We start from the raw sequence: 55,757 nt of genomic DNA on the forward strand, positions 1-55,757 counted from the left end.
TGTTCATCCTCGCGCTGCGTGGGCTATCCAGCCCTGCGACCAGCCGCCGGGGCAACCGCATGGGCATGGTCGGCATGGCGATCGCTGTCGCGACCACGCTGTTCACCCATGATGTGGTGTCACTGCCCGAAATCCTCGGGGCGGTTGCCGTCGGTGGTGTGATCGGCTTCATTACCGCACGCCGGATCGCGATGACCGACATGCCACAGCTTGTGGCGGCGTTTCACTCGCTCGTCGGCCTCGCTGCCGTTCTGGTGGGCGCGGCCGCCTATCTCAACCCGGCGGCGTTCGGCATTCTCGACACGCTGACCAACGAGATCCACAACGCCAGCCGTATCGAATTGGGCCTGGGCGTTGCCATCGGTGCGATCACCTTCTCGGGCTCGGTCATCGCGTTCCTGAAGTTGAACGGCAACATGTCGGGCAAGCCGATCCTGCTGCCCGCGCGCCATGTCATCAACCTCGGCACGCTGGTGGCGATCCTGGGCCTTATCGCCTGGTACTTTCTGCTGCCCGCGCCTTCGGTTGCGGCACCGTGGCTGATCTGGGTCGTCATCGGGCTGAGCTTCGCCATCGGCTTCCTGCTGATCATCCCGATTGGCGGCGCAGACATGCCGGTGGTCGTCTCGATGCTCAACAGCTATTCGGGCTGGGCGGCCGCCGCGATGGGCTTTACGCTGCACAACACGGCGATGATCATCACCGGCGCTCTCGTCGGCAGCTCGGGCGCGATCCTGAGCTACATCATGTGCAAGGCGATGAACCGTGGGTTCCTTTCGGTGATCGCGGGCGGCTTCGGCGCGGACGCTGGCCCCGCCGGCGGTGGCGAGGCGAAGGAACAGCGCCCCTGGAAGCGCGGCAGCGCGGAGGACGCGGCGTTCCTGATGAAGCAGGCCGACAGCGTGATCATCGTTCCCGGTTACGGCATGGCCGTCAGCCAGGCACAGCATGCGCTGCGTGAGATGGGTGACCTTCTCAAGAAGGAAGGCGTCAGCGTCAAATACGCGATCCACCCCGTGGCGGGGCGCATGCCCGGCCACATGAACGTGCTGCTCGCCGAAGCCAACGTCTCCTATGACGAGGTGTTCGAGCTCGAAGACATCAACAGCGAGTTCGGCCAGGCCGACGTCGCCTTTGTCATCGGCGCGAACGACGTGACCAACCCGGCAGCCAAGACCGACAAGTCCTCGCCGATCTACGGCATGCCGATCCTCGATGTCGCCAACGCGAAGTCGGTGCTGTTCGTCAAGCGCTCGATGGGCGGGGTCGGCTATGCCGGTGTCGACAACGACGTGTTCTACATGGACAACACCATGATGCTCCTCGCCGACGCCAAAAAGATGGTCGAGGATATCGTCAAGTCCCTGGCGCACTAAGGCACAAAAAAAGGGCGCGTCCCATAAGGGCGCGCCCAAGGTGTCGAGGAGACGCCAGGAGGCTGGCGTAGCAAGGACGAGAAGGTCGGGGTCGCTAAACCGGTCAAAACCATCCTTGCTGAGACCGGAATAGGAGAGTCGCCCCGCACGTGCCTTGATTCAGGTCAAATCGTGCGGGGCAACGCGAAAATTGTCGTTGCTCCAGCGTCTTCATTCCCGCAGGAAGTTCGCCAACGCGTTCGCAAATGCCGCCGGCTGGTCGAGCATGATCATATGTCCGCTCGGGCCTATCGGGCGGATTCTCGCCCGGCGCGCGGGGGCATAAGCGCGGCGATAACGGTCGCCCTGCGCCGCACGCAGCTGCGTATCGGTGGGCAAGGCGTAAATCACCTCCATCGGGCAGGCGATCTTCGTCAGCTGTGGTCCCAGATCCGTCTGTGCCAGTTCGGAGAGCGCCTGCGCGATCACCTGCGGGTCGCTGTCCCGTCCGCCGCGGCTTTGCCGCACCATGTCGGCGAGCATCTGCCGCCCGGCCTTGGTCTTGGTGAAATAGCCGTTGAGCTGTCCCGCAAGGAACCCGAAACCGGCGCTGGTCCCGCCGACCATCGCCGCACCATCGGGCAGCATGTCGACCACCAACAGGCGGCCGATGGAGTTCGCTGGACGCAGCGCCAGCATCATCGCCAGCGTTCCGCCCATGCTGTGCCCTACGATAGCCGGAGCAGCCAGACGCATTTCCCGAATGTACCGGGCAATGTCATCCGCCAGCGGCGCGAGGAGCGGTCCTGCCTTGTTGCCGTCTGGCGCGAGACCGGCAAAGCCGCGCACCTGCACCAGATGATAGCGGTGCCCCGGCACCCGTGCGATCGTCCCGTTCCACACCCCCGCGCCGCTCGCGAGGCCGGGGATCATCAGCACATCGCGTCCGCCCCGCGCAAGCGCGCCGCGTGTCGTGACCGTGATCCTCCGCGAGGAGAAAAGGGCGGGAGGCGCTGCGCGCGCGATCCCTGCGCCTGGCAGCATCGCTGCCGCGCAGGCTGCGCCGATCAGAACATTTCGCCGTGTTTGCATATATGCCATCCCGGCCCTTTAGCGCCAAAGTTCCTTCCCTCCCAAAGCGGTTTGCTTCAAATTAACCCGATAATGGAATCATTGGTCGCATGGACGCTTGCTTGAACCCGAAAAAGCCAGTGATTATAATTCATTGGGGACGACCGGCGGGAATCGCGCAGCAGTTTGGGCACGACGCTTCTGATGAGAGCATGAATGGGTTTGCATGAAGGGGCCGCCAGTCGCGGCCTGATTATCAAGCGGTACGGCCCGGGCGTGCGTGGCTTCCGCCCTCCCGTGCGCTGGTTGCAGGCCGTACTGGTGGGCGCCCTTTTGTCCGCGTGCGTTGCCGACCGGATGATGGGCAGCCCGGCGGCCAGCGCCGCGCCTGCTCCCGCACCCGTGCGTCAGGTCTATAATTTCCTGCCGCCCCGGCCGGATCGCGACAAGGCGCCGCAGGGGCTGGTGGATGCCATCACGGCGCTGGGGCGCAATTTCAACGGCACGGTCGGGATCGCGGTGCGCCGGGTCGACACCGACTGGGAGGCATCCTGGAACGGCAATCAACTGATGCCGCAACAGAGCGTGTCAAAGCTGTGGGTCGCGATGGCGGCGCTCGATGCCGTCGACCGCGGCAAGTTTACGTTGAACGACATGGCGACGATCCGGAAAGAGGATCTGACGCTGTTCCACCAGCCGCTCGCCAGCATGGTGCGCGGCGATGGCTACACCACCACGCTGGCAGACCTGTTCCACCGCGCGATGACGGAAAGCGACAACACCGCGAACGACACGTTGCTTCGGAAGGTCGGCGGGCCGGAGGCGGTACGCGGCTTCCTCGCCCGGCGGTTCATCGGCAATGTCCGCTTCGGTCCCGGCGAGCGCCTGTTGCAGAGCAAGACGGCGGGTCTGGTGTGGAACCAGAATATGGCGCTCGGCCGCAATTTCTATGCGGCGCGCAGCAGCCTGCCGATGTCGGTGCGACAAAAGGCGCTGGACGATTATCTGACCAATCCACCCGATGGTGCTGCCGCCAGCGGCATCGCTTTCGGGCTGGCGCGGTTGAAGCGCGGAGAGATGCTGTCACCCGCGTCGACCGACTATCTGCTCGAGACCATGCATGAAGCCAAGACCGGGCCGCAACGCATTAAGGGCGGTGTCCCGCAAGGCTGGACCTATGCGCACAAGACCGGCACCGGGCAGGAACTGGGCGCGCGCGCGACCGGCTTCAACGATGTGGGCGTGATGACCGCCCCGGACGGGACGAGCTATGCCGTCGCGGTAATGATTGGCAGTACCACGGTGAGCATTCCGGAGCGCTGGGCCTTGATGCAGGGTGTGGCGCGTGCTGTGGTGGCAAACCACCGGCGATAATCAGGCGGACGCCACGCGGCCTGTCCGTTCCAGCTTGCCCCAACCTACGCGCGGCCCGCGCAGGGCGTTGGCGACGGCCCGGATCACCACCGAATACATGAGCTGGCGATACACAAAGCGCTGCGCCACGAGCAGCAGGGCGGGGTAACGCGTCTCCCGCGCTTCCAGCCTGTAAGCCACCCAGCCGCACAGTACATCGAACAGTGTGAATAAAACCCAGTAGATGCCCATGCGCAGCACGTCGCTCTGCGTCTGCTCCCAGCCGTGCTGCTGCACCGAAACGAGCGTGCCGATCAGGCTGACGAGCAGGGCGAGATCGATCAGCGGGGAGATAAGCGCAAAGCCGATCTGGAAGATCCACGCCTGCGGCACGCCGATCGCGGCCAGTCCGGCAGGCTTGCCCTCTCGTACTATTGCGCGATGCTTCCACAGGCACTGCAACGTGCCGAACGCCCAACGGAATCGCTGTTTCGACAGGGCGCGGAATGTCTCGGGCGCCTCGGTCCAGGCCACAGCATCGACGTCATAGCCCACGCGCCAGCCCTTGCGCTGAATGGCGATGGTCAGGTCCTGATCTTCTGCCAGCGTATCGACTGGATAGCCGCCCACCTCGTCCAGCGCCGCGCGCCGCCATGCGCCGACCGCGCCGGGCACGACCATGATGGCATCGAACTGCGCCAGCGCGCGGCGTTCCAGATTCTGTGCGGTGACATATTCGACCGCCTGCCACCGCGTGACCAGGTTGACGCGGTTGCCGACCTTGGCGTTGCCCGCGACCGCGCCAATTTCCGGGTCGTCGAACCAACGGGCAAGGCGGGCGATCGTCTCGGCCTCGAAATGCGTATCGGCGTCGAGCGCAATGACGATATCGCCCTTGGCCCATTCCAGCCCGCGGTTGAGCGCTCGCGCCTTGCCGCCGTTTTCCAGCGTCAGCAGCCGCACGCGCGGCTCGTCGGCAAAGGTGCGGGCAACGATGGCGCTCGTATCGTCCTTCGACCCGTCGTCGATCACGATGATTTCCAGCCCCACATCCCTGCTGCCCAGCACCCGGCGCACCGACGCCGCGATCACGCGCGCCTCGTTATAGGCAGGGATGAGCACGGACACGAACAGGTTGGGGTTGATCGGCGGGGCGACGATGCGGTTGACGGGGCGGTTGCTGTTCCATGCTAGCGCGGCCATCAGGATGGCACGGCCGATCCCCAGTGCGATAGCCGCGAAGAAAATGGCTTTCAGCACATATTCCAGACCGGCAAACACCAAGAACATGCCGATGTCGGCCCGCACCGCGAGCAGATCATTGCCAAGGACCGGCGGCATAACCTGAGCCGGGGTCAGCCCCGCGAGCGCCGACACGGGCACAAAGCGGTAACCCTGCGCACGCAGCTGGTCGATAATCCGGGGCAGGGCCGCCACTGTCTGCGTGCGGTCCCCGCCGCCATCGTGCAGCAGGATCACCTGCTCGGACCGGTCCGGGCTCTCGCTGGCGACCTGGTGCAGCGTGCGCTGGACGATGGCGTCGGCGCCCGGCCGCTTCCAGTCGCCTGGATCGACGTGCAGGCCGACATTGGTATAGCCGTCCTGTTGTGCTCGCAGCGCGGGTTCCAGTTCCTCAGTCGTGGTCGGCTCCGCGTCGCCGAAATAGGGCGCGCGGAACAGGCGCGGGGATCGGCCCGTGTATGCCTCAACGAGCCGCCTCGTGCTGTTCAGCTCCAGCATGGTACCCTCGCCCGACTCCTTTGCCAGATTGGGGTGGGTGAAGCTGTGGTTACCGATCTCGCTGCCCTGGTTGATAATGCGCTGGAGGAGAAACGGATGCTCCATCGCGTTCTCGCCGACGACGAAGAAAGTCGCGGGGACATGCTTGGCCTTGAGAATGGCAAGTATCTTGGGTGTCCAGTCCGGGTCCGGCCCGTCGTCGAACGTCAATGCCACCCAGCCGGGGTGGTAGCCGGTGCGCTCCACCACGAACGGCGTGGGCAGATCGCGATAATACTCGTCGACGATCAGGCGGTTGGGCGAGGAGCGGATATGGCGATGACCAACCGATGGGGTGGAGTCGATACGCAGGATTTCGCCGCTGCCTTCGACATCGACATCGCCGATGGTTCGCAAGGCACGCAAATCAGGCACCTTGCCCGTTTCAAAGCTAGCCAGCGCCTTCCACACGCCTGGATCCTCGGTACCAAGCCGCCAGAGCGCTACCCCGGCGACCCCCTCGGCATCCGCCGCGCGCAACTGGTTCCAGGCGCTCGCTGCGTCGAGCATCCACACATTATGCGTCGCGCCTCCCTCCGCGTAGGAAAAATGGGCGTTGCCGCTGGCCTTGTCGAACTGGATTTTCACTTCGCTGTCGTGCGCCGCCAGCCACGCCTCCTCGGTCGACAACGGGGTACCCTTGCCCGGTCCAGTCCAGTCGTAGGCGTAGCTGCCGATCGCGATGATCGCCTTAGACCGTGGGACGGCCGACAGGGCCTGCCGCATCTGGCGCACGAACCACGCCTGGCTGGCGACAGGTCCCGCGTCACTTTCCGGCGTATTCTCATCATAGTCCATGATGAACAGTCGGTCGGCGACGCGTGCATAGGCGGCGAGATTCCAGGACGGATCGCCCACCGGCACAGAGAGCGTCACGAGCCAGCCATGGTGGGCGAAGCGCGCCCGCACCTCACGCAGGAACTGGAGGTAATCGCGCTGCGAGGAGGCGGGAAGCTCTTCGAAATCGAAGACGGCACCGGCCGCCTTGTGCGCGGTCAGTTCCCGCTCAATGCGGTCGATCAGCAGCGTGCGGGCGGCATGGTTGGCGAGCAGGGTGACAATCCCCTGCCTGTCCCATACGCCGTTAAGAGCGTTCTGGAACATCGGCAGGACCTCCGCCTTTTTGGGCGCGGTCGCGAGCAGCGTATCGAGCTTCGGGTCACTGAAGATGGTGAGTGCGTGGGCGGGTCCCGTAATCGAATAGAGGCCCGGAACCACCCAGTCGAGCTGGCGGATGTGGGACGCGAGCGACGCGCGGCTGGCATCGTCCCACGGTACGTAAAACCCGACCTTGATCTGACTCACCGGCGGGATGCGGCGGCCGTCCGGCAACCATGACGCGACGCTGGCTCGGAGCGCCTTCAGCTTATGGCCGAAATGGGTGATCTGCAGAGCCAGCGGCCGGGGTCGGGGCAGTTCCATCACCAGCGCCAGAGGCTTGGGAACAGGCACATCGACCAAGGTGGCCGCAAAGCCGCCCGCCGACACGATCAGAACCAGCAAGAAAGCGATGAACGCACGCACGGTCCAGCGATTGCGCCGCCCGCTGGCATCGTAGAAAACGGGACGTTCCATCGGTGGCCCCATGCTGTTCGACACTCACCCGACGCTGACAGCCTGATGCTGGCGTGTCGGCGCGCGATAGGATCGGGCAGATGAACGGCGGATGAAGACCCAGTGTCCGCGCGGGCGCAGCGCCTTGCCCATGGCTCTACGCGCCGCTCAGGAAGAAATGTCGACCGCCCTAGAACGCCAGAGTGGTTCTCAATCCAGCTACCCAGGCGGAGCTCCGGTCGCGCTCGCCGCCGGGCCGGATGATCCACTGCACGTCGGGCTGCACGGTCAGCCACGTGGCCAAGGTATCGCTATAGCTCAACTCGAACGCACGCTCGGCACGGGCGGGGCGCAGGCCGTCCGCTGCCATCTGCGCGCGATATCCGCGCGAAAGCCAGACCTCATTCGCGCCGAAGGTCAGCGCGCTGTCCGGGCGGGTCGGTAGGACGTGTGTGGCGAGCAGCCCAGCCTGCCATCCGCCGCGAAACGGCGTGGTCTTGCCGTCGGAAATCCCTGCGCGCAGGAAGAGGCGCAGGGAAAGTCCGTCCTCTCTCTCCACTACCGGTGTTTCGGCGAGCACGTAGGCGCCCTGCGCCTTGCGCGGCGCGGCGTTACCCAGCAGGACGTCGTCCTGCCGCTTGGTGTAGCGCCACAGGCCTAGCGCGAGCTTGTGCCGCCCCTCGATCCCGCCCTCGGCGATGGCCAGCGCGCCATCCCGGAACGCGGTATCGATCCCCCTGCGGTCGCCCAGCGTGCGCGCATTGGCGTTGAACAGCGCCGCGCGGGCGTAGCCGGTCTTTCCAATCGTCTGGTTGACGCGGATCGCCAACGCGGTCGAGGGGAAAATCGACGGCCCGTTGGGGCCGGTCGCCGACAGCTCGGTTCCGATCCCGAAGGCGGGGGCGATCAGCAATCCTGCGGCGTCATTGGCATAAAATTCGCTGTTGAGGTCGTAAAGGCCCGCGAGCACGCTCGTCCTCGGCCCGATGTCCTGTTCCAGCCAGGCCTCGAACAGGCGCGCCGCCTGTCGGCTTACCTCGATATTGTTGATGCCCTGCAGGGTTCCCGCCCGGTCGTTGGGGCGCCCTCCGAGATTGACGAGGCCGTAGAGGTGCGCCCGCGCGCCCCGCCAACCGGCAATCCGTTCCAGATCCGCGTCGGCGATCAGGTCGAGATTATCGAGATAATCGGTGCTGGACTTACCCGCGCCCGGATCGACGAAGAAAACGTCCATTGTATAGGCTACCTGAACATCAAGCCCAGGGCCATCGCGCTCTTCTGCATCGGCCACCGATGGCGCAATTCCGATCGTCGCGGCGCATGCCAGCGTTCTCGCCATCTTCATGCCGCTCATTGTCGCCATAGGCCGTCGCACCCTGTCCACGCTTTCCTGCCATTATAGGACGGGCAAGGGGAGATAGTCCGACGTCCGTGCCCCACGCTGGCGTCCTGCGAAATCGTACAACAAAAAGTCCGGCAGCCTTGCGGCAACCGGACTTTCTGTCCCCCTCCTGTTATCTTATCTGCGGCGGGGAGCCGCAATCACGGGCGCGACGACGACGGGATCAGCCGTCGTAGTCACCGCCGATATTCTGGTTGCGCGGCGGGGCAGCGGCCGTCAGGCGCAGCGCCTCTGCCGACTGCGCGAGCGAGCCAATCTCGTCCGGCGTGTCATCATCATCGATCCGGACCTTCTGAAGATCGCCGATCAGCGCTTCATGGAGATAAGCGGGCTGCACCGTCTCTTCCGCGATCTCGCGCAGCGCGACAACCGGGTTTTTGTCCCGGTCGCGATCGATGGTCAGCTCCGCGCCGCCGGAAATCTCCCGCGCGCGCTGAGCCGCGAGTAGCACCAGATCGAAACGGTTGGGAACCTTGTCGACGCAATCTTCGACGGTAACACGGGCCATTGTGGCTCCTGAAAGCAGGAATAAGGAAAGCGCGCGGTTACCAACTCCATTGCGGTGAGTCAAGGAAATGTCGTGCGCGCCGCCGTCTGTGCTACTGTTTGGAACGAACTGGGACGCGTAGGGGTATCAGCTGTGCAAAACAGCGGTTGAACGGTGCGGGAGGTGAACGAGGTCGATGGCAAGCCGAATTTCCGAAATGGATGCTCCATGTCACGGACAGGCCGAACCCCGGCTGTGCCACAGTGTCGATGGCAATAGCCTGGAAATTATCGCTAATGGTCCGGCGCTGCGCGAGGCACTGATAGCGCTCATCAACGGCGCTGAACGGTCGCTCCAGGTCCATTATTATATTTTTGCGGATGACAAGAGCGGCCGAAAGGTGATGGCGGCGCTGATCCGCGCGGCCCGACGTGGCGTTGCCGTCAGGCTGATCGTCGATGCATTCGGATCGAGCGATGTGCCGCCCGGCTTCTTCACGTTGCTCCAGCAGGCGGGCGGAGAAATGCGCTGGTTCGGGGCGGGCTGGTCCACCCGCTATCTCATTCGCAATCACCAGAAGATGACGATCGTCGATGGTACGCGCGCCATCATCGGCGGTTTTAACGTTTCCGATCATTATTTCGGTATTCCGGAAGACAATTGCTGGCACGATCTCGGGCTGGTGCTGGATGGGCCGGAAGCGACGGAGCTGGGCCGCTGGTACGACGCCCTGTGGCAGTGGCTTGGCGATGAAGACAGGGATTATGGTTCACTGCGCCATATGGTGCGGCACTGGCATGATGACCGGGCCCCCATGCGCTGGCTGATTGGCGGGCCGACACACCGCCTCAGTCCCTGGGCGCGTTCGGTTCGTGCCGATCTGGAAACGGCAACCCGCATCGACATGGTATCGGCCTATTTCGCGCCAGGTGAAGGCCTGCTGCGCCGGTTGCGGCGGGTGGGAAGGAGGGGCACGGCACGCCTCATCCTAGCGTCAAAGTCCGATAACACAGCGACCGTAGCCGCGTCACGCTTGCTCTATGGACCGCTGTTGCGGGCCGGGGTCCAGATCTACGAATATCAGCCGTGCCGACTCCACATGAAGCTGATTGTCATCGACGATGCGGTCTATATCGGATCGGCCAATTTCGACATGCGCAGCCTGTTCATCAATCTGGAGCTGATGCTGCGGATCGAAGACAGCGCCTTTGCCGATGCGATCCGCACCTTTATCGATGCACGGGTGGCCGACAGCCGCCCGATCACCCGGCAGGTGCACGAAGGGCGCAGTACGCCGCTCCGCCTGTTAAAAGGCTGGATCAGCTATCTTCTCGTCGCGGTGCTCGACTACACCGTGACCCGGCGCCTCAACTTCCGCACCGCCGGGCGGGACTGACACGGCGCCTTTCCACGCCCAGAAGGTCCGGCAGGGTGGGATGTTGAGCCAGTTCGTCTCTTCGTCGATGCGCGTGAAATGCGGCTGAAGCAGGCGGCGGACGAAGCCCGAATACTGATAGACCAGAAACGCTCCACCGGGGCGCAGCGCCGCGTGGGTTGCCTGCGCGATCGAAGGCCCAACGCCATCGGGCAGGGTGGAAAAGGGCAGTCCGGAGAGGATATAGTCGGCGTGCTCCTCTCCCTGCGCCCGTATGATCGTCTCGACGTCGATGGCGGAGCCATGGACGACGCGCAGCCGATGATCGAGGATGTTCGCCTTGAGATGCGCGACGAAATGCGGGCTGGTGTCGATCGCGATCAGCATCGCGTCGCCGGGCAAGTGCTTCAATATCTCACGCGTGAAGGTACCGACACCCGGACCATATTCGACAAACAGCCGGGTGCGCGACCAGTCGACGGGGCGCAGCATCGCATCGACAACGCCGCCGGCCGTCGGGATGATCGACCCGACCATGGCCGGAGCGCGCAGAAATTCCCGGAAGAACGCCGCTGCCTCGCGGAGGGGGCGGGGAACGAAGGATTGGCCTGTCACCGCGAGAGTGGGCTGCACCCGATAAGTATCGCGGGCTGTCATATTGTCACGGCTTTTCATGCATCGCTCTTGTTTGGTCCGGGCCGAAAGAGCGAAACACGCTCCCGCATCCGGTAACGAACGTAGCGGGAAGTTTATCCCCGCGAAAGAGGATGCGGGATAAAGTGTCGACCGCGCGCGGCGAAACGGCCAAGGCACGGGCAAAAAAAAGGGCCGATCCGAAGATCGACCCATAAAAGTTAGGAGAGGATGCCTGAAAGGCACCTCCTATGTGCAGTGCAGCAAAATATTTCGCAAGTGCGTAATAATTCTTTTGGGTGCATATTTTGCAACGATGGAAATCGAGGACTTTGGCGGGCTTTTGGTAAAGGCTCTTTGCGCTGTTGAAGCACAATGGAGAATCATGCATGATGCAGCGCACATAAAGGGACTGAAGAATGCGCCGTTTGCCTCCTCTCACCGCTCTGGAAGCCTTTGTGCAGGTTGCACGCTTGGGCTCTGTGAAAGCTGCGGCGGAGGAACTCGCGCTCTCGACGCCAGCGTTGTCGCGACGGCTTCAGGCGCTGGAACGCTATATCGGCCGCACGCTGTTCGAACGCAAACACCAGGCGATGGAGATTAACTCGGACGGTGTTGCGTTGCTCAATGACATCGCTCCCGCGCTCGATGCCATGTCAGTCGCAGTGGAAAAGATCATCAGCGGCGGCAATCAGCTGCGCTTGCGCCTTGCCGTGTTGCCGCTTTTCGCATCCCAGCGGCTGTTTCCGCATCTGGGTGAACTGCGCGAGGCCTATCCTTCGCTGCACATCGACATTGAGACCACGCCCCATGCCGTGGCACGGCTGGGCGAGGGGCTGGATGCGGCCATCCTGCTCGCACGCGATATCGACCCCAGCCTCTATTCCCAACCGTTGAGCGGCGTGGAGAATATTCACCTGATCGCCAGCGCCGCGCTGATCGAAAAATCGCCCCTTACCCGTCCCAGCGATTTGGCAGAGCACACCGTCCTTCTTCATCGCGACATGTCTACCATTTTTGATGACTGGAAAGACGCGATCGGCCAGCAGGACATCCAGCCCGTGGCGATCGATTCCTATGACTCGGGTCCCCTTATGCTGGAGGCCGCGGCGCAGGGGTTGGGTATTGCCGTGATGCTCGAAAGCCATTTCCGGGAAGCGCGCGATTCGCGTCTGGTCCGCCTGCTCGACAGCGAAATCGAAAGTTCCTACCGCTATTACTTCGTATGCCGTCCGCGCGCCCTGCAAATACGGGCCGTTAAAATTTTCCATGACTGGTTGATTTCAAGCGATATTTGACGGTTTTGAGAGCCTTTGCTGTGGGCGCCGGACGCTCGCCTAAACCCAAATTTAACCTAACATCGGTAGTTTTGAGCCATTCGATCAAGAGCATCGCTCTCTGGACATAGACTGGCAGATCATGAACGCGCAAACTGGATTGACCACCCGCATCGCTCGCTGGGCGAACCGGAGATCACTATCCGAGTCAGACACTTCGACTGCGGCTGTGTCCGAGCGGGAAGCCACGCGCAACAGGTCCAGTCGTGAAATCGATCGTCGGCGTGCTCTTTACGACGATATTGGCGAATTTCTGTTCAACAACGATCTCGATCTGACCGTCGTCAACTTTGGCCTGGCTTACGATTATCTGACCGGCAACGATCATCAGATCGAAAAGGCCGTGCGTGCGATTCTGGCCGATCAGGGACGTATCACCAACAGCGTTGCGGAACAGATCATCGCGGAGCGCCACAGCAAGGATGTGTCGGTCGAAAGTCTGTCGACCATGCTCAACACGGTCGAAGAAAATCTGAACCACTTCTCGAAGCTGGCGACCGAGTCCTCGAGCTCCGCGTCGGATTACGGCGCGGCTCTGCAGGAGCAGGTGCAGGGTATGGACAGCAAGGCCGAGTCCGAACCGCTGGTCTCGACACTCGTCAACCTCACGCGTTCGATGGTCGAGAAATCCCGCCAGATCGAAAACGAGATGCGCGCCAGTCAGAAGAAGACGCGTGAACTGCAGCACAGTCTGGAGCGCGCTCGCAAGGCGGCGGAGCATGATCACCTCACCGGCCTGCCCAACCGCCGCGCGTTCGAAGCGCGTCTGAACGAAGAGGTCGCCGCTGCCATGGAAAATGGCGAGGCGTTGAGCGTGGCGTTCTGCGACATCGACCATTTCAAGCATGTCAACGACGAGCACGGACATGACACCGGCGATCGCGTGCTCAAGTTCGTCGGTTCGCTGCTTACCAAGATTTCAGGCGAAAAATGCCATGTTGCCCGTCATGGTGGGGAGGAGTTCGTGCTGTTGTTCCGCGGCAAGACCGTGGGCGAGGCGTGCGACATCGTCGATCATACCCGTCAGGACCTCGCTTCGCGTAATCTTGTCGATCGCAACACGGGGGAACGGATGAAGCAGGTCAGCTTCTCGGGCGGCGTCGCGGACGTGTTCGCTTATGCCGATCCGCGGGAAGCGCTCAAGGCGGCCGACCGTGCGCTCTATCTCGCCAAGGAACATGGCCGCAACCGGGTCTATATGGCCGCCGAAGTGGCGTAACCCCTTAGAAATCCGGTTTTTCGTAATAGGCGGGCGGTGACACCACTTCCATCCGCTCCGACAGGAGCGGACGGAAGGACGGGCGCGATTTGAACGCCGCATACCAGCGTTTGACCGGCTCGTGCCCGGCCCAGTCGATCCCGCCCAGATAATCCGCCACGGACAGATGCGCCGCCACCGCGATGTCGGCGAGGCTCATCATCCCGCCCGCCATCCAGCTGCGGTGGTCGAGCAGATAGTCCATATAATCCATATGCGTGTTCGCCCGGCGCATCGCTTCGCGCAGCGTTCCAGCATCGGGCGGCGCACGATGGACGATCCGCTTCTTCATCCGCTCGTTGAGGAGGGGCGCAACGACATCGCCGTAAAACACCTGGTCGGCCCAAACGGTCAGGCGGCGGACTTCCGCACGTCCCGCCGCGCTGCCGTTGATCAGCGGCAGTTTTTCGACGGTTTCCTCGAAATATTCGCAGATCGCCTGGCTGTCGATCAGCACCACGCCCTTTTCATCGTCGACCAGAACAGGCGTCGTTCCTGCGGGGTTCAGGTCCAGGAACGCGTCATTCCCCTCCCAAGGGGACTCCCGTATCAGGTCGTAGGCCACGCCCTTTTCGGCGAGCAGGAGCCGGACTTTGCGGGAAAACGGACAGAGGGGGAACTGATAGAGATGCCACATGGCTCCTCTCTAACGCCTGCCGCGCGCGGCGCCAGTGGGAACGCACTTTGTCCCAAAATGAAACGGTCGGCCGGTTGGGAAGCGGCCCATGCCAACTGTCCGTTTTCCCGTTTGCCGTGAGCCTGTGGAAGGGTCCCCATTTGAAAGGAGGCAGGGCTTCGACAGGCTCAGCGGAAACGGTTAACGAGATTAGCCCCCGATCACTGCTGCACGGTTACCGTCACCGCGCGGCGGTTCTGCGCCCAGGCCTGCTCGTCGGAACCCATGGCGGCGGGGCGTTCCTTGCCGTAGCTGATCGTCGTGATCCGCGATGTATCGACGCCGAGCGCGGCGAGAGCATTCTTCGCCGCATTGGCGCGGCGCTCGCCCAGCGCGAGGTTATAGTCGCGGGTGCCGCGCTCGTCGGCATGGCCCTCGACGGTCACGCGCACCGTGGGGTTGGCGGCAAGCCACTGCGCCTGGCTCTGCAAGGTCGCCTGATCGTTGGCATCAACGTTATACTGGTCGGTGTCGAAGAAAATGCGGTCCGCAGCCACGCTTGCCACAAAGTCTTCCTGGCTGCCCTTGACCGGTCCGGTCGGCGCCGGCGGGGTGGGGGCGGTGGCCGTGGAGTCCGCCGGTGCGGGCGGCAGCTCCTGCGGCGCTTTCTTGGCGCAGGCGGACAGGGCGATCACAGCGGTGGCGATCAGCAGGGGGCGTGCAAAGCGGTTCATCATTTTCTCCTCATAATGGTCCTGGGTAAGACTACACGGTCAATTGGCAGAGGTTCCCTCTTATGGAGGCGATGGTCAAGGCAGCAACGGCCCCCATGCCGGGTCCGATCCGTTAAGTGGTGTGGGGATGCGGCGCTCGTTCACACCCGTCAGATCGACCTGCCACACTTGGCTCATACCGTCGCGTCCGGGCGTGGTCCGGAAAAACTGGAGCACGCGGCCGTTCGGCGACCAGGTCGGCGCTTCGTCCTGCCAGCCATTTGTCAAGATGCGCTCATTATCGCCCGCAGGTGTCATAACCGCGATCTTGAAATCGCCGCTGATCTTGGTGAAGGCGATCAGGTCGCCGCGCGGGCTCCATTCCGGCGTCGCGTAACGCCCCCCGCCGCGGCTGATTCGCTGCTGGTTCGATCCGTCGGCGTTCATCACATAGACCTGCTGCGTGCCGGATCGGTCGCTCTCGAACACGATTTTTGTGCCGTCGGGTGAATAGCTACCACCCACGTCGATGCCAGGGCTGGTGGTGAGCCGTACCGGCGTGCCGCCCGTAGCGGTGACGCGGTAGATGTCCGTGTTGCCCGCGATCGCCATGGAAAAGAGGATGTTGCGTCCATCGGGTGACCAGCGCGGCGCGAAGGTCGGGTTGCTGCTTTCGGTCACCAGCCGCTGTTTGCCGGTGCCGATGTCGTAGACGAAGATGCGTACCCGTCGACCGATATAGCTCACATAGAGGATCGACCCGTAATCGGGCGAGAAGCGTGGCGACAAAGCGAGTGATTGGCCGTTGGTGATGAAGCGATGGTTCGCGCCGTCGCTGTCCATGATGGCGAGCCGTTTGACGCGCGCGTCCTTGGGGCCGGTCTCGGCGATATAGGCGATGCGGCTGTCGAAGAACGGACTTTCGCCGGACAGGCGCGCATAGATGGCATCGGCGCATTTGTGCGCGGCCCGCCGCCAGTCCGCCGGCGCGACGATAAACCCCTTGCGGGTCAGTTCCGATTTCAGCGCCACGTCATAGAGGTAACAGCCGACGGTGATGTCGTTCGCGCCACCCGCCGACCGCACGAAGCCCTGCACCAGCGCCTCGTACCCGCCCCAGCTCTCGTACGCTGGGGCCGTCACTTCCGCCATGGACGGCACGCGGAGTCCGCTGGGGCCGGACGGGTCGAACAGGCCGGATCCCTTGAGGTCGGACGCGATCACTTCCGCGATCTTGCGGCCGAGTTCTTCCGTGGTCCCGGCGGGCGTCCCGACCGACTGGTTCGTCGGCAGCGCAGGCACCGCGATCTTGAGATTGGACGCGGTCTCGTCGGTCACGTCGACGCTGAGTTGTGCGTGGGCGGGCGATGCAAACGTCAGGAGCGTCGCGGCGCACAGGCCCATGAGGCGCATGGCGCGGGGCAGGGATGCAGGGATCATTGGGACAGCCTCTTGTCGACGTTCACGGTAAAGGATTTCCACCCATCATACAGGTCGGCGGGCAAACGGAAAGGCGCGGCGAGGCGGATCGCTTTCACCGCCAGTTCCTGATGCAGGCGGACCTGCGTACGGTTGCTGTCGGTCACCCCGGTCGTGTCGACCACTTCGGGGTTGCCGATGACCGATCCGTCTCGCGCCAGATTTACGGCCACGCGCGTACGCAGCTGCTCGGCATCCGCTCCGGTCGGTGCCTTCCAGTGCGGCTTGATCTGGCGGCTGATTTCCGCGACCAGTGCGGTCTTCTGCGCAGGGCCGACCGTCGCCGCGGGAGCGGCATCGGATGTAGAGGGTTTTGCCGGGCGGCTCGGTGCTTCGGGTGCGATACCCTTCAGGAAATCGCCGGGCAGGCCCGATGCGCGGGTGCGCTCGGCCGACCCTTTCGCGGGGGCAGCCTTAGCCGGGGTCTTGGCGGGCGCCGCCGCAGGCTTCGCCGGTGCAGCGGGTGCAGCCTTCGCCGGAGCGGGCTTCGGTGGTGCCTTGGTCGGCGCGGGCGCGGCGACCTTGGGCAGCGGCTTGGCTTTCTCAACCGGCTTGGGCTTGGGGGCCGGAGCAGGCGGCTTGGGAGCGGGGGTCGCTTTGGGCGGCACGGGTGCAGGCGCGGGTTCGGGCGGCGGCGGGGCAGGGGCTGCTTCTTCCGGCGGACCTTGTTCGGGCGCCTGCGACGGAGGGGGCGGCTCGGTCGAAATTCGCGGCGACGCGGATTGCAGCGCCACATCATCCACGATCGTCACGTCAAGCGGCGTATTTCGTAGCTTCAACGGATCATGCGCAGCGAACAGTCCCGCCGACAGCAGGCCGAACAGCAGCACATGCCCCGCCGTCGCAATGCCAAGGCCGATTTTCTCCGCGCGTTCCATTGGGGCCTAGCCTAACACCCTATTGTGAACCGTCGCTGACAGGCGCTGCGTCCTCGGTCCCACTGCTCACCAGCGCGACCCTGTTCAGCCCGGCGCGGTTAAGCTCGCCCATCACCCGCATCACCCGGCCGTAGTCGAGCGAGGTATCCGCGCGCAGGAAAATCTGCGGGGGTTCCATCCCCGCCGATGCCGCCGCAATCGTGCCGAGGCGCGTCACCAGTTCGTCATCGCTCAGCTGCGTTTCGTCGAGGAAGATGCCGCCATCCGCCGCGATCGAAATCACCGTCGGCTTCTTGTCCGCGTCCAGCCCCTTCGCCCGGCTTTCCGGCAGGTTGACCGGCACGCCGGTGATGAGCAGCGGCGCGGTCACCATAAAGATGATGAGCAGCACCAGCATCACGTCGACCAGCGGCGTGACGTTGATGTCCGCCATCGGCGCATGGCGGCGACCGTTACGGGCGGAGGGAGGCGTGCCCATCGCCATTACTGGCTCTCCAGCTCGCGGCTCAGCGTCGCGTAGAAGCCATCGGCAAAACGGTTGAGCCGCGCCTCGATCCGGTTGATGGCATGGCTGAACCGGTTGTACGCGATCACCGCAGGGATGGCGGCGAACAGGCCGATGGCGGTGGCGAACAACGCTTCGGCAATGCCCGGCGCGACGACCGCGAGGCTGCTGTTCTGCTGCGCGGCGATCGCGGTAAAGCTGCGCATGATGCCCCACACCGTCCCGAACAGCCCCACAAACGGCGCGACACTGCCGATGGTGGCGAGCACGTTCAGCCGCTCGGACAATTTATCGACCTCCGCGCCCGTGGCGCTCGCCATGGCGGTGGAAAGGCGGTCGCGCGTACCGTCCCGGTCGATCTGTTTCTGCGCGGTCGAACGCCGCCATTCCGCGACGCCCGCCGCCATGACCCGCGCACTCGGCAGATCGGCGCGCCCGCGCGTCTCATGAAAGCGGTCGATATCTTCGCTGCGCCAGAATTCCTGCTCGAACGCCGTGCAGTTCTTCAGGGTGGACCGCAGCTTCGCGCCGAGGCCGATGATGATCGCCCAGGTCCAGATGCTGGCGAGCAACAGGCCGATCATCACGATCTTGACGACGATATCGGCTTGCAGGAACAGGGCGAGCGGCGACAATGTGGTCGCATCCGCGATGGCGATGGGCACGGTCATACGGGCAAATCTTCCCCTTGGACAAGGCGGTTGAAGGTGGCGATCCAGTGTTTCGGCTGGCGTTTCGGGCGGCCGCCCGGAGTGATGAACGCGACAGTCACCTGTCCGTTGCTGATCTGCTGCGTGCCGCGCGTGATTTGCTGGTCGATCACGCAGGTCGCGGCGGTCACCGCGGCGACGCGGCTCACGACCATCAGGTCGTCGTCGAGATGGGCGGGGAGGCGATAGTCGATCGTGGCGCGGGCCACGGCATAGACGCCATCCCCCGCCTCCAGCGCGGCGCGCTGGTCGATCCCCGCGATCCGCAGCATGTCGGATCGCGCGCGCTCCATGTAGCGCAGGTAATTGGCGTGGTAGACGACGCCGCCGGTGTCGGTATCCTCGAAATAGACCCGCAGCGGAAAATAATGCACGCCCGCAAGGAAGCGCCCGCTCGCCGGTTGGGGCAGGGCGCTCAAGATCGTATCAGGATGGGACGGCGCGTTCATGCTCCCGGCTCTAGCCGAGGCGAGACTCGCTGGCAAAGGGGGAAATGTGCCTCGTCGTCCGGTCAGACCGGCTCGACCGGAAGGATGGCGCTATTGCCCGCCCATCCGCAGCAGTTCGACCTCGCGGCGCAGCTTTTCCAGTTCCAGCTCGTACACGCGGCTGCAATCGATCCGGTCGGGGCGCTTGCCCAGCGGAATGGTCACGCGCGCATAGAGTGTCGCTTCGCGGTCCCGGCTGTCGTTATAGCCAAAGCGCGCACTGTTGGCGGCTGGCGAGGAGGCGGCCGATCCGGTCATTCCCACATCGAGATAGGAACCGTTATTGTTCATGCTTTGGCGGCACCGTGTGCCGGAACTGGTCTCGATCGCATCCTCGCCGCCTGATCCGACAGGAGCGGGGGGCAGGTACACGCCTGTCGTTCCGGCCCAGGATGGGGCCGGCACAACAAGGCTAGCCAAGGCGATGGGCAGACATTTTCGAACACACACGGGCATTGATTTGTATTCCTTCTGGCGGTGTGGCCCGTTCGGCGCACACACGAAAACGGTATATTTCCCCAACGGTAAGGTCGGTGGCGATAATGATCAGCCGTCGTGAGACGTTGGGACCGAGCGTGGTCGTCGCGGGCAGGATCATGACCCTCTCCTGCGGCGTTTCATCGTCGATCCCCACGGCATAGGCGCGGAACGCGACTGCCTCCGGATAGGGATTGTAGAGGGTGAGCTGAAAGGCCTTGCGCGGCCCGTCGATCACACCCTCATTGGTCAGGGGGCCAAGTCCCACGGCCAGAGCTGGCGAAACCAGCGCCAGCGGCAGGATGGCCGCCGCCAGCCGGACGATGCGGCCGATCACTGCGAGCATGTCGCCGTGGACGTGATGCTGTATGTCCCGGTCTGGAACCCACTGCTGTTGCGCGCGCGTCCGTTGATCGTGAGGGTATCGAGCAGGCCGGTCATCGGGCGGGTGTAGCCGGTCGACGCAAAGGCGCGGTTGGCACCCCCCGGTGAAGAGAAGGAAATTTCGGTCGTGGCCCCGCTCGCCGACGGCCCGGTCAGCGCAGGAGCCGTAAAGGTGACGGTCGGATTGGTGCCGGTCGCGACCACGGACATGAGCGCCGGAATTGCCCCGGCGTTGCTGGTGGCGATCTCCGTACCGCCGGAAGACACCGTCAATATGCCCGGGGTCGTGAGTGTCAGGACGCAGATATTGGCAACTACGCCGTTGAGCGAAACGGTTTGCGCGTTCACCGCCGGGGCACTCATCATCGCGCCGGCCGCACACGCGACCGCCGTACAAAAACAATTTAATTTCACTGGGGAAGACTCCTATCCATCGGATTTCTTTGGATAATTTAGTCTTGGGCCGTTAAAGGGAATTTAATACGCCGCTCGGTTGGTCGCAAATGATCCCAGATTTGCGACAAACGGTTGGAACTCTTCCTGATTTCAGGCGTCGAACAGCCCCTCTTGCGATCCCGCCGGTGGATTAAGGCCGAAATGCTTCCATCCCGGCGCGTTGAGACAGCGCCCGCGCGCCGTCCGCGCAATCAGGCCGAGCTGGATGAGGTAAGGCTCGATCACTTCTTCCACCGTGTCGCGCGGTTCGGACAGGCCCGCCGCCAGCGTCTCGACGCCGACCGGCCCGCCCTTGTAGATTTCGGCAATCATCATCAGGTAGCGCCGGTCCATCGCATCCAGCCCCAGCGCGTCGACCTCCAGCCGGTTGAGCGCGGCATCGGCGACCTTCGCGTCGACGCGATCGGCCCCGGCGGCGTGAGCAAAGTCGCGCACCCTGCGCAGCAGCCGTCCGGCAATGCGCGGCGTCCCGCGCGACCGGCGCGCGACCTCGACCGCGCCATCGGCCGCCATGTCGAGGCCCAGCAGTCCGGCCGCACGGCTCACCACCTGTTCCAGTTCAGCGACGCTGTAGAATTGCAGTCGCACCGGAATGCCGAAGCGGTCGCGCAGCGGCGTCGTCAGCAGTCCCTGCCGCGTCGTCGCACCGACCAGCGTGAAGCGGGGGAGGTCAATCCGCACCGATCGCGCCGACGGCCCTTCGCCGATCATCAGATCGAGCGCGCGGTCCTCCATCGCCGGGTAGAGGATTTCCTCCACCGCCGGATTGAGGCGGTGAATTTCGTCCACGAACAGCACATCGCCGTCATCCAGATTGGTGAGCAGCGCGGCGAGATCGCCCGACTTGGCGATGACCGGGCCGGAGGTCGCGCGGAACCCGACGCCCATTTCCTTGGCGACGATCTGCGCCAGCGTCGTCTTGCCCAACCCCGGCGGACCGAAGAACAGCACATGGTCCAGTGCCTCGCCCCGCGCCTTGGCCGCAGCGATGAAGATGCGGAGGTTTTCGCGCGCGGCCTTTTGCCCGACGAAATCGTCCAGCGTCTTGGGACGCAGGGCCGCGTCGACGTCCTCGGCGCGGCGGGCTGGGGTGATGAGGCGGTCAGCGTCGGTCATAGGCCCACCCCTCCTTACCGTCATGCTGAACGTGTTTCAGCATCCATGTTGCCGCACATTGGCGGATGTGAATGGCGCGAGAAGACAGCTCAAGAACTGGTATCGGCAATGGAAGAGCAATCTGATCGAAACGGACAACCCGCAGTGGATCGACCTTGCAGTTGTTCTCGGGTTTGCGCCGACAGCTTCTCTGCCAAGGCCGGATGGACCCTGAAACAAGTTCAGGGTGACGGAGCGGGAAGTGGGGTAGCTCCATCACTTCGCCGCCTTCTTCAGCGCCAGCCGCACGAGCGCATCCAGACTCGCGCCGTCGCCCAGCTCCGCTTCGGCCGCCGCGACTGCCGCGCTCGCCTCATAGGGCTTGAACCCGAGGTTGCCGAGCGCACTCGCGGCGTCGGCGGCAAAGCTGCTCGTCGGCATCGGCGCGGTCCCGGCGGCGAGCGCCAACCCCGCACCCCCGCCGATCGTCCCGGTCTTGTCCTTGAGTTCGCGCACGATGCGTTCGGCGAGTTTCGGTCCGACGCCATTGGCGCGCGCGACCATCGCCTTGTCCTGGCTCGCGATTGCCCGGTGCAGTTCCGCGCCCTCCAGCACCGACAAGATCGCCAGCGCCACCCGCGCACCCACGCCCTGCACTCCGGTCAGCAGCCGGAACCAGTCGCGTTCGTCCTCTGATGCAAAGCCGACAAGGCGTATGAAATCCTCCGCCACCAGCATTTCGGTATGGACCGTTACCGCTTCGCCGGTTCGGCCGAGCGCCGCCAGCGTGCGGCTCGATGCGCCGAAGAGATAGCCCACGCCGCCCACATCGACGACGGCGCTGTCGATGCCGGTGCTGGTCAATATCCCTTTAAGATGCGCGATCATGCCCCATCCCTAGACGTTCGGGCTGAGCCTGTCGAAGCCCAGTTTTCACTTTTTGTACTCATGCAGGAAGAACGGCCCTTCGACAAGCTCAGGGCGAACGGAAACTTTTATGTTGTGCTCATTCGCCGCGCGCTGGCCATATGGTGCGCATGGGTGATCGCGACAGCCAGCGCGTCGGCGGCGTCCGGCCCGGCAATGGTCACGCCGGGCAGCAGGCGTGTGACCATGGCATGCACCTGATCCTTGCTGGCGTTGCCGACGCCGACGACCGATTTCTTGACCAGCCGCGCGGCATATTCGCCGACCTCGATGCCCGTCCGCGCCGCGCCGAGCAGCACGACGCCGCGGGCCTGGCCGAGCTTCAGCGTCGATTGGGGGTTGGCGTTGACGAACACTTCTTCCACCGCCGCGGCATCGGGCTTGTAAAGCAACAGCAGGTCGGTCAGCGCCGCATCGAGCGCCAGCAGCCGCGCGGGAAGGGGAGCCTTGGCGTCAGTTTTGATCTGTCCGTTGGCGATGTGCGACAGGCGGTTGCCCTGCGCCGAGATGACGCCCCAGCCGGTCGTGCCAAGGCCGGGATCGAGGCCGAGGATCAGCATCTACTGAAAAAGAACCGTTGCTCCATCACCAGCACCAGTGGCTATCGATCGCATCTCGGTAGCAGAAAATTTGGCAGAATTCGACACAATCAGGTGCCCACCATTATTCAAGCCCGTGGCTATCGACCGTAATTCTGTAGCACTAAACCTTGACCCATTTACGTGTAGGCTACCACCGCCTGTCGCCACCGAACGCAGCTCAAGGGCAGTAAGATGCTCTATCATGCTATTTTCTCCATGATCTCGTCGGACACTTCATAATTGCCCCACACGGTCTGGACGTCGTCATCTTCTTCCAGCGTGTCGATCAGCTTGAGCAGGGTCGCGGCGTTGGCCTCGTCGACGTCGACCGTGGTCTGCGGTTTCCACGCCAGCTTGGCGCTGTCCGCCGGACCGAGCGAGGCTTCGAGCGCCTTCGATACTTCATGGAGCGCGTCCATCGCCGTCCAGATCTCGTGCTCGTCCTCGTTCGACGACACGTCCTCCGCGCCCGCTTCCAGCGCCGCCTCGAAAATCGCGTCGGGATCGCCCGCCTTCGCCGGATAGGTGATCAGGCCCATGCGGTCGAACCCATGGCTCACCGCGCCGCTCGCGCCCAGATTGCCGCCGTTCTTGCTGAACGCCGTGCGGACGTTGGTAGCGGTGCGGTTGCGGTTGTCGGTCAGCGCCTCGACGATGACGGCGACGCCGCCGGGGCCATAGCCCTCATAGCGCACTTCTTCATAGTTCTCGCCGTCGCCCTTGGTCGCCTTGTCGATCGCGCGCTGGATGTTGTCCTTGGGCATCGACTGCGCCTTAGCCGCGTTGACGGCAAGCCGCAGGCGCGGGTTCATGTCCGGATCGGCCATGCCCATCTTCGCCGCGACGGTGATTTCGCGGCTCAGCTTGGAGAACATGGCAGAGCGCTTCTTGTCCTGCGCGCCCTTGCGATGCATGATGTTCTTGAATTTGCTATGGCCGGCCACGGCCTGCTCCCTGTTGTTGGATCGGATCTGCGCGCTGTCTAGCGATGCCGCGCCAAGGTGGCAAGCGGGCGAGGGGCTGCGCTACAACTCCCCGAGTATCTCCGCCAGTGTCGCCATGCAGTCGCGCCCCAGTTGCATGGACCGCGCCGGGGACCACCCGAAATCCGCGTCGGGCAGGTCATCATGGTCCTTGAACGGCATTTCCAGCGTCATGCTGACCGCGCCGAAACGCTCGGCGAGCTGCGCAGTGGACATAGACAGGTTGGCACGACCCGGCTGGCCGATGGGATAGCCCTGGCGGGTCTGGAAATCGGGCGTCCGCGCCGCCAACAGATCGCGGTAGCGGTTGTAGAGCGCCAGCCGGTCCTGCTTCAGCGAAGGAATGCCTTCGAATCCTGCAATGAACACGGCCGGTATCGCCTCGTCGCCGTGCACGTCCATCGCGAAATCGACGCCGGTCTCGTCCATCGCCGCGCGCACATGGAATACCTCCGGGCTGCGTTCGAGCGAGGGATCATGCCATTCGCGGTTGAGGTTGACGCCAACCGCATTGGTGCGCAGATGTCCGCGACGGCTACCGTCGGGGTTCATGTTGGGCACGATACGGAACGTTGCCTTTTGACGCAGGAGCCGAGCGACGCTGTCTTCCACGTCGCACAGCCGGTCGAGCGCGCCTTCGATCCACCATTCCGCCATCGTCTCGCCCGGATGCTGGCGGGCATAGAGCCACACCTGCTTGGGTCCTTCGCCGAGCGTCAGCAGGTCGATCGGCTGTCCGTCGAGCGTCGTCCCCAGCTCACGCGCCGTAACGCCCGGCTGGCTGGCCGCCCAGGCAATCAGGTCGTGATGCCGTTCCATCGAATAGGGTGCGAAATACGCGACCCAGACGGCATTGCTATCCGGCGCAAGGCGGATCGTCAGCCGCCCGTCGGCGTAGTCGGTCTCGGCCATCCACCAGGTTTCGCGGTCCTCGCTGACCCGCGCTTGATAGTTCTTCCACCCGTCCGGATAGGCTGATCCGCCGCAATTGGTGATAACCAGCTCGACCTCAGCCCCCGCGGCGCCTGCCACGCGGAAATGGAACCACTGGTAAAAATCGCTCTGAAGGTCGGGCACGATTTCCAGCTCGGCCCGAAAGCCCGTCTGCGCATTGCCGCTTGTGGAAAGGACGCGGATATTGCCCGCGTCAAAGGCGCTCGTAATCGATAAGGTCATTTGACCGTTATAGTCTGCCCCGACAGCCCCGGATAGTCCCTGAACAGTGCGCTGGCGAGCTTGCCCGCGGCAATGCCCGGCTGGGACGCGGGCGTGCCTTCCTTCGCTTCGGTCAAGGCGCGGCCTTCCCAGATCGCGGCATTATTGGCGCGGCGGCGGATTTGCACCGAAAGCTCGCTCGTCACGATATCCTTGGGCTTCCCCGAAAGGTTGATGCCGATACCGACGCCCAGCCCGCTGCCATAGCTGCCCGTCGAGCCGCCGACACCCACGCTGACCGGGGACTGGCGCGGCCCGCTCGGGCGGAAGCTGCGGCGGAACGATACCAGCGCGACATAATCGCTGGCGCGGAGCGTCTGCTTGCCGGTTTCGTCGACGAAGCCGATTCGCTGCAGCTCCTGTCCGACAGCGGCGGCATAGGTGCGGAACTCCATGCTGACGTCGGGATTGCCCTGCGCTTCCTCGACAACAATGCCGCCCGTCGAAGCCACTGGCGGCCCGGCATGAAACCGCGTGACCTCGACAGGAGGGATGGCTGTCGCGCATCCACCGAGGACTGTCGACCCCGCCAGTATTGCCGCCCAATATGCTGTCTTGCGCATGTCTCTCTCCTGCACGCGGTAACGCGCGCCTCTTGCCATAACATCCTGGCCATAACTTGGCTGCACCTTCGATGAACAATGCACGAAATCGGTGCGATTATTGCTGTGCGGCCTTGACTTTGCGGCGCCCGGCCCATAGGGGCAGCGCTTCGATTTTCCGCTATTGAACAGTTTGAAGGCCGCGTCATGAAGATTCGCAACTCGCTGAAGTCGCTCAAGGACCGTCACCGCGATAACCGCGTGATCCGTCGTCGTGGGCGCACCTACGTCATCAACAAGACGAACCGCCGCTTCAAGGCGCGCCAGGGCTGATTTCGCGGGACGGTTCGCCGTCTCCGTCAGCATATACGGAAGACCCGGTCAGCAATGGCCGGGTTTTTGATGTCTGGAGCGGAGCGCGTGCGAAAATGTTGCCGCGGATATCCATATATCTCCCCAACACCGATACACCCCCGTTCGGTTCGAACGACGTCGAGAGTCTCCGGTCCATGTCGACTCTACCTCAACATCGGGGCAGAATCCCCTGGCCCTAGAGCGTGGCTTCAATCTCGCGCGCGGCCATGTCCGGGTCATCGGCTTGTGTGATCGGTCGGCCCACCACAATGATCGATGCGCCGGCATCGATCGCCGCGCGAGGAGTGACGGCCCGTTTCTGATCGCCGAGCCGCCCGCCTGCCGGACGGACGCCGGGCACCACGAAAAAGCCGTCCTGCCAGCGTTGCCGCACGAGCGCCACTTCCTCGCCGGAACAGACGATGCCGTCCAGTCCCGCGTCCTGAGCGAGATCGGCGAGCCGCTGGACCTGCGCGGCGGCATCGCGCGCCACGCCGATTTCATTGAGGTCACTGGCGTCCAGGCTGGTCAGCACTGTTACCGCGACCACCTTCGTTTTGACGCCCGCCGCCGCCTTGGCGTCCTCCAGCATGGCCCGCCCCCCGGCCGCATGGACGGTGAGGATCGCCGGTTCCAGCACGTGCAACGCCTGCACGGCCTTCGCCACCGTATTGGGAATATCGTGAAGCTTCAGGTCCAGAAAGATCGGCAGCCCCAGCTTTGCCATCTCGTGGATGCCGTGGTGCCCGTTCGCGCAGAAGAATTCGAGACCCAGCTTGATGCCGCCGACATGGTTGTGCACCCGCTTCGCCAGCAGGCGTGCGCGTTCCAGATCCGGCGTGTCGATCGCTACGTAAATCGGGCTTTTCATGATGGTCCGCTGGCTGGATCGGAAGGCGTGACGGGGAGGGCGGGAGCGACGGTAACCGGTGTATCCGTATTTGCCGCCGAAACGGGGGCCAGCGCACTCGCCAGTGCCCGTTCAGCGCTGTCGAGCTTGCGGCGCATGCTCCAGCGCGATGTGCGCGCGAGTATCCACATCGGAACCAGTCCGATCAGGAAGGCGGCCAGGATCAGGATGGGAAGCCGCGTTTCGATGATGATGTCATCCCACAGCTTGACGGGAATATAGCCGGAATAGGTGGGTGGCACAGTCCAGTTCGCCTTGGCGAACAAGGCCAGCGCTACGGCCAGGATCACCCAGAATGCGGTTTTGAGGAAGTTCATGGCCGGGCCTCTCGGTTAATGCGCCCAGCTTAACGATTTTTCGCAGCGGTTCCACCCCGTATAACGGACAATGGCTTAGCGATGCACATAACGGCCTCGGCCCGTCTCTCCCGCCGATGCCGACGGCGCGGGGCCGTCGGCAAAGGGCAGCAGAGACGGGCCGGAGGATGCCCGCAATGCACCGAGCAGATTACATCAGCTTCCAGGTCAACGGGAGCACGACAGTGGTCGCGCCACCTGGAGGGGCCGGGAACGTGCCAGCCTTGGCGGGCAGGGCCAGCGCTTCACGATCCAGCACCGAAGAGCCGGACGGCGTGACCATTTCGGTCTTCTCGATGGCGCCCGAAGCGCTCACATAGACCTTGACCTTCACGGTGCCCTCATCGCCGCGCATCTGCGCCGCGCGGGGGTAGGTCTGCTTAGACGCGATCAGGCGCGCAACCTGGCGCTGCCAATCGGCGGACTGTGCGAAAACGGGGGTGGTGAACGCCACGAGCGCGGCTGCGGCGACCAGGCATTTGCCCGAAATTGTTCTTACCATGATGTTAACCTCCTGTTGAGCCAGGCAATTTCTCGCTTCTGACAGGATCCTGTTAGCGTAACAGGCATAAAGTGCCGTCAACAGCTATGGTTAATGCGGCTTTTACCCGACCTGGGACACGGTTTTATTGAGGAACAGCGGAATTCTTACTGAAGCTGCGTGCTGTCAACTTCAACCGCCGCGCGATGGTCAGGAAATCAATTTAACGTCTTGGATCGGATAGTACAAGTTCCACGGCATCCGGACCGGGTCGCAGCGCGACGATTCGCCGCCCGCCTTGTCATTCCCATGTTCGTGCGGCGCCGCTGCTGCGCGCCGCGACGTCTGCTTACCTGAGGTCTTTTTTGTGTGTCCCGTCGGTTCAACGAAAAGCGCCGCCGTGACGGATCACGACGGCGCAGTTTCTTGGGGATACCGCTATCAGAATTCGGCCCAGTCGTCCTCGTCCACCTTTAGCGCGAGGTTGCCTTGGCTGCGCATGGGCGCAGGTTGATAGGCGGGAGTGGTGGATGTCGCCACCGGCGTCGACGGCGTCGAAAAGCGCATTTCGCTGCGGCTGATCTCATTACCAAGCTCAAACTGCGAAAGCTGCTCGAACAGGCGCTTCGTCTCGTTTGAAAGATTGCGCGAGCTGGCCGTGCTTTCCTCGACCATGGCGGCGTTCTGTTGCGTGGCGTTGTCCATCGATGTCACCATCGCGGAAATCTCCGAGATGCCGCTGGCCTGCTTCTCGGCCGCCTCGGCGATTTCGTCGACCAGGTCGGACACATCGGTGACTTCGGTCACGATCTGGCGCAGCGCTTCGCCGCTGTTTTCCACCAGCGACACGCCTTCGGTGATGAGCGCACCGGATGTCGCGACCAGCTTGCGGATCGAAGCGGCAGCCTCGGCCGAACGCTGGGCAAGATGGCGGACTTCGGTCGCTACAACGGCGAAGCCTGCACCCGATGCTCCCGCACGGGCAGCCTCGACACCGGCGTTCAGCGCGAGCAGGTTGGTCTGGAACGCCAATCCATCGATGGTCGTGATGATGTCGGTCATTTCTTTCGAGGAAGACTCGATGTTGCGCATCGCGACGACGGCGCGCTTGGCCGTTTCGTCGACCTTTTCCGCCGACGCGCGGGCCACGCCGAGGCGGGCGCTGGTCTGACGGGCATTATCGGCGGCGACCTTCACGGAGCCGGTAAACTCCTCGAGAGTGCGCGAGGTGTGGGCGAGCGATTCCGCCTGTTTTTCCGTGCGCTGCGACAGGTCGGACGATGCCTGGGCGATTTCGTTGGTGCCGTCCTTGATCGTATTGCAGCCCTCGACGATCTCGCTCATCGCGCTGAGGAGGTGCGTGACCGCCTCGTTATAATCGACATAGAGCTTGGCGAGCGGACCACTGGTCTGTTCGTCGACGCGATGCGTCAGATTGCCCTTTGCCAGCGCAGCGAGACCGCTGCCGATCGCGTTGATCGTCGCTTCGGTTTCTGCCGCACGCTCGGCTTCGGCGCGTGAACGCTCCTGGTCAGCGGCGAACAGGGCCTTGAAGCTGTCGAGTGCACGGGCAAGGCTGCCCAGCTCGTCCTTGCGGCGCAGGCCGGGGACTTCCACTTCGAGGTCGCCCTGAACCAGCAGCTTGACCGCCGCGCTCATCTGCTTGACCGGCGTTGCGATGGTCCGCATCAGGACGAGCAGCAGGCCTACGGCGGCGATCAAACCGCCGACGACGGCACCGATCACCATCTTGCGCGCCTGATCGTAGATCTGCGTGCTCTTGGTGGACAGCGCCGTGGCGCCCTTGCTGTTAAGGTCGATCAGTTGGAGGATCGTATCCTCCACGGTGTAGAACATATCGAGCGTTTCGCCGTTGAATGTGTCGACGGCGGTGGGATCATTGGCATTGGACAGCGCGACAAGCTGGTCGGTCAATTGGCCATATTGGCCCCAGTTGGATTTCAGGTCGCCAAACAGGGCTTTCTGCTCCTTGGTAACGAGCAGTGGCTCATAGTCGTTGAGCATGCCGTCGATGGCGTTGCGCGCATTGCGCATCAGCTTTTCGGTTTTCGCCTTCTCTTCGGGCGTTGTTGCCGCGACATGGGTCGCCTGCTGGATGCGATATTGCGACGTATAGGCGTGCACGTCGCCGATCAGCTGGGACGCGGGCAGCCAGCGGCTGCGCATCTCGGCAGACAATGTGTTGACCTCACCGATCTTCATGACCGCGAATGTCCCGATGCCCGCCATCACCACCAGCAAGGTCGCGAATGCAAACAGCATCTTGGCCGTTATGCTCAGTCCTTTTGCCACAATCGTCATCCCTGTTAAGCAACTCTCCGGGCCGGGTTACCGAAAAACCTTTCATAAATGGTAACTTGGCTGGAAAGTATTTGGCAGGATATCGGGACGTGCCGACGCGCAAGGCCAAGGAGCCCATGGGATGCGTTCAGAATGTGGTCGTCAGGGACAGCACTCCATAATGGGTGTCGCCGTGCCCGGGTGCATTGGGCGCGGTATCGAGCAGTGCGCGTCGGGCCAGCCAGGCGGCATTCAGTTCCGCGCGCAGAACATCTGGCACGATCCAGTACCGGACGCGCCCTTCGACCTGATATCCCGCAAAACGGCCCGAGCGCCCCGTTGCGTCGCGAATGCCCGTCGTCGAAAAACTGTCCGTCCGGCTTGCGGCCCACAGGGCGCGGGCATTGGCGAACATGTCGAGTCGGCGGGATGGAGCGGCCTCGGCCCGCAGGCCGACAGTCTCGACATTGGTGCGCCCGAGCGCCGCATAGATTCCAGAGGGCGCAAGGTCGCTGCGGCGCATACCGAACAGCGTGTCGAACCGCGTGTATTTTCGCCCGGGACCATCCCCGCTGGCCCGGTCATATTCGATCGACAACCGGGGTTTCCACGCATGCCGGAAGGTGTAACCCGCATCGGCGTGGACGAACCATGCCTCGACGTCGAGCCGACCGGCATTGGCCGCGGCGCTGGAACGGATCGATCCGGACTGATAAATGCCCTCCACCTCTAAATCGACCGTGTCCGGCGCCGGGGTGGTCATAACGCGCGCGGAGATGGAATGCAGATCCCGGTTGCGCGTAAGACGGCTGGGCCGGTCGAATTCCTGCAGCCGGACATAGCCCAGCTCGGCAAGAATCTTGCCGCGCCCGATTGGGCGGGAAACGAGCGCGCCGAACAGCCTCAGCGACCAATCCTCCCGGTCCAGCCGGACCTTGTTGTCCCGCAGGTCCGCGAAGCTTTCCGGAAGGCGTTGCTGTGGCAAGGTATAGAAAAGGGTCGCGCTAGTCCGGTCTTTGAGCTGCAGGTCGGCCCGGAACCCGGTATAACCGCTTGTCGTGTTGCGATAGTCGTCAGCTGCCACGAGCCTGCGGGAGCCCAGATTCATGGTGAACCGTCCCGCCTGCAGGGTCAGTGTGCTCCCCTTCCCAAAGGCCCCCCGAATGTCGGTGGCCAGATAGGCCTGCACCATTTCGAGGGTGTTGACCTCTCCGGTGGTGAGCACGCTGCCGCTGTCCGTGTCATAGGCGCGGCTGTCGTAGAGTTCGCCGCCGATCCGGACAGGCCCGGCATTCCATTCGGCAGCCAGAGTGGTGCGCACGCTCCAAAGATCGTCCTTGGCGTCGAAGCCCGGCCGGAACTGGCCGTCGAGCGCTTCGTAACGTACGCGTACGGACCCCGAAATCTTCACGTCGGCGGGATTGCCGAGCGCCTGCTGCAGCGTGGGTGCCTTGGCGTGCGCGGCGTGGGGCGCAAGCATGGCGGCAACGAACGGAGCGACGCAGGCCAGCATTTCAAAGGGGCGAACCCGATGCCTTGCGATCGGGCGATGCGGGACATCCGGGCTGCGGTGAAAGCGTATGCCACCGTTTTGAACGCGATGTAATGCGCAGCAATCAGTCAATGGCGGTGTTCCTTTCCGGATGTCTTCGGAGCCACCCTCTACCGGATCGACGCGCTATGGCGATAGCGCGCTTGCCCGGTTCTCTTTACACCAGAAATGGATCGGAGCGGACTGGGCCGCTCCGATCCTTACTTTTTCAGGTCAGAACGAGAACTTGATCGTTCCGCCCCAGGTGCGCTGGTCACCTGGCGTACCGGCGATGAGACCGACGTTGCCCGGCGCAACCTGCAGCAGCTCGATATATTTGACATCGAACGCGTTGCGGACCCAACCAAACACGTCGAAGCCGTCCCCACGCACACCGGCGCGGAAGTTGGTAAGGGCATAGCCTTCCACCTTCGTGTAGATCGAGGGCGAAGCGTTTGAGTTCCAGTGCGAACGATAGTTGCCGTCCACGCCTAGATAGGCCTGACCGTCCTTCGACAGGAGGCTGATCGGAGCATTCACTTCCGCGCCATAGGAGAACGCCCATTTCGATACGCCGGGCAGGTCCTGACCGGAGATGTCGCATGCGCGCGGGCTGAGCGCTCCTGGAACGCCCGGCTGCGAATAGTCGGGGGTGGCATTGGCAGCCTGCAGCGTACCGCCCGAAAGCTCCGGCGGGCACGGCGCGTTGGTGAACTTCTTGTACTTCGCATCGGTATAAGCGACATTGGTATAGGCCGTGAACCGTTCGTTCGCGCGGATCTTGAAGTCAGCTTCCAGACCCTGCGTCCGCACCTTCTCGGCGTTGGCAAGATAGCCGCGTACCGTACCGAACTGACCACCATTCACCGTCGCCTGGAAATTCTTGATCTCTGTATAGAAGGCGCTGAGGTTGAAGGTCGCCCGACGATCCCAGAACTGGGTCTTGAGGCCAACCTCAAAGTGGTTGACCGACTCCGGCTTCACCGTGCTCGTGGTAAGATCGGGCAGGTTGGTAGCCGAATTGAGCGGCAGGCCGTTCTGGTTGATGCCCAGCGTCTTGAAGCTCTTCGCATAGGTCGCGTAACCCAGCACATCCCGCGCGAACTTGTAGTTTACGTTGAAATCGTAGCTCAGGTTCCATTTGCTGGCCGACGGCGTCGTCAACTGCGGCTGGTAAACGCCGCACTGTGCCGCACGCGGGCTGTTCGTCACGAAAGGCGGCGTGCAATCGAGCACAACGCCCGCGCCGGTCGTTACCACGCGCTGGTAAAAGCCCGATTTCTTGTCGTAGTTCAGGCGCACACCCGGCTGAATGGTAAGGGCATCCGTCAGTTTGTAGCTGAGCTGACCATAAAGTGCGGCGCTGGTGCTCTTGAGATACTGTGTGTTGGTTGCTGTCAGGCCGTTGAGAATGGAGGGATCGTTACCGCCCTGGGCATTGGTCAGACTCCAGCGGCTCGCGTCGCTGCCCTGCTGTTCGGTGCCCTGCGTGTCGATCCGCTGCTTGAAACCAAACAGGCCGACGACGAAGTCGATCTTGTCGCTTTCATAATTGTAGCGGAATTCCTGGCTGTACTGGTCCTGCTGCGACGGGTTCTGCGACTTGGACACGATCGACAGGCCGGTGAAGTCGCGGTCGTTCTGCGGCTTCCAGTCCCAGAAGCGCCAGGCGGTGATCGAGGTCAGCGTGCCGGGGCCGACATCCCATTTCACGCGCGCCGAAGCGCCTCCGATAATGTTCCCGGCCTGAAGCGTGGAGTCGATGTCGGTCAGCCGGTCATAGACGTTGCGGCTGGGCACGGCATAGTTGCGGCCGGGGTTGGCGGCGTTAACAGCCGCGACCAGCGCGTCATACTGGCGGTTGAGCGCGCGCTGTGTCGTTCCCACGCGCACGAACGCCGTACCGAATCCATAGGGGTCCTGCTTGCTGTAATCGCCCGAGAGGGTGATCGAGAGATCCTCATTGGGCTTGAACAGCAGCTGGCCACGCACGCCCAGATTGTCCTGCTCGTTGATCCAGCGCCCAGTCTTCACGTTATAGAGCGTGCCCCGGCGGGTGGTGGTGGCGACGGCGAGTCGCGCCGCGATGGTATCGGACAGCGGACCGGAAATCGCCGCCTTCGCCTGCTTGTATTTCAGATTGCCGGCGGTGACTTCGGCACGGCCCTCAAACTCGAATGTCGGCTGGTTGGTCGTGATGTTGATCGCGCCCGCCGTGGTGTTCTTGCCATAAAGCGTGCCCTGCGGGCCGCGCAACACTTCGACCTGATTGACATCGAGGAAATCGAAGGTCGCCGCCGCGACGCGCGAGTTGTAGACGTCATCGACATAGATGCCGACCCCCTGCTCGAAGCCGTCGCTGGTCAGACCGAACGGCACGCCGAGTCCGCGAATGTTAACCGAAGTGTTGCGCGGGTTCGACGTGTAGACCTGCAGCGTGGGGGCCAGCTGCTGCAGTTTCACGACGTTGAAATTGCCAGTGGATTCAATGCTGTCGGCCTTAACCACCGAGATGGCGAGCGGCACGGCCTGCGCTGCTTCCTGGCGGCGGCGGGCGGTGACGATGATGACTTCGCCACGGCCGTCACGGGCTTGCGCTTCCTGATCGGGGGCGACCGCGCCGCCTTGATCCGGTGCCTCGGCGGCAAAAACCGGCACGGCAAACAACGCTGCGCCAGCAGCACTGGTAAGTAGAAGTGATCGTGTGAACATTTTCGTTTCCCTGCATTAGTCAGGCTGCCTCCAGTTATCCGGTCAGCGCGCCATTCGTTTTCGTTGGTGGTGTTTTCGCGGATCAGTTCGCCTTGAGGCGCTTCTTCTCCGTGATATCGATTTGCGTGACGCGTCCTTCGTGAACGGTGAGCGACACGGTTCCGTATCGGATGTTGGACAGGGCCTCGCGCACATTGGCGAGGCTTTCCTCCAGAAGTCGGGCCGCTTCAGGATCGGGCGGCCGGTGGACTTTTCCGGTGGTCATGGCGATACTCCCGTCTGGGGAAAGGTCTTGGAACGGCGAGGGCGGATGAAAATCGTCGTGCCCAGCGCAGGCGGCGGAAGGCTGGCGTCCAGATCAAGCTCGATCACGGTGTCGCTGCCCGCGAGCTTCCCCTCTACCCGCCAGAACCCTCCTTTGCGGAACAGGTTGTCGACGACGACGGGGTCCCCGCCGTCGGTAACGATCTCAAGGTCGTGGGGCCGGACATGCAAGCCGCCGGGCAGAAGGTTTGTTTCTCCGACGAAATGCGACACGAACGGCGTGGCCGGTTCCATATAGACCTGTTCAGGCGTGCCGGCCTGGTCGATCCGGCCATGGTCCATCACCACCACCCGATCGGCAAGCTCAAGCGCCTCTTCCTGATCATGTGTTACGAAGATCGAGGTCAGACCCATCTGCGTATGCAGATCCTTGAGCCAGCGGCGCAGGTCCTTGCGCACCTTTGCATCAAGCGCGCCGAATGGCTCGTCAAGCAGCAGGAGTTTCGGTTCGATGGCCAATGCCCGGGCGAGGGCGACACGCTGACGCTGGCCTCCGGAAAGCTGGCCGGGATAGCGATGGCCCAGTCCTTCAAGCTGGACGAGGCGCAACAACTCCTCCGCCCGTGCGCGGATGGCGGCCTTGGTCGGGCGGTTCTTTCCCTTGCGCACGCTAAGGCCGAAAGCGACGTTTTCTGCCACGGTCATGTGGCGGAACAGGGCATAATGCTGGAAGACGAAACCAACCTGGCGTTCGCCGACGCTGCGGCTGGATACGTCCTCATCATTGAACAGGACCTGCCCGCCGTCCTGAAATTCCAGCCCTGCAATGATCCGCAACAACGTGGTCTTGCCGGACCCGGAGGGGCCAAGCAGAGCGATGAATTCACCGGGCTGGACTTCGAGGTCGACACCGTACAACGCAGCAAATGCTCCGAAATGCTTGGTGATGTTCTGAACCTTGATCAATGGACCGCTCCCCCGTGGTGTAAGTCGAAGCGCCATTCGAGAATGCTCTTGGCGATGAGCGTCACCAGCGCGAGAGCAGCAAGCAATGATGCCACGGCGAAGGCGCCGACGAAGTCATATTCGTTATAAAGAATCTCGACGTGCAGCGGCATCGTGTTGGTTTCGCCGCGGATATGGCCGGATACGACCGAGACCGCACCGAACTCCCCCATCGCGCGGGCATTGCAGAGCAGCACGCCATAGAGCAGGCCCCAGCGGATGTTGGGCAGCGTCACATGCCAGAAGGTCTGCCAGCCGTTCGCGCCGAGCGAGATCGCCGCTTCCTCATCGTCCTTGCCCTGCTCCTGCATCAGCGGGATCAGCTCGCGTGCCACGAACGGAAAGGTGATAAAAACGGTGGCGAGCACGATGCCCGGCACGGCAAAGATGATCTTGATGTCATGCTCGGCAAGCCACGGCCCAAGAAGCCCGTGCGCGCCGAACAGTAGTACGAAGATGAGGCCGGATACGACGGGAGATACCGAGAACGGCAGATCGATGAAGGTGATCAGCAGGTGCCGTCCAGGAAAGTGGAACTTGGTGATCGCCCAGCTTGCCGCCACGCCGAACACTACGTTGAGCGGAACGCTGATCGCGGCGATGAGGAGGGTGAGGCGGATGGCAGCCCAGGCATCGGGATGCATGACGGCCTGCCCAAAGGCGCCGATCCCCTGCTTGAAGGCTTCGGTGAACACCGCGACAAGCGGCAGCAGCAGGAAGAAGGCGAGGAAGATCATCGCTGCGGCGATGAGCAAAGCCTGCGAAGTGCGGCCTTCGGTGGTGGATGCGGTGCGGCTCATGCGCCCAACCTCCGGCGTTGGGCCGCCTGCCACGCGTTGAGGCCGAACAGGATCACGAACGAGAAGACCATCATCACCGTCGCAATGGCGGTGGCTCCGTCATAGGCATATTGCTCCAGCTGCGTGACGATCAGCAGCGGCGCGATCTCGGTCTTGCCGGGCATGTTGCCGGAAATGAAGATCACCGATCCATATTCCCCCACGCCCCGCGCGAAGGCGAGCGCGAAGCCGGTGACAAGCGCGGGCGCGATCGCCGGAAAAATAACCTGTGAAAAGGTCTGGATCCGATTGGCTCCCAGCGTGGCGGCGGCTTCCTCGACATCCCGGCCGAGGTCCGCCAGTACCGGCTCCACCGATCGGACGACGAACGGCAGGCCGATGAAGACAAGCGCGATGATGATACCGAGCGGCGTAAACGCAACCGTGACGCCAAGCGGTTCGAGATACTGCCCGATCCAGCCACGGGGCGCATACAGCGCGGTGAGCGCGATTCCCGCGACCGCAGTGGGCAACGCGAACGGCAGGTCAACCAGCGCGGACACGAACCGCTTACCCGGAAAGCGATAGCGGACGAGCACCCACGCGACGAGCAGCCCAAAGACGGCGTTGATCAGTGCGGCCGCCGCTGCCGTGCCGAAACTCAGGCGGTAGGCCGCGATGGCGCGGTGCGAAAACCCCACCTCGACGAAGCCATGCCAGCCCATGCCCGCCGATTTCAGGAAAATCGTCGCCAGCGGGATGAGCACGATGAGAGTCAGCCAGACAAGACTGAACCCGAACGTCAGGCCAAAGCCGGGGAGCACGGACGGCTGGCGCCAGCTTGTCTTTCGGACAGAAAAGGGAGTTGCAAGGGATGACATCTGCAGTGGCCTGCTCGATTGGAGGGGGAAGGAGAGATCAACTCACTTCTGGCTGTAAATCCGGTCGAAGACCCCGCCGTCGTCGAAGTAGGTCTTCTGGGCTGACGCCCATCCCCCGAAATCCTTGTCGATCGTGACAAGGTTAATGGTGGGGAACTGATCCTTGAACCGGGCAGCGACATCCGGATCGCGCGGGCGATAGAAGTTACGGGCAATCTCAGCCTGCGCCTGAGGGGTGTAGAGGAATTCCAGATAGGCCTTGGCGACCGCTTCGGTCCCGTGTTTCTTGGCATTGGCGGCGATGACGGCCACCGGCGGTTCCGCCAGAACCGAGATCGAGGGGACGACGATTTCAAACTTGCCCTTGCCCAGTTCCTTTTCGGCCAGAAACGCCTCATTTTCCCAGGTCAGCAACACATCGCCGATGCCACGCTCCACAAAGGTCGTGGTGGAGCCCCGCGCACCGCTATCCAGGACAGGGACCTGCGCGAAGACCCGCTTCACATAGGCTTCGGCGGCAGCGTCGCTACCACCCGCCTTGCGGCCGTAAGCCCATGCTGCGAGGAAATTCCAGCGTGCTCCGCCGCTCGTCTTGGGATTAGGGGTAATGACGGCGACGCCCGGCTTCACAAGGTCGCCCCAGTCTTTGATCCCCTTGGGATTGCCTTTGCGCACCAGGAACACGATGGTCGAGGTATAAGGGGCGCTGTTATCCGGCAGAGCCTTCTGCCAGTCCTCCGGAAGCAGCTTGCCCCGGGCGGCAATAGCATCGATGTCATAGGCCAGCGCGAGGGTGGCCACGTCGGCTTCAAGCCCGTCAAGTATGGCGCGGCTCTGCTTGCCCGACCCGCCATGGCTCATCTTGAAGGTGATGTCCTGGCCGGTCTTTGCCTTCCAGGCGGCGGCAAAGAGCGGGTTGACCGCCTGATATAGTTCTCGGGTCGGATCATAGGAAACATTGGTGATCTCGACAGACTTCGCGCTCTTTTCTCCGCCGCCCGAACAGGCGGAGAGCAGCGTAACTACCGCAACCGCGGAAGCGAGGAACAGGCGGCGAGTGGTTTTGCCTGAAATGTGCATCACGATATCCTTCATGTTCCTGTGGCCGGTCCGGGAGGCCAGAACAAAGGGTCGGGCAACGCCCGCACAATCCCCCTTTTCAGACCCCCTTTTGTCTACCGTTTAAATAGATACACAGCTGAACTTATGTCAATTGTATCGATAGAAATAAAAACTTTGCGCCGCTAAAGCAGTCGCTCCTTGGCTTGGCTGGTTTGCCCCTTCCGGAGGCTTTGGATGAGCGATCAGCCCCATAAAGGCCTTGTGCCGCAGGATTGATGGGACCCGTCAGGGGTGAGATCCTTCCTCCCCGGCCCGCGACAATCCGGGTTAATCTTCACTCGCACACTCCGAAAACCGATGTTAAAGGGCGCCATGGGTCGGCATCTATCCATCGGGATAGTTCTTCATGATTTTGCCTTGGGGGGGACCGAACGGGTCGCTGTCCGCCTCGCGGGTGTGTGGGCGCGGAAAGGCGCTTCCGTGCGGATTTTCTGCGGCTCGCGCGAAGGGCCACTGTATGATCTGCTTGCGCCAGAGGTGGATGTGATCGTTACCGACCCGCCGATGCCGCGCTCAACAGGGTCGCTGACTCGCGTCGGTTTCGATGCCCGCGACTATTTTGCAGAGCATCCAGTCGATGTGCTTTTCGTGCCCGGCAATTTCCACTGGCCGGTTATCCCGCCGATCGCGCTGACCATCGGACCGGCGCGTCCGGCGATCGTTGCGCAAATCAGCAACGCCCTGCGCAAGCCCCAGCGGGGCTGGCTACGGCAGGAACTGTTCAACCGCCGCATGCGCGTGCTGTTGCGGCGAGTGGATGCGCTGGTCGCCTTGTCGGACGAGCCGCGGGACCAGGCCAACGCAATCATGCGCCGCAATTGTGCGCTGACGATCCCGCTGCCTGCATTGTCGAATACGCCGTTGCCACCGGTTCCCTTGCCAGCCGCTCGCGCCATCGTCGCGGCGGCGCGGCTGGTGCCGGAAAAAGGCTTTGTGGATCTGATCAATGCGTTCGCGGCGATGCGCGATCCGGACGCTACCCTCACGATCGTCGGATCGGGGCCCATGGAAGCCGAGCTGCGCGCGCTCGTGCGGCAACACGGCCTTGACGACCGTGTCCGTCTGGTGGGTTATGCTGCCGACGTTCGTCCCTGGCTTGACCAAGCGCGCATCTTCGTGCTGTCCTCACACTTTGAAGGCTATGGCGCGGTGCTGATCGAGGCGCTGGCCGCCGGCCGCCCGGTCGTGACGACCAACTGCACCCCGGCGATGACGGAACTGGTGACCACGCCCGCAGCGGGCCGCGTTGTGCCTATCCACGATCCGAACGCACTGGCCGCCGCGATGCGCGACCTGCTCGACGCGCCGCCGCCGGATCCCGACGCGCTGGCCGCCAGTGTCGCCCGTTTCCGGATTGAACCGGTAGCGGACGAATATTTGCGGCTGTTCCACCACGTCGTCGCGCAACGCCGCGCCGCGTGATGACTCTGCGCATTGCCTATGTCATCAATTCGCTGGAGGGGGGCGGGGCGGCGTTGCCTGTCCCGTCCATAGTCGATGTGCTGCGGCGTGCCGGGGCGGAGGTCAAGGTCTTCGCCCTCACTGCTCGCGACGAACGCGCCCGTGCCGCCTTGGTGGCAGCGGAAATTGACGTCGCGGTGCGCGCCGGGGGGGAGGACGATCATTTCGCCGCCCTTCGCTGGCTGGATCAGTCGGTACGAGCCTGGGGCGCAACTCATTTGTGGACTTCGCTGACCCGCGCGACCTTGCTGGGGCAGCTTGTTGGTCTGCGCCGCCGTTTGCCGGTGATCAGTTGGCAGCACAATGCTTTCCTCAAACCCGCGAACCTCTGGCTATTGCGCACGACGCGCGATCTTTCGAAGCTGTGGGTCGGCGATTCGGATGAAGTGACCCGGCTCACGGCCGAAAGGCTGGGCGTGAACCCGGAACGCGTGCTGCGCTGGCCGATTTTCCGGGCCGATCCGACAGCTCCCGTCGCGTCGTCATGGACGCCGGGCGAAACGATCCGTATCGGCACCTTGGGGCGGCTGCACCCCGCCAAGGGCTATGACCTGCTGGTCGACGCGCTGGCCCAACTGCCCCCCGGACTTCCGCCGTTCGAGATCGTGATCGGCGGGGAGGGCGCGCAACGCGCTGCGCTGCTTGCGCAGATGGAAGCACGCGGCGTCCGTACAGTGAGGCTGGCTGGTTATGTCGAGGATCCCAAGGCGTTTCTCGCAGGGCTACACCTTTATCTTCAGCCGTCGCGCCGCGAGGGGCTGTGCATCGCGGCCCATGAAGCGATGCAGGCGGGGCTTCCGGTCGTCGCAGCCGCCGTCGGGCAGCTTCCTTTCTCGATCCAGCACGGAATCACCGGCCATCTGTTTCCGCCCGGTGACATCGCGGCCCTCAGCGCGACGCTCGAACAGGTGCTGTCCGAACCGGAGGCGCTGGCGGCGCGCGGCATGGCAGCGCGCTATCATATCCTCGATGAATTCGGGCCTGCGCCGTTTGAGGCCGCCGGACTGGCGATCCTCGAGCGCCTCAGCGCGTTCTGATTTTACGCAGCGCCTTTTGCACATCCCGCCGTGCCTCGATGGCTGCGCAGGCCCATTGCGGCTAAGGCTCCACCCCCTTCGCACCGAGCACGGCCATAATCGCCCGCGCGGCGCGCACTGAGGATGCTTCCTCGGTCAACTCGAAACTGCGCGCGAACAGATCCTGCTGCGCGTCCCGATAGCGGTTGGGATCGGCCAGAGCCCGGTCGAGAGCGCCGCGCAGATCCGCCACGTTGTCGATGACCTCGCCCGCCTGCCAATGCGCATAATTGGGGTCGCCGCGCCAGTCGACATGCTGGCTGTTCAGAAAGATGCAGGGGCGCGGGCGATAGAGAAATTCGTAGATCTGGCTGCTGACGTCGCCCAGATAGATGTCCGCCGCCGCCGTATAGGTCATGTCGGTCGAAGCCGCGCTGCCCAGGTCGATAAGGATATTGGGAGCATCATGATAGCGCCGGTCGATGGTCCCCGGCCGGTCGACGCGCAGCCGGTCGATCGTCACCGTAAAGCTGCGGTGGAACAGCATGACATGGGGTGCGAAGATCAGGTTAAAGCGGTCGTCGTTCAGGAAAGTGTCGAGCACCGCCCGCCCCTCCTTGTACCAGGAGGACAAATGCGGAGAGGGGTGGGGGTTGTAGAGGACGGTCGGCTTGCCGTTCGCTTGAAACGTCAGGCGCGGGGCGGGATCGGGCATCAGGTCGAACTTGGGATAGCCCACGGTGCTCAGCTTCTCCGGCGCTACCCCCGCATCCCGCACCAGCCGGTCGCGGATCTTCGTGCCGGACACCAGCACATGGTCAAACCCCGCACTCGCCTTGTTGAAGCCGATCGCCCGGTCGCCCGCGCCGTGGCGCGTATGGATGATCTTGAGGTCGAGATGATAGCGGGTCTTGAGCAGCAACGACGTCTTTTCCGTCACCACCAGCGCGTCAAGACTACGGAAGAAATCCAGATTGTCCCGATACATGCCGATCTTCGCAATGGGCAGGATCGTCTCGAACGCATGGGACAGTGCTCGTGTCGTCCGGCTGCGTAGCCCGAGCTGCTCGACATGGATCGGTTCGTCCAGGCGTGCGGAAAGACGCCTGACCTCGTCCGTCAGGCGCGAGTTGGTCGTGGCGACGATGACCTCGACTTCCGGGTATTCCCGGCGCAGCGCAAGCGCAACGGGAAGGGCGTGGGCCACCTGATGCGCCTGGTCATGATTGAAAAGGAAGCCAACTTTCATTCGCCGGTCGCCCCCATTTTTCAGCATTGTCTCCACCAGCATTGCGCAAAAGCCGGGTGCATTTGGCCTGCTGGTCGCATAATAGCAATGAAATGTCTGCGTCTTCCTCCCACATGCTGGATTCTGATCCGCCGCTGCGCTCCGGCCCGCGCCGCGTGCTGGCCAATCTTGTGCATCTTCTGGGGGGAAAAGCGGCCGCTGGCGTGCTGAGCCTGATCTATCTTGTCATCGCGACCCGCACGCTCGGCGCACACGGCTATGGTATCCTGATCCTCATCAGTTCCTACGCGGTCATGATGGGCAGCATCCTGGCCTTTTCGGGTTTTCACGGCGTGGTTCGCTATGGCGCGATAGCGCTGGCTGATGGCGACCATGCCGGTTTCGCGCGCATCGTGCGGTTCATGGCGCTGCTGGAGCTGGGCTGCGGTGCGCTGGCGATCATCCTCGCGGCCGTGCTGGTGCCGTTCGTCGGACCGCGCCTCGGCTGGTCGCCGGACGTGACGGACATCGCGCGCATCTACAGCTTTGCCGTGCTCGCGACTGTGCGCGCGACGCCGCAGGGTGTGGTGCAGATAGCCGGACGGTTCGACTGGCTTGGCATCCACCAGACGGTCTCGCCGACGATCCGCCTGCTGGGCGCGCTGATCGTGTGGTTGACAGGGGCGGGGCTGAGCGGGTTCGTCCTGGCATGGCTGGTCGCCGCCGTTGTCGAATGGGCAAGCATGTGGTTTCTCGGCTGGAAAGCCTGGACGATGATCGCGGGTGGGCAGCCACTGACCGGCCCATGGCGCGGGGTCATACGCGATCATGAGAAATTCGGTGGGTTCATCGTGCTTACCAATTTCGATATCACACTTCGCGAACTCGCGCCCAATCTGGTGCCGCTGACGGTTGGCTGGATGCTTGGCCCGACGGCGACCGGCGTGCTCGCGCTCGCGCAGCGCGCGACATCGCTGCTGCAACAGCCCGCCGCCATGCTTTCCAACGCCAGCTATGCCGTGCTGGCGGATCAGGTCGCCAAGCGCCACTGGGCTCTGTTTCGCCACACCGTGTTGCGCAGCGCTGCGATCGCTGGCGCGCTGGCCGTTCTCTTTGTTATGCTGATGCTGTTGTTCGGAAATCAGATCCTTGTCCTGCTGGGCGGCCATAGTTTCGCGGGCGGGACAGCGCTGGTGGTCCTGGTCGCCTTGGGGAGGTCGGCCGCGCTTGTGTCCACGCCGTTGGCGGCGGGCCTGACGGCACTCGGCAAGCCCCAGCGGTCGATGTCGGTCGCGCTGTTGACGAACCTCATACTGTATCCGCTGCTCCCGGCCTTGCTTTGGCTGATCGGGCTGAATGGTGCCGGTTGGCATGGGATGATCCAATATGGCGTCGCGCTCACCCTGCTGGCGTGGTTTTTCGTGCGGGATACCGATGGCGAAGCAACGGGGTTCGTGCGCACGACGAGCGGTCAGACAGACTGACCTACCTACACCGTTGGCCAAGACCTCCCAGGAACGAAAAAGGCGCCGCGGAGAACCGGGCGCCTTCTTGCATATCGTTGCGATGGAGGAAGCCTCAATCTTCGGTGCGGACGTCGCGGCGCTCGGCGATACGGGCGCGCTTGCCGGTGCGGCCGCGCAGATAATAGAGCTTCGCGCGACGCACGACGCCACGGCGCACAACCGTGATCGAATCGATGTTCGGCGAATAGAGCGGGAACACGCGCTCCACGCCTTCACCGAAGCTGATCTTGCGCACGGTGAAATTGCTGCCCATGCCCTTGTTCGAACGCGCGATGCACACGCCTTCGTAGTTCTGGATACGGGTCCGTTCGCCTTCGACGACGCGCACGCCGACGCGCAGCGTGTCACCAGCGCGGAATGCCGGAATGTCCTTGGCGAGGGCGGCGATGCTTTCCGCCTCGATCTGCTGAAGCAGGTTCATGTTCAGTCCTTCAGTCTTCGCGTTGCGCATCAGAGGGCGACTGGTCCCGAACGCCAGAGTAGCGTTCCCAAAGGTCCGGTCGCCGTGACCGTGTATCTGCCTCCGCCCTTTGTTTCCGCCAGGCGGCGATCTTCGCATGATCCCCCGATCGCAACACTTGCGGGATCGTGCGCCCCTCCCACTCGGGTGGTCGGGTATAGTGCGGATATTCGAGCAGGCCGCTTTCGAAGCTCTCCTCATCCCCACTGGAAGCGGCGCCCATTACACCGGGAAGCAGGCGAACGCAAGCATCGAGCAGCATCAGCGCGCCGATCTCTCCACCGGACAGGATGATGTCGCCCATCGACACCTGTTCGATCGGCCGGGCGTCGAAAATCCGCTCATCAAAGCCCTCGAAGCGCCCGCAGAGAATCGTCACGCCGGGCCCTGCGGCGAGCTGCCGGATGCGGGCTTGGGTAATCGGCGCGCCGCGCGGCGTCATGGCGAGCACCGGGGCGGCGGGCTGCACGGCGATGGCGTGGTCGATGGCGCGCGCGAGCACATCGGCGCGCAATACCATGCCCGCGCCGCCGCCTGCCGGGGTATCATCCACCGACTTGTGCCGGTCGGTCGTGAAGTCGCGGATCTGCACTGGCGCGCACGACCAGATCTCCTCCACGAGCGCGCGCCCGGCGAGCGACACACCCAGCGGGCCGGGGAACATCTCGGGATAGAGCGTCAGGATTTGCGCGTGGAACGTCATGCGGGCCCAATAGACGAAGTGCGCATAAAGAGCCACCATGCCCTACGCGACTTTCCGGCGTCCGGCTCGTCCCACACGCGACAGTATCCCTTACCGAATGCCTTGCTTTCCCGCCGCCCCGCCGTCATAGAACCCCTTCGCTCAACCTGCCTGAACTGGCTGATTTTAGCTGGTCTGCCGGAGACTATGATGAACGACGTTATGGATATGCGGTTCGAAGTCGTGCCCAACGGCAACAAGCGTTCCGCGCAGGAGCGCGCCGCCCTGATGGAAGATCCCGGGTTCGGCCGGGTCTTTTCCGATCATATGGTGACGATCCGCTGGACCGCCGACAAGGGTTGGCACGATGCGCAGGTCCGTGCGCGCGAACCCTTTTCGCTCGATCCCGCCTGCGCCGTGTTGCATTATGCGCAAGAGATTTTCGAAGGCCTGAAGGCGTACCGCAGCGCCGATGAGGGCGTCACGATGTTCCGGCCACAGGAAAACGCGCGTCGTTTTCGCGAATCGGCGGAGCGCATGGCGATGCCGGTCCTGCCCGACGCGCTGTTCCTGCAAGCGATCGAAGAGCTGATCCGCGTCGACCGGGACTGGGTGCCCACGCAGGAGGGCGGCAGCCTCTATCTGCGCCCGTTCATGTTCGCGAGCGAGGCGTTTCTGGGTGTGCGTCCTTCAGCGGAATATATCTTCTGCGTCGTGGCCTGCCCGGTGGGATCCTATTTCAAGGGCGGTGCGAAGCCGGTCACCGTCTGGGTGTCGGATGATTTCACCCGGGCGGGTCCGGGCGGTACAGGCGCGGCCAAATGCGGCGGCAACTACGCTGCCAGCCTCGTTGCCCAAGCGGAAGCCTATGCGCAGGGCTGCGATCAGGTTGTGTTTCTCGATTCGACCGAGCGTCGCTGGATTGAGGAATTGGGCGGCATGAACGTGTTCTTCGTCTTTGACGACGGGTCGATCATGACGCCGCCGCTCACCGGCACGATCCTGCCCGGCATCACGCGCGATTCGATTTTGACGCTCGCGCGCCAGCAGGGCCGCCCGGTCGAAGAGCGCAAATACAGCATCGAGGACTGGCGCGCCGACGCGCAGAGCGGCCGCCTGCGCGAGGCGTTTGCGTGCGGAACCGCGGCGGTGGTCAGCGCGATCGGCGAGGTGCGCTCGACCAAGGGCAACTTCACGATCGGCAACGGCGGAGCGACCGGCGAAGTGACGGAGACGCTGCGCGAACAGCTGACCGCCATTCAGCGCGGCGAAGCCCCCGGACCGGACGGCTGGTTCCGCAGGGTTTCGCTCTAAGCCAAGCGATCCACGGGCAGGGTGTGCGCGACTGCGAATGCCCGCACCTATCGCAGCGGCGCGGGTGCCGGACCCCAAAGCCGCGTCCAACCGTTGGCGCAGCGTGTAAAACTTCGCATCCGGCCCTTGTGCCGGCTGCGTGCTTGGTCGAGAAAGCCCCATGGTCTCCTTTTCGCGCGCAGCGGTTACGGCGGTGCTCGGGCCGACCAATACCGGCAAGACTCACCTCGCCGTTGAACGAATGTGCGCGCACAGCAGCGGCATGATGGGCTTTCCCCTGCGCCTGCTCGCGCGGGAGGTGTATGATCGTGTGGTCGCGATCAAGGGGCGGGAACAGGTCGCGCTGATCACCGGCGAGGAAAAGATCCTGCCGCCGCAAGCGCGCTGGTTCCTGTGCACCGCCGAATCGATGCCCCTGCGTGGCGGACGGGACGGGCGGACAGGCGATGGCCCGATGAACGGCGATTTCGCGTTCGTGGCGCTGGACGAGGCACAGCTCGGGGCAGATCTCGAACGCGGGCATATTTTTACCGACCGAATGCTGCGTGCACGCGGGCGCGAGGAGACGATGATCCTGGGCAGCGCTACGCTGGCGCCGATGGTCAGGGCGCTCATTCCTGACGTGGACATCATTTCCCGGCCACGCTTCTCGACACTGAGCTATGCGGGCGCGAAGAAGCTCTCCCGCCTGCCCAAACGTTCGGCGATTGTCGCGTTCTCGGCGGAGGAAGTCTATGCCGTCGCGGAAATGCTGCGTCGCCTGCGGGGCGGGGCGGCGGTGGTGATGGGTGCGCTCTCCCCCGCCACGCGCAACGCGCAGGTGCAGATGTTCCTAAACGGCGATGTCGATTACCTCGTCGCGACCGATGCCATCGGCATGGGACTGAACCTCGACGTCGCGCATGTCGCCTTTGCTTCGTTGCGCAAGTTCGACGGGCATCGCACGCGGCGGCTCACCGTCGCGGAAATGGCGCAGATCGCCGGGCGGGCCGGGCGGCACCACAAGGACGGCACGTTCGGCACGCTGGGCGCTGAGGATGGCGAGGCCGCGTTTCGCCCGGAAGAAATCCTTGCCATCGAAGAGCACCGCTTCCCCGTGCTCGATCATCTTTACTGGCGCGACGGCGATCCTCCGCTCGACAGCGTCGACCGACTGATCGCGGCGCTGGAAGAACGGCCCGATCGACCGGAACTCAAACCCGCGCCGCAGGCGGTCGACCTGGCCGTGCTCAAAACGATGGCCGAGGATGCGCTGGTGCGCGAACGGGTACGCCGCCCCGGCGATGTTCGCCGCCTGTGGGATGTGTGTGGTCTGCCCGATTTCCAGAAGCTGGGTGCTGACCATCATGCCCGTTCGGTCGCGCGCCTGTGGCGGTTCCGCTCCGAAGGCAATGGCTACGTGCCCCGCGACTGGTTCGCGCAGGGGCTGGCACGGCTCGACAATGTGCAGGGTGATGTCGACACCCTTTCGGGCCGGATTGCTGCGGCGCGCACCTGGTCCTATATCGCGCACCGCCCGGACTGGCTGGAATTTCCCGCCGAGATGGCCGAACGGACGCGCGCACTCGAAGAAAAGCTGTCCGACGCCCTGCACGCTGCGCTGACCCAGCGCTTCGTCGACCGGCGAACCTCAATCCTGTTGCGCGATATCGGGCAGAAAGGCCATGAGTTGCCGGTCGACGTGGAGCCCCATGGCGATGTAATGGTCGACGGAGAAATCATTGGACGGCTTGACGGCTTCCGTTTCTTTGTTGATCCACGGGCTCGAGGACATGACCGGAAAATGCTGCTCGCGGCGGCGGAACGACGATTGGGAAAGATGTTGACTGTAAGGGCTGAAGAACTGATCGCCGCGCCGGACGCGGACTTTGCGCTGGACGCGACGCCGGGGGCGAACCCGCGTATCCTGTGGAAGGATGTGGAGGCGGCCGTGCTGCTCGCCGGACCAACGCTCATCACGCCGGAAATCCGTGTCGACAAGGCGCTGGTCGCGCTGGGCCAGGACATGCAGAAGCGCGTGACCGAGCGCCTGACCCGCTGGATGGCGACGCAGCGCGAACGCCATTTGCTGCCGCTCGCCAAGATGATGGAGCAGGCGGGGTTGCCCGAGACCCCGGCGGTCGTGCGCGCATTCTTCATCCAGCTTGCGGACGCGGGCGGCATCATGGCGCGGACCGACCTTGATGCCTCGCTTGCCCTGCTCGACAAGGACCAGCGACAGATTGTCCGCCGTGCGGGCGTCACCATCGGGGTGCTCGATATCTATCATCCCGGCCTTCTCAAGCCCGGCGCGGCGCTGTGGCGCATGGCGCTGCTCTCCGCGCGGCGCGGCAAGCCGATGCTTCCTCTCCCCCCGGCGGGGGCGGTGGTGCTGAAGCTCGAAGGCCGCGAAGATCAGATGGGCGCGCGCCTCGCAGGCTTTCGGGGTTTTGCCGACACGCAGATGCGCATCGATATGGTCGAGCGCGTAGCGCGGGGCGCGCATGAAGCGATCGCGAAGAACGAGCGCTACGACATCGCGTCCCCGCTGATCGTGTCGTTGGGGATCACCGAGCCGGTGTTTCTGGCCCTGATGCGCAGCGCCGGTTTCCGTGCCGTCGAGCCGCGCGGCGAGGCGGTGGTCGATGTCGCGCCGGAAGCTCCTGTTGAAGACGTGACAGCTGCGGAACCGACGGAAGCGGCGCCGGAAGCCGTCGCAGAGCCTGTTGCAACCGACGCCATCGTGCCTTCGGAAGAGGCGTCCGCCCAAGCCGCTGTGGACGCTCCGGAACCATCTCCGGTCGAAGTCCCCGCCGAGGGAGCGCTGGCCGAAGCGGCGACCGACGCCGCGCCGGAAGCGGAGGCCGCGCCCGTTGTTGCAGCGCCGACCGGCGCCAACTGGGTCTTCCGTGGCCGTCCCAAGCCGCGTCCGGCCGCGTACGGCGCGCGGGGCCATCGCAGTGGCGAACCGCACGCACGCAATCATGGGGATGACCAGCGCAGCGCCACCCGCAAGGACAGCAATCGGGGCACCCCACCAAAGGACGGGGCTCGCGGCGGCAAGGGTCGTCCCGAGCGAAAGACGGATGGAGACGGCCGCAATCGGCCTTCCGTCCCGAGCCGCTTTGCCGATCGCGCCCATTCCACGGCTGGACCGGACCGTCCGGCGGGGGGAGGCGCATTTGCCGGGCTTGCTGCGCTGCTCGGACGCGATGACTGATCGGCGCGGTCTTTGGCCGGACCACGCATGACCCGCACCCAGCCTGCGCCCGTGCCCTCGCACGCGCCAGGCCAGCGGATCGACAAGTTCCTGTGGTTTACCCGCCTTGCAAGCAGCCGCTCGGCGGCGCAGGCGCTCGCGGGAAAGGGTGTCGTCCGCCTCAACGGCCGTCGGATCGATCGGGCGCACAGCCCGGTGCGGGTTGGGGATCTCGTCACCCTGCCGCAGGGCGAGCGGGTGCGCGTTGTGCGTATCCTCGCCTTGCCCGAACGGCGCGGCCCGGCGAGCGAAGCGTCCACCTGTTACGACGAACTGGAACTCGGGCAGGGGGCTGTCGCTTATTCGCAGCAGCGCCTTGACGCGGACGCAGGGCCGGAATAGCAGGGCCGCATAAGAATGAATTTTCTACCGGCCGCCGGTGCCGGGGTACAGGGAAGACACCGCCGATGACCTATGTTGTGACTGACGCCTGCATCCGCTGCAAATATATGGATTGCGTCGAGGTTTGCCCCGTTGATTGCTTCTACGAGGGTGAGAACATGCTGGTCATCAATCCCAGCGAGTGCATCGACTGTGGCGTGTGCGAACCGGAATGCCCGGCCGAAGCGATCCTGCCGGACACGGAAAACGGTCTGGAAAAGTGGCTGGAGCTGAATGCGACCTATTCGGCGCAATGGCCCAACATCACCACCAAGGGCGATCAGCCCGCCGATGCCGACGAGCATAAAGGCGAAGACGGCAAGTTCGACAAATATTTCTCGGCCGAACCCGGCTCGGGCGGCTGAGCTTCTGCGGGGGCTTTCCCCGCACCGGTTGGCGCACGGGCCTTGCGTACCGGACGAAAAATTGTCCCAATTTCAGCCTCTCGCGCCGCACAGCGCGTAGGGGGTGGCCATTTTATGACGAATCTGTTAAAAGGATTGCGAAGGCGGATTGTCGCTGCCGCCTGGAGTAACAAGTCCTTATGATTTTTGCGTCGATCCGACCGCTTCCTCGCCTGTCGCAGGCAAGCCAGCGCCCGGGATTGACCCGCATCTCTGATAACAGAAAGGTTTCCAATGGCTGTTAAAGCCCTGTCCTTCGACGTCGGTGATTATGTCGTATATCCCAAGCACGGTGTCGGCCGCGTGATCGAGCTGCAAAGCCAGCAGATCGCCGGGATGGAACTCGAACTTTACGTCCTGCGCTTTGAAAAGGAGCGCATGACCCTGCGCGTCCCCACCAACAAGGTGGAAAGCGTCGGCATGCGCAAGCTGTCGTCCAACAAGACGCTGACCGAAGCGCTCGACACCCTTCAGGGCAAGCCCAAGGTGAAGCGCACCATGTGGTCGCGCCGCGCGCAGGAATATGAAGCGAAGATCAACTCCGGCGACCTTGTGTCGATCGCGGAAGTGACGCGCGACCTGTTCCGTGCCGACGACCAGCCCGAGCAGAGCTATTCCGAGCGCCAGATCTTCGAAGCGGCGTCGAGCCGCCTCGCCCGCGAACTCGCGGCGATGGAAGAAACGGACGAGCCGAGCGCGCTTAAGAAAATCCTGCGCATCCTCAACGAGGCCGCGCCGAAATACGCGCGGGAAAAGCTGGACTGATCGCTTGACCGATCGGTTCATTCCGCAAGAGGGGCGTCGTGCGCGGCGCCCCTTTTTCGTCGCGCTGCTCGGCATGGGCGTGCTGTGGGGTGTGCTGTGCGCACCGTCGCCCGCTCTTGCTGCGGGACAGACCTACACAATCACCAGCTTCGACAGCATTCGGGTGGCAGCGCCCGTGCGCGTTGTCCTGCGGACCGGGGTCGGCGTGTCGGCAAAGGGAGAGGGGGATCGCGCGGCGCTCGACCGTATCAGTCTTTCCGTTTCCGGCGGACTGCTGACCGTCAGCATACGGCGCGAGGCGGATGGCGCGCTTTCCAGCGCGACATCGGGCGCCCCGGTAACGCTTACCCTTTCGACCGGTTCGCTGCGTCGCGCATCGATTCTGGGCGGCGGTTCGATCGCCATCGACCGGATCAAGGGGCAGCGCGCGGACCTACTCATCGGCGGAAGCGGTGACCTCAGTGTCGGGCAGGTGGCGGTCGATCGGCTGACCCTGCTGATCGGAGGCAGCGGGAAAATGACGGTCGCGGGCACGGCGGGTATGCTCGATGCGCGGGTCAATGGTCCCGGCGCGATCGCGGGCGAGGGCCTTGTTGCGCGCACGGCGACCGTGCTCAATGACGGCCCCGGCACCGTGCATCTGTCTGCCACGGTCAGCGCGCGAGTCGCCGCCAGTGGATCGGGCGACACGGCGGTGGACGGCAAGGCCGCCTGCACCGTCAGCCAGAGAGGCACCGGCCGGATTACGTGCGCGGGCAAGGGTTACTAGCCCGCACTCCCCACCACGAAACACGCCGCGAACATCAACAACCCAGCAAAGCGGTTGGACCGGAACTTGACCAGCGGGTCCGCGCCGTCCTCGCGCAGCGTCACAACCTGCCACCCGAGATGCACGGCCATCGGTAGCAGCGCGGCGAGCGCCAACGGGTCGGGCCGCGCGGTCCACAGCGCGCCAGCCCACAGCGCCAGCGCTCCCCCATAACACAGGCCCACGCCCGCGCGCACATGCCGCCCCATGGCAAGCGCGGAAGAGCGGATACCGACCAGCGCGTCATCCTCCCGGTCCTGCAACGCGTAGATGCTGTCATAGCCGATCACCCAGGCGATGCTGCCCGCGTAGAGCAGCAGCCCTGTCGCGCTCATTCCGCCGGTCGTCTCTGCCCAGCCGACCAACGCAGCCCAACTGAACACCAGCCCCAGCCACGCCTGCGGCCACCAGGTAATGCGCTTCATGAACGGATAGGCCGCGACCAGCGCCAGGCTCGCCAGTGCTACGATCTGCGCAACGGAGCGTAACTGGGTCAATACCACCAGCCCCACGAGGCTCAGCGCGATCAGCCACATCCATGCGACCTTGAGCGACACCACGCCGCTCGCCAACGGACGGCTGGCGGTGCGCGCCACTTTCCGGTCGAGGTCGCGGTCGACGATGTCGTTATAGACGCAGCCTGCTCCGCGCATCGCGATGCTGCCCAGGAGGAACCACACCAGCAGATCCCACCGCGCCACCGCTTCCCCGGCCAGCGCGATGCTCCAGGCACCGGGCCAGAACAGCAGCCACCAGCCGATCGGCCGGTCGAACCGCGCGAGCAAGGCCAGCGCGCGTATCCGCGGAGGCATGCGCGCCATGATGCTGCTGGCTTCGCTATCGGGAACGATGGAGTGGTTCATTCTGGTCCTCTTGATAGTGGAGCCGGGGATTATATTCTCAGCCCGTTCGCATCGAGCGCAGTCGAGATGCCGTGCGCACGTGTCTCGACTATGCTCGACACGAACGGGGGGCAATGAAGCGTGATCCCCCGCTCGACTTGGGCGTCCGCTAACGGCATTAGGGGCGTCCTGCATTTTTGGAAAGCATACCGATGCCCGCAACCCCCGCATGGCCCCCACGCAGCGCGCCGCGCCTCTATGTCGACGCGGAGCTGGGGGAGGGGATAGCGGTGCCTGTCGATGGCAACGCCGCGCATTACCTGCTTTCGGTCATGCGCGTGGCGGAGGGGGACTGCGTGCTCCTGTTCAACGGTCGCGATGGCGAATGGGCGAGCCGCGCCTCCAGCATTCGCAAGCGCGACCTTGTGCTCGTCTGCGTCGAACAGACCCGCCCTCTCGAAAGCGTGCCGGACCTCTGGCTGTGCGCGGCGCCGATCAAGAAGGGGCGGATCGATCTGGTCGCTGAGAAAGCCTGTGAACTGGGCGCGGCGGTGCTGCAACCGGTGCTCACGCGCCGCGCCGTGGTCGACAAGCTCAACCTCGATCGGTTGCGCGCCCATATGCAGGAAGCCGCCGAACAATGCGGCCGCACGATCCTGCCTGAGCTAAGAGAAATGGTGAAACTCGACGCGTTGCTGCGCGACTGGCCAGCGGGTCGCCACCTGTTCTTCGCGGACGAAACGGGCGGGCAGCCCATGCGCACCGCCTTTGCGAACCATAGTGGCCCTGCTGCGTTTCTCATCGGACCGGAAGGGGGATTCGATAGGGAGGAACGCGCAGCGATCCGTGCGCATCCTGCTGCCGTCCCGTTGTCGCTCGGGCCGCGCATTCTGCGGGCCGAGACGGCGGCCATCGCCGCTGTCGCCTGCTGGATGGCGGCCAATGGCGACTGGGCGGGTCACGGGTGCTGAACGCCAGATGAGTTTTTTATTGCAATGGAATTGATCGCTGCCATCGCCACGGCTATGGGACGAGCCCGTCAAGGATGAGGCAGGACGATGAGTACACGAACCGAATCCGGCGGCGATGATCCCATCATCGAAAGCGAAGACCAGCTCGTCTCGCTGTTTGCGGGCGGCGAAAAGCCGCAGGCGCGCTGGCGCATCGGCACCGAGCACGAAAAGTTCGTCTATTCGGTCAAGGATCACCACGCGCCGAGCTACGAGGAAAAGGGCGGAATCCACACCCTGCTGATTGGCCTGACGCGTTATGGCTGGGAACCGATCTTCGAGGGCGAAAACATCATCGCGCTCGCCGGATCGGACGGCACGATCAGCCTGGAACCTGCGGGCCAGCTCGAACTCTCCGGCGCGCCGCTCGAAAATCTGCACCAGACCTGCGCCGAAACCGGCCGCCACCTGGAGCAGGTCAAATATGTCGGCGACATGCTCGGCCTGGGCTTTTTGGGTGTCGGCATGTGGCCGGACAAGACCCGCGCCGAACTGCCGATCATGCCCAAGGGCCGCTATGGCATCATGCTTCAGCATATGCCCCGCGTCGGATCGATGGGTCTGGACATGATGCTGCGCACCTGCACGATCCAGACCAACCTCGATTACGCGTCGGAAGCGGACATGGTGCAGAAATTCCGGGTCAGCCTCGCGCTTCAGCCGCTGGCGACCGCGCTGTTCGCCAATTCGCCCTTTACCGAAGGCAAGCCGAACGGCTTCCTCTCCTACCGCAGCCATATCTGGTCGGACACCGATCCGGCACGCACGGGCATGTTGCCCTTCGTGTTCGAGGACGGGTTTGGTTACGAACGCTACGCCCAATATGCGCTCGATGTGCCGATGTATTTCGTCTTCCGCGACGGCAAATATATCGACGCGTCCGGGCAAAGCTTCCGCGACTTCCTGAAGGGCAAGCTTCCCGCGCTGCCCGGCGAGTTGCCGAGTATGAGCGACTGGTCGGATCATCTTTCCACCGCCTTCCCCGAAGTGCGCCTCAAGAGCTTCCTCGAAATGCGCGGCGCGGATGGTGGGCCGTGGGGCAGCATTTGCGCGCTGCCCGCGTTCTGGGTGGGCCTGCTCTATGACCAAGGGGCGCTCGACGCCGCTTGGGATGTGGTAAAGGGCTGGTCGATGGACGACCGGCAGGCGCTCCGCGACAGCGTGCCGCGGCTGGGATTCGACGCACCGATCGGGCAGGGACGCACCCTGCGCGACATTGCGGGCGAGGTGCTCGACATCGCCCATGCGGGCCTCGCGTCGCGTGCGCGCCTCAATGATGTCGGCGATAACGAGACCGGTTATCTTACGATGCTGCGCGAAATCGTGGCACGGGGGAAGACGCCCGCCGAAATGCTGCTTGACCGGTACCACGGCGAGTGGAACGGAGACGTCAGCCGCGTATACGCGGAGGAAAGTTTCTAAACACCGGGGGCAGGGGAATGAGCGAGACAGGCAGCACGCGTCCGTGGGGACGGATCCTGCTCGGTGGGGCCGTCGCCGTCGCGCTTGTGTCCGTCGGCTATGCCGTGTCGCGTGACCGCTCTGATGCCCCGCCCCCCGTGTCGACTGCGTCGCCCGCGCCTTCTGCCGCCGCAGACCCCGAGGCGGTCATCCGCCAGCTTCAGGAGCGTGTCGGCGCGAACCCCAAGGATGCGGAAGGGTGGCAGCAGTTGGGCTGGGTCTATTTCGAGACAGCCCGCTATGCCGAAGCGGCCCGCGCCTATCGCCGCGCGACTGATCTCGTTCCCGGCAACGCGACCTTCTGGTCCTCGCTCGGCGAAGCGTTGGTGATGGCGGACGAGCGCGACCCGATGCCCGCTGATGCTGCAAAGGCCTTCGACCGTGCGCTCGCGATCGACGCGAAAGACCCGCGCGCGCGCTATTTCCTTGGCGTGCGCAAGGATTTGGGCGGCGATCACACGGGCGCGCTCGACGTCTGGTTCGCGCTGCTGGCGGACACGCCGCCCGGCGCACCGTGGGAGAAGGATTTACGCCGGACGATCGAGCAGGTCGGCAAGATCAACAGTATCGACGTGGCGTCCCGGCTCGCTGCCATCACACAGACGGCACCACACCTCGACCTCCCCAATCCGGTCGCGACTGCTGCCATTCCCGGGCCCACCACCGGCCAGATGCAGGCTGCCGCGTCCCTGCCGAAGGGGCAGCAGGATCAGATGATCCAGGGTATGGTCGACAGTCTTGAAGCCAAGCTCAAGGGCAATCCCGGCAACGTCGACGGCTGGATCATGCTGATGCGCAGCCGCATGACGCTG

Annotated in this window: 54 protein-coding genes (2 of these 54 cut by a window edge); 18 read left to right on the forward strand and 36 right to left on the reverse strand. The window is 63.8% G+C overall.

Annotated elements, in window-relative coordinates; genetic code table 11:
* Positions 1–1,376, forward strand: the 3' portion of a protein-coding gene (locus tag FHS92_RS12290; protein WP_184081031.1) for an NAD(P)(+) transhydrogenase (Re/Si-specific) subunit beta. It extends 67 nt beyond the left edge of the window; 1,376 of the gene's 1,443 nt are visible here — the last part of the coding sequence; its start codon lies beyond the left edge, outside the window; the stop codon is at positions 1,374–1,376.
* 210 nt (positions 1,377–1,586) lie between these two features.
* On the opposite strand, the gene FHS92_RS12295 is transcribed toward FHS92_RS12290, so the two are convergent.
* Positions 1,587–2,447 (reverse strand): alpha/beta fold hydrolase, encoded by an 861-nt coding sequence (locus FHS92_RS12295; protein WP_184081032.1) that lies wholly within the window; start codon positions 2,445–2,447, stop codon positions 1,587–1,589.
* Between the two features lie 339 nt (positions 2,448–2,786).
* Between FHS92_RS12295 and FHS92_RS12300 the strand changes: the two genes are divergently transcribed.
* Positions 2,787–3,800 carry a serine hydrolase gene (locus FHS92_RS12300; RefSeq protein ID WP_425506253.1) on the forward strand — a complete coding sequence of 338 codons (1,014 nt, stop codon included), beginning with the start codon at positions 2,787–2,789 and terminating at the stop codon, positions 3,798–3,800.
* Here FHS92_RS12300 and FHS92_RS12305 read toward each other — a convergent pair whose 3' ends face one another.
* From FHS92_RS12305 to rpoZ, 3 genes are all read right to left on the reverse strand, one after another.
* Positions 3,801–7,133, reverse strand: coding sequence for a glycosyltransferase (locus FHS92_RS12305; protein WP_184081034.1), 3,333 nt, complete (start codon positions 7,131–7,133; stop codon positions 3,801–3,803).
* A gap of 169 nt (positions 7,134–7,302) precedes the next feature.
* The gene (locus FHS92_RS12310) at positions 7,303–8,457 is read right to left on the reverse strand and encodes a carbohydrate porin (RefSeq protein WP_221231038.1); all 1,155 of its coding nucleotides are present in this window, start codon (positions 8,455–8,457) and stop codon (positions 7,303–7,305) included.
* 220 nt (positions 8,458–8,677) lie between these two features.
* Positions 8,678–9,022: a DNA-directed RNA polymerase subunit omega gene (gene rpoZ, locus FHS92_RS12315; protein ID WP_184081035.1), complete on the reverse strand. Its 345-nt coding sequence runs from the start codon at positions 9,020–9,022 to the stop codon at positions 8,678–8,680.
* 175 nt (positions 9,023–9,197) lie between these two features.
* On the opposite strand from rpoZ, the gene FHS92_RS12320 reads away from it, so the two are divergent.
* Positions 9,198–10,397, forward strand: a complete 1,200-nt coding sequence (locus FHS92_RS12320) for a phospholipase D-like domain-containing protein (protein ID WP_246351979.1) — start codon at positions 9,198–9,200, stop codon at positions 10,395–10,397.
* On the opposite strand, the gene FHS92_RS12325 is transcribed toward FHS92_RS12320, so the two are convergent.
* Positions 10,308–11,051: a class I SAM-dependent methyltransferase gene (locus tag FHS92_RS12325; protein WP_246351980.1), complete on the reverse strand. Its 744-nt coding sequence runs from the start codon at positions 11,049–11,051 to the stop codon at positions 10,308–10,310. The genes FHS92_RS12320 and FHS92_RS12325 overlap by 90 nt on opposite strands.
* A 377-nt stretch (positions 11,052–11,428) precedes the next feature.
* Between FHS92_RS12325 and FHS92_RS12330 the strand changes: the two genes are divergently transcribed.
* On the forward strand, positions 11,429–12,307 hold the full coding sequence (locus FHS92_RS12330; protein WP_184081036.1) for a LysR substrate-binding domain-containing protein: 879 nt from the start codon (positions 11,429–11,431) through the stop codon (positions 12,305–12,307).
* A gap of 121 nt (positions 12,308–12,428) precedes the next feature.
* Positions 12,429–13,565 (forward strand): GGDEF domain-containing protein, encoded by a 1,137-nt coding sequence (locus tag FHS92_RS12335; protein WP_184081037.1) that lies wholly within the window; start codon positions 12,429–12,431, stop codon positions 13,563–13,565.
* Between the two features lie 4 nt (positions 13,566–13,569).
* Here the strand turns inward: FHS92_RS12335 and FHS92_RS12340 are convergent, their stop codons facing one another.
* The 16 genes from FHS92_RS12340 to FHS92_RS12415 all read right to left on the reverse strand — a co-directional run bounded on the left by FHS92_RS12340 (position 13,570) and on the right by FHS92_RS12415 (position 25,674).
* On the reverse strand, positions 13,570–14,241 hold the full coding sequence (locus FHS92_RS12340; protein ID WP_184081038.1) for a glutathione S-transferase family protein: 672 nt from the start codon (positions 14,239–14,241) through the stop codon (positions 13,570–13,572).
* A gap of 200 nt (positions 14,242–14,441) precedes the next feature.
* Positions 14,442–14,954, reverse strand: a complete 513-nt coding sequence (gene pal, locus FHS92_RS12345; RefSeq protein WP_425506251.1) for a peptidoglycan-associated lipoprotein Pal — start codon at positions 14,952–14,954, stop codon at positions 14,442–14,444.
* 75 nt (positions 14,955–15,029) lie between these two features.
* Complete coding sequence (gene tolB, locus FHS92_RS12350) at positions 15,030–16,337, reverse strand: Tol-Pal system beta propeller repeat protein TolB (RefSeq protein ID WP_343056737.1); 1,308 nt, start codon at positions 16,335–16,337, stop codon at positions 15,030–15,032.
* Positions 16,338–16,369: 32 nt separating this feature from the next.
* Complete coding sequence (locus tag FHS92_RS12355; protein WP_184081040.1) at positions 16,370–17,290, reverse strand: cell envelope biogenesis protein TolA; 921 nt, start codon at positions 17,288–17,290, stop codon at positions 16,370–16,372.
* A gap of 19 nt (positions 17,291–17,309) precedes the next feature.
* Positions 17,310–17,774, reverse strand: a complete 465-nt coding sequence (locus FHS92_RS12360) for an ExbD/TolR family protein (RefSeq protein WP_184081041.1) — start codon at positions 17,772–17,774, stop codon at positions 17,310–17,312.
* Positions 17,774–18,466, reverse strand: coding sequence for a protein TolQ (tolQ, locus tag FHS92_RS12365; protein WP_184081042.1), 693 nt, complete (start codon positions 18,464–18,466; stop codon positions 17,774–17,776). Before tolQ ends, FHS92_RS12360 begins: the two co-directional genes overlap by 1 nt.
* Positions 18,463–18,954, reverse strand: coding sequence for a YbgC/FadM family acyl-CoA thioesterase (locus tag FHS92_RS12370; RefSeq protein ID WP_184081043.1), 492 nt, complete (start codon positions 18,952–18,954; stop codon positions 18,463–18,465). The genes tolQ and FHS92_RS12370 overlap by 4 nt, the downstream gene beginning before the upstream one ends.
* A 90-nt stretch (positions 18,955–19,044) precedes the next feature.
* The gene (locus tag FHS92_RS12375) at positions 19,045–19,365 is read right to left on the reverse strand and encodes a hypothetical protein (RefSeq protein WP_221231039.1); all 321 of its coding nucleotides are present in this window, start codon (positions 19,363–19,365) and stop codon (positions 19,045–19,047) included.
* 40 nt (positions 19,366–19,405) lie between these two features.
* Positions 19,406–19,816 carry a hypothetical protein gene (locus tag FHS92_RS12380; protein WP_184081045.1) on the reverse strand — a complete coding sequence of 137 codons (411 nt, stop codon included), beginning with the start codon at positions 19,814–19,816 and terminating at the stop codon, positions 19,406–19,408.
* Positions 19,804–20,220 (reverse strand): hypothetical protein, encoded by a 417-nt coding sequence (locus FHS92_RS12385; RefSeq protein WP_184081046.1) that lies wholly within the window; start codon positions 20,218–20,220, stop codon positions 19,804–19,806. Before FHS92_RS12385 ends, FHS92_RS12380 begins: the two co-directional genes overlap by 13 nt.
* Before the next feature lie 180 nt (positions 20,221–20,400).
* Positions 20,401–21,426 carry a Holliday junction branch migration DNA helicase RuvB gene (ruvB, locus tag FHS92_RS12390; protein ID WP_184081047.1) on the reverse strand — a complete coding sequence of 342 codons (1,026 nt, stop codon included), beginning with the start codon at positions 21,424–21,426 and terminating at the stop codon, positions 20,401–20,403.
* A 255-nt stretch (positions 21,427–21,681) separates the two neighbouring features.
* Positions 21,682–22,293, reverse strand: a complete 612-nt coding sequence (ruvA, locus tag FHS92_RS12395; protein WP_184081048.1) for a Holliday junction branch migration protein RuvA — start codon at positions 22,291–22,293, stop codon at positions 21,682–21,684.
* A 107-nt stretch (positions 22,294–22,400) separates the two neighbouring features.
* Positions 22,401–22,892, reverse strand: a complete 492-nt coding sequence (gene ruvC / locus FHS92_RS12400; protein WP_184081049.1) for a crossover junction endodeoxyribonuclease RuvC — start codon at positions 22,890–22,892, stop codon at positions 22,401–22,403.
* Between the two features lie 221 nt (positions 22,893–23,113).
* The gene (locus FHS92_RS12405) at positions 23,114–23,857 is read right to left on the reverse strand and encodes a YebC/PmpR family DNA-binding transcriptional regulator (RefSeq protein WP_184081050.1); all 744 of its coding nucleotides are present in this window, start codon (positions 23,855–23,857) and stop codon (positions 23,114–23,116) included.
* A gap of 81 nt (positions 23,858–23,938) precedes the next feature.
* Positions 23,939–25,072: a M14 family metallopeptidase gene (locus FHS92_RS12410; protein WP_184081051.1), complete on the reverse strand. Its 1,134-nt coding sequence runs from the start codon at positions 25,070–25,072 to the stop codon at positions 23,939–23,941.
* The gene (locus FHS92_RS12415; RefSeq protein ID WP_184081052.1) at positions 25,069–25,674 is read right to left on the reverse strand and encodes a DUF4136 domain-containing protein; all 606 of its coding nucleotides are present in this window, start codon (positions 25,672–25,674) and stop codon (positions 25,069–25,071) included. The genes FHS92_RS12410 and FHS92_RS12415 overlap by 4 nt, the downstream gene beginning before the upstream one ends.
* A 186-nt stretch (positions 25,675–25,860) precedes the next feature.
* On the opposite strand from FHS92_RS12415, the gene ykgO reads away from it, so the two are divergent.
* Positions 25,861–25,986 carry a type B 50S ribosomal protein L36 gene (gene ykgO / locus FHS92_RS12420; protein ID WP_003046794.1) on the forward strand — a complete coding sequence of 42 codons (126 nt, stop codon included), beginning with the start codon at positions 25,861–25,863 and terminating at the stop codon, positions 25,984–25,986.
* A gap of 217 nt (positions 25,987–26,203) precedes the next feature.
* Here ykgO and pyrF read toward each other — a convergent pair whose 3' ends face one another.
* The 11 genes from pyrF to FHS92_RS12475 all read right to left on the reverse strand — a co-directional run bounded on the left by pyrF (position 26,204) and on the right by FHS92_RS12475 (position 38,307).
* Positions 26,204–26,878: an orotidine-5'-phosphate decarboxylase gene (pyrF, locus tag FHS92_RS12425; protein WP_184081053.1), complete on the reverse strand. Its 675-nt coding sequence runs from the start codon at positions 26,876–26,878 to the stop codon at positions 26,204–26,206.
* Positions 26,875–27,234: a LapA family protein gene (locus FHS92_RS12430; protein WP_184081054.1), complete on the reverse strand. Its 360-nt coding sequence runs from the start codon at positions 27,232–27,234 to the stop codon at positions 26,875–26,877. The genes pyrF and FHS92_RS12430 overlap by 4 nt, the downstream gene beginning before the upstream one ends.
* A gap of 190 nt (positions 27,235–27,424) precedes the next feature.
* Positions 27,425–27,775 (reverse strand): energy transducer TonB, encoded by a 351-nt coding sequence (locus FHS92_RS12435; RefSeq protein ID WP_184081055.1) that lies wholly within the window; start codon positions 27,773–27,775, stop codon positions 27,425–27,427.
* 420 nt (positions 27,776–28,195) lie between these two features.
* Positions 28,196–30,067, reverse strand: a complete 1,872-nt coding sequence (locus FHS92_RS12440; protein WP_343056730.1) for a methyl-accepting chemotaxis protein — start codon at positions 30,065–30,067, stop codon at positions 28,196–28,198.
* A 136-nt stretch (positions 30,068–30,203) separates the two neighbouring features.
* A complete protein-coding gene (locus FHS92_RS12445; RefSeq protein WP_246351981.1) occupies positions 30,204–31,568 on the reverse strand; it encodes an alginate export family protein in 1,365 nt (454 codons plus the stop codon).
* Between the two features lie 252 nt (positions 31,569–31,820).
* Positions 31,821–34,298 (reverse strand): TonB-dependent receptor, encoded by a 2,478-nt coding sequence (locus FHS92_RS12450; protein WP_184081057.1) that lies wholly within the window; start codon positions 34,296–34,298, stop codon positions 31,821–31,823.
* A gap of 82 nt (positions 34,299–34,380) precedes the next feature.
* Positions 34,381–34,563 (reverse strand): YezD family protein, encoded by a 183-nt coding sequence (locus FHS92_RS12455; protein WP_184081058.1) that lies wholly within the window; start codon positions 34,561–34,563, stop codon positions 34,381–34,383.
* Positions 34,560–35,528, reverse strand: coding sequence for a sulfate/molybdate ABC transporter ATP-binding protein (locus tag FHS92_RS12460; RefSeq protein WP_221231040.1), 969 nt, complete (start codon positions 35,526–35,528; stop codon positions 34,560–34,562). Before FHS92_RS12460 ends, FHS92_RS12455 begins: the two co-directional genes overlap by 4 nt.
* Positions 35,525–36,367, reverse strand: coding sequence for a sulfate ABC transporter permease subunit CysW (gene cysW / locus FHS92_RS12465; RefSeq protein WP_184081060.1), 843 nt, complete (start codon positions 36,365–36,367; stop codon positions 35,525–35,527). The genes FHS92_RS12460 and cysW overlap by 4 nt, the downstream gene beginning before the upstream one ends.
* Positions 36,364–37,227 (reverse strand): sulfate ABC transporter permease subunit CysT, encoded by an 864-nt coding sequence (gene cysT, locus FHS92_RS12470; RefSeq protein ID WP_184081061.1) that lies wholly within the window; start codon positions 37,225–37,227, stop codon positions 36,364–36,366. Before cysT ends, cysW begins: the two co-directional genes overlap by 4 nt.
* 42 nt (positions 37,228–37,269) lie before the next feature.
* Positions 37,270–38,307: a sulfate ABC transporter substrate-binding protein gene (locus FHS92_RS12475; RefSeq protein ID WP_184081062.1), complete on the reverse strand. Its 1,038-nt coding sequence runs from the start codon at positions 38,305–38,307 to the stop codon at positions 37,270–37,272.
* Positions 38,308–38,661: 354 nt separating this feature from the next.
* Between FHS92_RS12475 and FHS92_RS12480 the strand changes: the two genes are divergently transcribed.
* Both FHS92_RS12480 and FHS92_RS12485 read left to right on the forward strand, forming a co-directional pair.
* The gene (locus FHS92_RS12480; RefSeq protein WP_184081063.1) at positions 38,662–39,771 is read left to right on the forward strand and encodes a glycosyltransferase; all 1,110 of its coding nucleotides are present in this window, start codon (positions 38,662–38,664) and stop codon (positions 39,769–39,771) included.
* Positions 39,771–40,847 carry a glycosyltransferase family 4 protein gene (locus FHS92_RS12485; RefSeq protein WP_184081265.1) on the forward strand — a complete coding sequence of 359 codons (1,077 nt, stop codon included), beginning with the start codon at positions 39,771–39,773 and terminating at the stop codon, positions 40,845–40,847. Before FHS92_RS12480 ends, FHS92_RS12485 begins: the two co-directional genes overlap by 1 nt.
* 61 nt (positions 40,848–40,908) lie before the next feature.
* Here the strand turns inward: FHS92_RS12485 and FHS92_RS12490 are convergent, their stop codons facing one another.
* On the reverse strand, positions 40,909–42,075 hold the full coding sequence (locus tag FHS92_RS12490; protein ID WP_184081064.1) for a CDP-glycerol glycerophosphotransferase family protein: 1,167 nt from the start codon (positions 42,073–42,075) through the stop codon (positions 40,909–40,911).
* A 92-nt stretch (positions 42,076–42,167) separates the two neighbouring features.
* Between FHS92_RS12490 and FHS92_RS12495 the strand changes: the two genes are divergently transcribed.
* A complete protein-coding gene (locus FHS92_RS12495; protein WP_246351982.1) occupies positions 42,168–43,538 on the forward strand; it encodes a lipopolysaccharide biosynthesis protein in 1,371 nt (456 codons plus the stop codon).
* A gap of 94 nt (positions 43,539–43,632) precedes the next feature.
* On the opposite strand, the gene rplS is transcribed toward FHS92_RS12495, so the two are convergent.
* Complete coding sequence (rplS, locus tag FHS92_RS12500) at positions 43,633–44,001, reverse strand: 50S ribosomal protein L19 (protein WP_184081065.1); 369 nt, start codon at positions 43,999–44,001, stop codon at positions 43,633–43,635.
* A 10-nt stretch (positions 44,002–44,011) separates the two neighbouring features.
* A complete protein-coding gene (trmD, locus tag FHS92_RS12505; RefSeq protein WP_184081267.1) occupies positions 44,012–44,743 on the reverse strand; it encodes a tRNA (guanosine(37)-N1)-methyltransferase TrmD in 732 nt (243 codons plus the stop codon).
* Between the two features lie 189 nt (positions 44,744–44,932).
* Here trmD and FHS92_RS12510 point away from each other — a divergent pair, with 189 nt between their 5' ends.
* From FHS92_RS12510 to FHS92_RS12535, 6 genes are all read left to right on the forward strand, one after another.
* On the forward strand, positions 44,933–46,036 hold the full coding sequence (locus FHS92_RS12510; protein ID WP_184081066.1) for a branched-chain amino acid aminotransferase: 1,104 nt from the start codon (positions 44,933–44,935) through the stop codon (positions 46,034–46,036).
* 160 nt (positions 46,037–46,196) lie between these two features.
* Positions 46,197–49,235, forward strand: coding sequence for a helicase-related protein (locus FHS92_RS12515; protein ID WP_184081067.1), 3,039 nt, complete (start codon positions 46,197–46,199; stop codon positions 49,233–49,235).
* Between the two features lie 27 nt (positions 49,236–49,262).
* A complete protein-coding gene (locus FHS92_RS12520) occupies positions 49,263–49,616 on the forward strand; it encodes an RNA-binding S4 domain-containing protein (RefSeq protein WP_184081068.1) in 354 nt (117 codons plus the stop codon).
* Positions 49,617–49,681: 65 nt separating this feature from the next.
* Entirely contained in the window at positions 49,682–50,020 is a 339-nt protein-coding gene (gene fdxA, locus FHS92_RS12525; RefSeq protein ID WP_184081069.1) for a ferredoxin FdxA, read from the forward strand.
* Between the two features lie 273 nt (positions 50,021–50,293).
* Positions 50,294–50,824, forward strand: a complete 531-nt coding sequence (locus FHS92_RS12530) for a CarD family transcriptional regulator (protein WP_184081070.1) — start codon at positions 50,294–50,296, stop codon at positions 50,822–50,824.
* Between the two features lie 4 nt (positions 50,825–50,828).
* The gene (locus FHS92_RS12535; protein ID WP_246351983.1) at positions 50,829–51,593 is read left to right on the forward strand and encodes a GIN domain-containing protein; all 765 of its coding nucleotides are present in this window, start codon (positions 50,829–50,831) and stop codon (positions 51,591–51,593) included.
* Here the strand turns inward: FHS92_RS12535 and ubiA are convergent.
* Positions 51,590–52,495, reverse strand: a complete 906-nt coding sequence (ubiA, locus tag FHS92_RS12540; protein WP_184081071.1) for a 4-hydroxybenzoate octaprenyltransferase — start codon at positions 52,493–52,495, stop codon at positions 51,590–51,592. The two genes, FHS92_RS12535 and ubiA, sit on opposite strands and share 4 nt — an antisense overlap.
* A 191-nt stretch (positions 52,496–52,686) precedes the next feature.
* Here ubiA and FHS92_RS12545 point away from each other — a divergent pair, with 191 nt between their 5' ends.
* From FHS92_RS12545 to FHS92_RS12555, 3 genes are all read left to right on the forward strand, one after another.
* The gene (locus tag FHS92_RS12545; RefSeq protein WP_184081072.1) at positions 52,687–53,445 is read left to right on the forward strand and encodes a 16S rRNA (uracil(1498)-N(3))-methyltransferase; all 759 of its coding nucleotides are present in this window, start codon (positions 52,687–52,689) and stop codon (positions 53,443–53,445) included.
* Positions 53,446–53,532: 87 nt separating this feature from the next.
* Entirely contained in the window at positions 53,533–54,906 is a 1,374-nt protein-coding gene (locus FHS92_RS12550; protein ID WP_184081073.1) for a glutamate--cysteine ligase, read from the forward strand.
* A gap of 17 nt (positions 54,907–54,923) precedes the next feature.
* Positions 54,924–55,757 carry the 5' portion of a tetratricopeptide repeat protein gene (locus FHS92_RS12555; RefSeq protein ID WP_184081074.1) on the forward strand. 111 nt of this gene lie beyond the right edge of the window, so the window shows 834 of its 945 coding nt (coding positions 1–834); its start codon is at positions 54,924–54,926; the stop codon falls past the right edge of the window.

The organism is Sphingobium subterraneum (assembly GCF_014199435.1).
Lineage (GTDB): Bacteria > Pseudomonadota > Alphaproteobacteria > Sphingomonadales > Sphingomonadaceae > Sphingobium > Sphingobium subterraneum.

What these genes read in the sequence shown, in the direction of transcription:
- FHS92_RS12295 (WP_184081032.1), bottom strand. Translation starts at nt 2,447, where the DNA reads ATGCAAACACGGCGAAATGTTCTGATCGGCGCAGCCTGCGCGGCAGCG.
- FHS92_RS12300 (WP_425506253.1), top strand. Translation starts at nt 2,787, where the DNA reads ATGGGCAGCCCGGCGGCCAGCGCCGCGCCTGCTCCCGCACCCGTGCGT.
- FHS92_RS12305 (WP_184081034.1), bottom strand. Translation starts at nt 7,133, where the DNA reads ATGGAACGTCCCGTTTTCTACGATGCCAGCGGGCGGCGCAATCGCTGG.
- FHS92_RS12310 (WP_221231038.1), bottom strand. Translation starts at nt 8,457, where the DNA reads ATGAAGATGGCGAGAACGCTGGCATGCGCCGCGACGATCGGAATTGCG.
- rpoZ (WP_184081035.1), bottom strand. Translation starts at nt 9,022, where the DNA reads ATGGCCCGTGTTACCGTCGAAGATTGCGTCGACAAGGTTCCCAACCGT.
- FHS92_RS12320 (WP_246351979.1), top strand. Translation starts at nt 9,198, where the DNA reads ATGGCAAGCCGAATTTCCGAAATGGATGCTCCATGTCACGGACAGGCC.
- FHS92_RS12325 (WP_246351980.1), bottom strand. Translation starts at nt 11,051, where the DNA reads ATGAAAAGCCGTGACAATATGACAGCCCGCGATACTTATCGGGTGCAG.
- FHS92_RS12330 (WP_184081036.1), top strand. Translation starts at nt 11,429, where the DNA reads ATGCGCCGTTTGCCTCCTCTCACCGCTCTGGAAGCCTTTGTGCAGGTT.
- FHS92_RS12335 (WP_184081037.1), top strand. Translation starts at nt 12,429, where the DNA reads ATGAACGCGCAAACTGGATTGACCACCCGCATCGCTCGCTGGGCGAAC.
- FHS92_RS12340 (WP_184081038.1), bottom strand. Translation starts at nt 14,241, where the DNA reads ATGTGGCATCTCTATCAGTTCCCCCTCTGTCCGTTTTCCCGCAAAGTC.
- pal (WP_425506251.1), bottom strand. Translation starts at nt 14,954, where the DNA reads ATGAACCGCTTTGCACGCCCCCTGCTGATCGCCACCGCTGTGATCGCC.
- tolB (WP_343056737.1), bottom strand. Translation starts at nt 16,337, where the DNA reads ATGGGCCTGTGCGCCGCGACGCTCCTGACGTTTGCATCGCCCGCCCAC.
- FHS92_RS12355 (WP_184081040.1), bottom strand. Translation starts at nt 17,290, where the DNA reads ATGGAACGCGCGGAGAAAATCGGCCTTGGCATTGCGACGGCGGGGCAT.
- FHS92_RS12360 (WP_184081041.1), bottom strand. Translation starts at nt 17,774, where the DNA reads ATGGCGATGGGCACGCCTCCCTCCGCCCGTAACGGTCGCCGCCATGCG.
- tolQ (WP_184081042.1), bottom strand. Translation starts at nt 18,466, where the DNA reads ATGACCGTGCCCATCGCCATCGCGGATGCGACCACATTGTCGCCGCTC.
- FHS92_RS12370 (WP_184081043.1), bottom strand. Translation starts at nt 18,954, where the DNA reads ATGAACGCGCCGTCCCATCCTGATACGATCTTGAGCGCCCTGCCCCAA.
- FHS92_RS12380 (WP_184081045.1), bottom strand. Translation starts at nt 19,816, where the DNA reads ATGCTCGCAGTGATCGGCCGCATCGTCCGGCTGGCGGCGGCCATCCTG.
- FHS92_RS12385 (WP_184081046.1), bottom strand. Translation starts at nt 20,220, where the DNA reads ATGATGAGTGCCCCGGCGGTGAACGCGCAAACCGTTTCGCTCAACGGC.
- ruvB (WP_184081047.1), bottom strand. Translation starts at nt 21,426, where the DNA reads ATGACCGACGCTGACCGCCTCATCACCCCAGCCCGCCGCGCCGAGGAC.
- ruvA (WP_184081048.1), bottom strand. Translation starts at nt 22,293, where the DNA reads ATGATCGCGCATCTTAAAGGGATATTGACCAGCACCGGCATCGACAGC.
- ruvC (WP_184081049.1), bottom strand. Translation starts at nt 22,892, where the DNA reads ATGCTGATCCTCGGCCTCGATCCCGGCCTTGGCACGACCGGCTGGGGC.
- FHS92_RS12410 (WP_184081051.1), bottom strand. Translation starts at nt 25,072, where the DNA reads ATGACCTTATCGATTACGAGCGCCTTTGACGCGGGCAATATCCGCGTC.
- FHS92_RS12415 (WP_184081052.1), bottom strand. Translation starts at nt 25,674, where the DNA reads ATGCGCAAGACAGCATATTGGGCGGCAATACTGGCGGGGTCGACAGTC.
- ykgO (WP_003046794.1), top strand. Translation starts at nt 25,861, where the DNA reads ATGAAGATTCGCAACTCGCTGAAGTCGCTCAAGGACCGTCACCGCGAT.
- pyrF (WP_184081053.1), bottom strand. Translation starts at nt 26,878, where the DNA reads ATGAAAAGCCCGATTTACGTAGCGATCGACACGCCGGATCTGGAACGC.
- FHS92_RS12430 (WP_184081054.1), bottom strand. Translation starts at nt 27,234, where the DNA reads ATGAACTTCCTCAAAACCGCATTCTGGGTGATCCTGGCCGTAGCGCTG.
- FHS92_RS12435 (WP_184081055.1), bottom strand. Translation starts at nt 27,775, where the DNA reads ATGGTAAGAACAATTTCGGGCAAATGCCTGGTCGCCGCAGCCGCGCTC.
- FHS92_RS12445 (WP_246351981.1), bottom strand. Translation starts at nt 31,568, where the DNA reads ATGCTGGCCTGCGTCGCTCCGTTCGTTGCCGCCATGCTTGCGCCCCAC.
- FHS92_RS12450 (WP_184081057.1), bottom strand. Translation starts at nt 34,298, where the DNA reads ATGTTCACACGATCACTTCTACTTACCAGTGCTGCTGGCGCAGCGTTG.
- FHS92_RS12455 (WP_184081058.1), bottom strand. Translation starts at nt 34,563, where the DNA reads ATGACCACCGGAAAAGTCCACCGGCCGCCCGATCCTGAAGCGGCCCGA.
- cysW (WP_184081060.1), bottom strand. Translation starts at nt 36,367, where the DNA reads ATGAGCCGCACCGCATCCACCACCGAAGGCCGCACTTCGCAGGCTTTG.
- cysT (WP_184081061.1), bottom strand. Translation starts at nt 37,227, where the DNA reads ATGTCATCCCTTGCAACTCCCTTTTCTGTCCGAAAGACAAGCTGGCGC.
- FHS92_RS12475 (WP_184081062.1), bottom strand. Translation starts at nt 38,307, where the DNA reads ATGCACATTTCAGGCAAAACCACTCGCCGCCTGTTCCTCGCTTCCGCG.
- FHS92_RS12480 (WP_184081063.1), top strand. Translation starts at nt 38,662, where the DNA reads ATGGGTCGGCATCTATCCATCGGGATAGTTCTTCATGATTTTGCCTTG.
- FHS92_RS12485 (WP_184081265.1), top strand. Translation starts at nt 39,771, where the DNA reads ATGACTCTGCGCATTGCCTATGTCATCAATTCGCTGGAGGGGGGCGGG.
- FHS92_RS12490 (WP_184081064.1), bottom strand. Translation starts at nt 42,075, where the DNA reads ATGAAAGTTGGCTTCCTTTTCAATCATGACCAGGCGCATCAGGTGGCC.
- FHS92_RS12495 (WP_246351982.1), top strand. Translation starts at nt 42,168, where the DNA reads ATGTCTGCGTCTTCCTCCCACATGCTGGATTCTGATCCGCCGCTGCGC.
- rplS (WP_184081065.1), bottom strand. Translation starts at nt 44,001, where the DNA reads ATGAACCTGCTTCAGCAGATCGAGGCGGAAAGCATCGCCGCCCTCGCC.
- trmD (WP_184081267.1), bottom strand. Translation starts at nt 44,743, where the DNA reads ATGACGTTCCACGCGCAAATCCTGACGCTCTATCCCGAGATGTTCCCC.
- FHS92_RS12510 (WP_184081066.1), top strand. Translation starts at nt 44,933, where the DNA reads ATGAACGACGTTATGGATATGCGGTTCGAAGTCGTGCCCAACGGCAAC.
- FHS92_RS12515 (WP_184081067.1), top strand. Translation starts at nt 46,197, where the DNA reads ATGGTCTCCTTTTCGCGCGCAGCGGTTACGGCGGTGCTCGGGCCGACC.
- FHS92_RS12520 (WP_184081068.1), top strand. Translation starts at nt 49,263, where the DNA reads ATGACCCGCACCCAGCCTGCGCCCGTGCCCTCGCACGCGCCAGGCCAG.
- fdxA (WP_184081069.1), top strand. Translation starts at nt 49,682, where the DNA reads ATGACCTATGTTGTGACTGACGCCTGCATCCGCTGCAAATATATGGAT.
- FHS92_RS12530 (WP_184081070.1), top strand. Translation starts at nt 50,294, where the DNA reads ATGGCTGTTAAAGCCCTGTCCTTCGACGTCGGTGATTATGTCGTATAT.
- ubiA (WP_184081071.1), bottom strand. Translation starts at nt 52,495, where the DNA reads ATGAACCACTCCATCGTTCCCGATAGCGAAGCCAGCAGCATCATGGCG.
- FHS92_RS12545 (WP_184081072.1), top strand. Translation starts at nt 52,687, where the DNA reads ATGCCCGCAACCCCCGCATGGCCCCCACGCAGCGCGCCGCGCCTCTAT.
- FHS92_RS12550 (WP_184081073.1), top strand. Translation starts at nt 53,533, where the DNA reads ATGAGTACACGAACCGAATCCGGCGGCGATGATCCCATCATCGAAAGC.